The sequence below is a fragment of the Pseudomonas sp. TWR1-1-4 genome (genome assembly GCF_049897165.1).
In the GTDB taxonomy this organism is placed as follows: domain Bacteria; phylum Pseudomonadota; class Gammaproteobacteria; order Pseudomonadales; family Pseudomonadaceae; genus Aquipseudomonas; species Aquipseudomonas canadensis.
On sequence record NZ_JAFCVS010000001.1, the window covers coordinates 624688 to 681891 of the forward strand.

Sequence of the window (57204 nt, forward strand, 5' to 3'; positions counted from 1 at the left end):
CTTGGCTGAAAGCGTACTCGGCCACGGGCGTCGGCAGGAAGCCTACTTGCAGCGGCTGCGCTCGCCACCAGCTGAGCAGCGCGTCGATATCTTCGGCGCCGTCATGAGCCGGCGGCAGGTGCACGGTGGCGCCCACGCACAGCGCAGGCCAGATTTCCCAGGCCATCGCGTCAAACCCGAAGCCGGCGACACTGGCGGTGTGGCTGCCGGCGCGCAGGTCAAAGGCCTGGCAATGCCAGTCCACCAGGTTCGAGACGGTGTGATGCTCGACCATCACGCCCTTGGGCAGGCCGGTGGAGCCTGAGGTGTAGATCACATAGGCGAGGTTGGTGGCGCTGACCGGCACGCGGGGGTTGGTGCCCAGGTGGAAGGTCGGGCGATCCAGCTGGATCACTGGCACCTCCAGCGCAGGCAAACGCGTCAGCAGATCGTGCTGGGTGAGCACCACCACCGGATCGCTGTCTTGCAGCAAATAGCTCAGGCGCTCGGCGGGATGGGCCGGGTCTACGGGTACGTAGCAGGCGCCGGATTTCAGGGTCGCCAGCAACCCCACCAGCGTCTCCAACCCGCGCCGCGCCAGGATCACCACGCGGTCGTCCGGCTGTACACCACGCTCCAGCAGTTGATGGGCCAGCGCATTGGCCTGCTGGTTGAGCTGCGCGTAGCTCAACTGCCGGCCTTGGTACACCGCCGCCACGGCGTCCGGCGTGCGTGCGGCCTGGGCTTCGACGCGGCCGTGCAGGGTTTGCACCGGCGCGTTGGCCTGGGCGGTGGCGTTCCAGAGTTGCAGCTGGGCCTGTTCGGCGGGCGTCACCAGGGAGAAGTCACTGATCTTCAGCGCGACGTCCTCCAACCCTTGCTCCAGCAGCCAGGTAAAGCGCTGCGCCAGGGCGAGTACTTCATCGTGCTGGAAGTAAGCTTCGTTGTAGACGCAATGCAGGCACGCGGTGTCCTGGTAACGGTTGCTGCGCAGGTGGATCGCCAGCGGCAACGGCTCATGATGGTTGGACACCTTGACCGCACGGGCCTCAGTGGTGCCGTAGCGCAGTTCATGATCGTCCTGTTCGAAGGACACCGACAGGTCGAACAACTGACCGCGATCGGTGCGGCGCAAGCCCAGCTCACGGTTCATCTCGCTCAGGGGAAAACGTTGGTGGCGGAAGTCCTGCTTCAGCTGGTCGCGAACCCCACGGACTAAAGCGCTGAACGGCAGCTGCTCATCGAACTGCAAACGCACGGCGCTGACCTGGGTGAACAGCCCGACGGTGGAACGAAAACGCGCATTGGAGCGGTTAAGAATCGGCAGCCCCACCACCCATTCCGGGCGCTGGGCGGTGCGGGTGAAATACACATACATCGCCGCCAGCAGTACATGAAATGCCGAGGACTGGTAACGGTTCGCCACTTGTTCCATGCGGTTGAGCAGCGCCACCGGAAACGCTTGGGCCAGGGTATTGCTGGACGCCTTGGCATTATTCCGCGGCGTCAGCAATGGTTCCGGCAGCACCTGGTATTTGCCCAGCCAATACCCACGGTCGCGGGCATAGCGGGCCGAGGCGTGATAGCGCTCATCCGCGTCAATAAAGTCGATGTAGGACGGCGCAAGCAGCTCCGGTTGCCGAGCTTGTTGCAGGTCGGTGTACAGCCGGGCCAGGGATTGCAGCATCTGGCCGAAGCCCCAGCCGTCGAGGATCAGGTGGTGGGCCTGGGTGCCGAGGCGGTAGTGGTCGTCGTCGAGTTTGACCAGAAAGAAGCGAAACAGCGGCGCGCCCTGCAGGGTGAATGGCCAGGCCATTTGTGCCTGCATCAGCGCATGGCTTGCAGCCTTTGGATCAGGCTCGCCGGAAACATCATGCAGGGCCATGTCGACAGACACCGTGGTAGCGAAGGTCTGCCGAGGCAAACCGTTGGCGTCGGTGTGCAGTTGCGTGCGTAACGCATCGTGCTTGAGCACCAGCAACTCGATGGCGCGCTGCATCAGGCCTTGCGCGATGGGGCCGGCAAAATCCACATAGCCGCCGATGTTGTACAGCGGCGAATCGCCCACGCGCAGTTGGTCGAGCCAGATGTCCTGTTGGGCGGCGGTGAGGGGGAAGCTGGAGGAATGCTTCATAAGATCCTTCTCATGGGGTTCAGGCACTGGCCGCGCAGGGAGGCCCATTACGACGAATAGGCCGGATTGGAGCATGAGGGACCGAGGCTGTCTGACACCCTAAACCCGGACATCCAAATGGATAGATTGAGCTTGGCTGAAGGTTCACTGCTGAAACGATTAAAGCTGTGTAGGAAATTGGCTACACCTGGCCGCTGTAAGTATTCATTGATAGTTTTTAAAAATAATTATTTTTCGTTATTTATCAATTTGTTAAATAAATATAAACGTCTCTTCTGATTTATTTCGGCCGGAATTGCCTCTCAGAAACGTCGAATTAATGACGTGGTTTTTATGGCAGGTTGTGTCCCTCGTTTCAGCTACATACGTAGGACGAATCCCCTGGCTAAATACAATCTCGACTACCGACTCTGGTGTGTGAGCAACGGATCGCCCCCGCAGTGGCCCAGAGAGTCTGTTGAAGGTTTTCGATTTCAAGGATGAGATGGCTATGAGTTTGACCAGCAGTATTGCCAACCCGCAAAGCCCGAATTTCTATGCCGAAATGGGCGAGTTAATTGCCAGTAGTGGCCAAACGGATTTCGCCGCACACATGCTGCACCTGGTGGACAAGTGGGTGTCGATCCATCTGGTGGACCTCAGCGAATGGACCCTCGACGAGCTGCGCGACCGCGTGCTCGATATCAAGCTGCTTGGCAGCGCCGGCCAGACCCAGGACCTGCCGCCGCTGGTGCTGAACTCCATGGACGACCACCCGTTGCTGCGGGAAATGCTTGGCATGCAGGATCCGCTGTTGATCCAGTTGAAGGCCAAGGCCAAGAGCGTGTTCCCGCGTGGCACCTCACACCAGTGCAACCTGGTGTCGCGCCAGGGCAACCGGCGCTGCGTGATTTCGTTTTATCGCCCACCTAACCATCGCGGGTTTTCCCTGGCCGAGTTGTCGTTTCTCAAGTGCCTGTCGGACACCCTGCTGCCACTGATCGAATGCCACGCCCAGAGCCTGCGCCAGGCGCCCCATCCCGAGGCCGAACCGGCCCACACTTTGCTGGAGCAATCCCAATTGCAGCGTGAGTTCTACAAGCGCTTGTCCCTCGGTGAAATCACCCTGTCGGCACGCGAACAAGAGGTGTGCCTGGGCCTGCTGACCGGTGGCACCGTGCCGCAAATGGCGGAAAAACTCAGCGTGAAGAACAGCTCCATCGAAACCTACCTCAAGCGCGCCGCCGCCAAGTTGGGCGTGAGTGGCCGACATGGCCTGGCCAAATGGATGGTTGGCGCCTGATGAATAAATTGAGCGCATTGGCGATGGCAGGGCTGCTTGGCGGCTGCTCGTTGATACCGGATTATCACCGGCCTGCGGCACCCGTGCCGGCGCAGTATCCCCAGGAAGGGGTGTACGCGCTGGCGCAATCCGGCACGTCGGACTGGCGGCAGTTGTTTCATGACCCGGCCTTGCAACGGTTGATTGGCGAGGCCTTGGTCAACAACCGCGACCTGCGGGTGGCGGCGCTGAACGTCGAGGCGTTCCAGGCGCAGTACCGCATCCAGCGTGCGGACCTGTTTCCGGCCGTTTCTGCCACCGGGGCCGGCCAACGCCGGCGTTTGCCGGGGGATGTGACCGGCACGGGCAAATCTGCCATTACGTCGAGCTATTCCGCGACCCTGGGCATCAGCGCCTATGAACTGGATCTGTTCGGCCGCATCCGCAGTCTCAGCGAACAGGCGATGCTCACCTACCTCGGTACCGAAGAGGCCCGGCGCAGCGCGCAGTTGAGCCTGGTGGCCAACGTCGCGAATGCCTACCTGACCTGGCGCGCCGACCAGGAACTGCTGGCCCTGGCCCGACAAACCCTGGTGGCCAACGAGCACAGCCTGCGCCTCACCAGCCGCAGTAAAACCGCCGGCAAGGCGTCGGCACTGGATGTGGTGCAAGCCAGCACCAGCGTCGAAAGCACCCGCGCCAGCGTGGCCCGTTATGAGCGCCAGGTCGCCCAGGACCTCAACAGCCTGGCTCTATTGGTGGGTGGCCCGGTGGACGAACAACTGCCGTCGCGCCCACTGGCGGATGACTTGGTCGCAAGGGTACCGGCCGGCCTGCCTTCGGACCTGCTGCAACGCCGTCCGGATATCCTCCAGGCCGAGTACCAACTGCGCGCCGCCAATGCCAATATCGGCGCCGCACGCGCTGCGTTTTTCCCTTCCGTGAGCCTCACCGCCAATGCGGGCAGCACCAGTACAGAGCTGTCGGGACTGTTCAAGGGCGGCTCCGGCAGTTGGACGTTCCAGCCGCAGATCAACCTGCCGATCTTCAACGCCGGCAGCCTGCGCGCCAGCCTCGACTACGCCAAGCTGCAAAAGGACATTACGGTGGCGCAGTACGAAAAATCCATCCAGACCGCCTTCCAGGAAGTCGCCGATGGCCTCGCGGCCCGGCAGACCTATACCGACCAGTTGGAGGCACAACGGGATTTCGTCGCGGCCAACCAGCAGTATTACAACCTGGCCGAACACCGCTACCGCAGCGGTGTGGACAGCAACCTCACCTTCCTGGATGCGCAACGTACGCTGTTCAACTCGCAGCAGGCGCTGATCGTCGACCGCCTGGCGCAGTTGGTGGCCGAGGTGAAGTTGTATACCGCGCTGGGCGGCGCGTGGGGAGAAGCCCTTGCGGACGCGGGCGGGGTTGTCGCGTTTAACCCTGAGGAATCACCGCCTCCGCCTCGATCTCGATCAACCACTCCGGCAACGACAACCCGCTGACGATAATCCACGAAGACGGCGGCGGGTTGTGCGGGAAGCGCTGCCGCAGCGCGTGTGCGATGGGTTCCTGCTGGTCGCGGGCGGACTCGGCGATATACAGCCGCAACATGATCACATGGGACAGATCACCGCCGACTTCGGCCAGCACCTTGCCGATATTGTCCAGCGCAGCGGCGGTCTGCTCGGTAATGCCTGGGCCGACCGTGCGCTCGTCCGCATCCACCCCCACCTGGCCGGACAGCATGATGCGCCGACCCTGTGGCACCTCAAGGGCCTGGCTGAAGCCGTATTGCAGGGAGTTGAATACCGTCGTGGGATTGATGACCTTTCGTTGCATGACGCTTCCTTGTTGTCGGTAGGAAAACAAGGCTAACCCAAAGGCATCGCTCAATCTGACGGTTCAACATCCCGCAACATATCGGGGTCAGGGCTTGCTCTGTGTCACCCGCCACACCGTGTTCCCCACATCATCCGCCACCAGCAATGCACCCTGCCCGTCCAGGGTCACACCCACCGGCCGGCCTTGCGCTTCGCCTTCGGCATTGAGAAAACCGGTGAGGAAGTCGACCGGTGCACCCGACGGCTTGCCCTCCTTGAACGGGATAAACACCACCTTGTAGCCCGCTTGCGGGTTGCGGTTCCAGGAGCCGTGCTCGCCGACGAACACCCCATCGGCAAAGGCAGCCGGCATGCCGCGCGCATCGGAAAAGGTCAGGCCCAGCGGCGCGACGTGAGTACCCAGGGCGTAGTCCGGCGCGATAGCCTGGGCGACCTTGTCCGGGCGTGGCGGTTGGACGCGCACATCGACGTGGCTGCCGTAGTAGCTCCACGGCCAACCGTAGAATGCACCGTCCTGCACTGAAGTGAGGTAGTCGGGCACCAAGTCGCTGCCGATTTCGTCGCGTTCGTTGACCACCGTCCACAGTTGGGTAGAACCCGGTTTCCACGCCAGGCCGTTGGGGTTGCGCAAACCGCTGGCGAACAGGCGTTTCTCGCCGCTGGCCACGTCCAGTTCCCAGATCGCGGCACGCCCCTCTTCAGCGTCGAGGCCGTTTTCGCCGACGTTGCTGTTGGACCCCACCGTCACATACAGCCGGGTGCCTTCGGGGTTGGCCAGCAGGTTTTTGGTCCAATGATGGTTGATGCCGGCCGGCAGGTCGGTGACCTTGACCGGAGTGGCGTCGATATGGGTCTGGCCTGGGGTGTAAGGCACCTTGACCACCGCGTCGGCATTGGCGATATACAAGTCGTTGCCCACCAGCGCCATGCCGAACGGCGACATCAGGCCGCTCAAGAACTCGGTCCGTACTTCGGCATGCCCATCGTGATCGGCATCGCGTAGCAAGGTGATGCGATTGGCGCTCGGTGTATCCGCGCCGACACGCCCCATCACCACACCCATCGCCGTGCGCCGTGCCCAGGCGATCACACCCGTGCCGCCGTCGGTGGCGCCTTCGGGCATGGGCGGGTGATTACTTTCAGCGACCAGCACATCACCGTTGGGCAGGGTGTAGACCCAGCGCGGGTGATCGAGGTTATCGGCCAGGGCCGTGACGGTGAAACCTTGGGGGGCGGTGGGTTGCACGCCGTCAGACCAGCCGACGGCCTTGGAGACCTTGAGCGTAGGGATCAAAGAAGTGCTGGGCTCGGGCAGTTGCGGCGCAGGCCCGACTCCGGCTTGAAACGGTATTTTGGACGCTTCGCCACAGGCACTGAGAACAGCAGCGGCGGCAATCAGGAGCGCAAGGCGGCTCGGTACATTCATGGTGCAAACCTCGGGGCAGAAACCTGAGGGAGTATTGCCCTATAACGCGCAGGTAGCCACCGGCCGTGGCGCAATTGAATGTTAACCGTGGGGCACGAATGGCATCGAAGTCTCTCTTTTGTCGGACTGCTCTTACACAACTATAGAGCTGGGGCCGCTTCGCGACACAACGGGACGGTGCGACGGTTCGACAAGCCAGCTCCCAACACATGATCCCTTGCGTCTGAAATGCTGCGCTCGCCATCAGACCTTCACTGCTATCATCAAGCCACTACTGAAGATATGGACGTCGCTATGCGCCTGATAACAGCTCCCGCTTGTTTGCTGGCCGCCTTAACCCTGGCTGGCTGCAGCATCAAGCAAACCGTCACGCCGGTTGCCTTCAGCGGCGCCCAGGCGCCTGAGATCTGCATGATCCCCGCCGAAGGCTTGCGTGCCGGGTTCAATGCCACCTACACCGCGCAGTTGCGCAGCAAAGGGTTCCAGACTCGTGAGCTGCGGCCCGGCACCCCACCGGCCAGTTGCGCGCTTTCGACGACCTACATTGGTCAATGGAGCTGGGACCTGGCGCTGTACATGAGCTATGCCGATATCCAGGTGTTTGAAAATGGCCGCCAGGTGGGCAAGGCGCTGTATGACTCGACCTCGGGTGGCGCTCGAATGGGCAAGTTTATCGATGCACAAAGCAAGATCATCGAGATGACCAACCAGTTGTTCCCGAATGCGTACTATGGTCCGGGACTGCCTACCAACTCCCCATCGCCAGACTGAACGGCGAAAACTCCGCGAACTGCCACCGCAACGCCAACGCCGCCGGGCGGCGCACCACGTGTTCCACCGTCACCGTCCACAACCGCTGGGCGCCCTCGAACAGCGCCACTTCCGGGCCGTCGAGGATCAACGTGGTACGCCCGGCCACTTGCAGCACATCGCCCGATTCAAAGTCGATGAACAACAGCCCGGCCACCGGATTGGCTTGCAGGTTGCCCAGGGTGGCGAAAAAGAGGTTGCCGGCAAAGTCGGGGATGGTCAGCACGTTGCCTTCGACCCGCACAAAACCCGTGTTGCCACCTCTATGAGAAACGTCCACCGAGCGTTGAGCGTCCACCTCGACGTAGCTGGCGACGAACAGCGTGTCGGCGTTGCGGATCAGGGTTTGGGCGGCAGCGTCCAAGTCGTTGAAGCGTTCGACCGCCGTGCCGGGTTTACGGGCAATGCCATCGACCGGGCGCAGTTGGATGTACTTGGGGCAATTGCCGAAGGTGTGTACCACGTCGACCGAAAAGCCGTCGTGATCGAGTGCACCCACACGGCCGTTCATGCGGTTACGGCGCCGAGTATTGAGGTCGATGCCCAACAGGCCGACAGCTGCCCCCTCACGCAGAGCGTTGCGGGCCGGGTCGGTCGCGGACGGCAGGCTGTCGATCTGCAGGGTCTGCGGGCCCGGCGAGTGGGCAAAGCCTGGCGCGCCTTCGATCATCGTCGCCCAAGGGATGCCCTGCTCGTCCACCGCACCCAGTATCAGGTAAGGCAACAAGGGATAGAAATCCCGGTGCTGTTCCGGCAGGTGATCGCGGATCACCTTCGGCCCGACCACGGCCATGCGGTCGGCCACGCCCACCGCCTCTTGTATGTGCCGTTCGCCGGCATGCCAGGGAGATTGTTCGATCAGGTTCATGGCAAGCACCTCAGGTTGGATGTGTCGATGCTGCACCCTGCCAGCCGGCGTGAGAATCACCACGCCAGGCAATCCACTATTACGCCAGCTGAAATGCCGGGTGTTCGCGCAGCGCCATTACGCAGTGGTCGACAAAGCTGCGCACGCGCATCGGTGCATTGCGACCTTCGCGGTACACCACCTGCACCGGCAGTGGCGGCAGTTCAAAATCCGGCAATACGCGATGCAGTTGCCTGCTCAGCAGGTGTTCGTGCACCGGATAACTCAGGCAGCGAATCAACCCCGCGCCCTGCACCGCCGCATTGATCGCACCCTGTACCGTGGCGCAGCCCAGACGGGCACGGGCCTTGAGTTGATAGCCCGGGAAATCCCAATGCACCTGATCGGCGCTGGCGATCAGCCGGTGCTGCTTGAGGTCGTCCGGGTGTTGGGGCTCGCCGTGAGCTGCAAGATAGTCGGGGCTGGCGCAGAGAATATGCCGCACCTGCCCCAGCGGCCGGGCGATCAATGACGAGTCGGGCAGTTCACCGACGAGGATGGCGACGTCGAGCCCTTCTTCGTGCAGGTTCGGGTAATAGTCGTGGTAGCTGACGATCAGGTTCACCTCGGGATAGCGGTCCAGGTAGTCGGCCAGGACCGGCGCCATCACATAACGGCTGAACAGGAACGGCAAAAACACCCGCAGATTGCCCTGGGCCTGCACATGCAGCCCCTTGGCCGAGGCTTCGGCGGCGTCCACCGCAGCGAGCAGGCGCACGCAGTCCGCCAGGTAGGCGCTGCCGGCGTCGGTAAGGCTCACGCCACGCGTGCTGCGCGCCAGCAACGGCACGCGCAAACGCGCCTCCAGGCGGGCGATCGCGCGTACCAGGGTCGGGCCGGAGACCTGTGCGTCACGCGCCGCCGACGCCAGGCTCGGCTGCCCGGCCAGCGCGGCGAACAACTGCATATCGCGATAACGCTCCATCAGCTGCGCCGTTTCATCGCAGGGTTCAGGGCGCTGTCCTGGCCCAGGCGATGGGTAAGGAAGTCGACAAAGGTGTTGATCTTGGCCGGCACCCGGCCGCTCTTCTGGAACACCACCTGGATCGGTAACGGCGCCGACTCATAGGCTTCGAGGATAATTTCCAACTCTCCCGCCGCCACCGCAGCTGCGACCTGATAGGACAACACCCGCGTCATGCCCCAGCCCAAGCGCGCCAGGTTGATGGCCGCATTGTTCGCCGTGACCACCAGACGTGGCTCGATGGTCACAGTCAAGGGTTGGCCGCCGTCCACAAATTCCCAGCCACTCACCAAGGAACTGGACGACGACGTGGCGATCTTGGCCTCATGCAACTGCGACGGATGCGTAGGCCGCCCGTGCTGTTCGAGGTACGCCGGCGATGCGCAGACCACCCGGCGCACTTCGCCGACCTTGATCGCCTGCTGCCCCGGTTCATGCAAGTGACCGATACGCACCGCCACGTCCACACCTTCGTCGGTCATGTTGACCACGCGATCGACCAGTAAGGCGTTGATGTTCACCAAGGGGAACCGGTCCAGGTATTCCCCCAGTACCGGTGCCACATACAGCTCGCCGAACAGTACCGGCGCAGTCACGGTCAGGTGACCACAAGGGATGGAATAACTGCCTGCCGCCGCTTCCTCGGCCTCATCGAGCTCGGCCAGGATGCGCCGACAATCTTCCAGGTAACGCTGGCCGGCTTCGGTCAAGTGCAGGCTGCGGGTGGTGCGCGCCAGCAGCTGAGTGCCGATGCGTTCCTCCATGGCGGCGATGGCCCGCGTCACACTGGGTGGCGAGGTTTTCAGGCGACGCGCCGCGGCGGCGAAGCCCTCCTCCTCGGCCACCGCCAGGAACACCTGCATTTCATGAAATCGGTCCATCGGCACGCCTCTAGAAAGTTATTACGACTGCAAGCCCACCGCCGTGCGCGGCATGCCCACGAACCCCGGCAACGCCTCGATGCTGGCGAGCCAGGCGCGCACCTGAGGGTAGTCGGCCAGCGACACATTGCCTTCTGGCGCATGGGCGATGTAGGTGTAGAAGGCCACATCGGCAATGGTCGGCTGCTCACTGGCCAGGAAGCGGCTTTGGCCCAGCTGCGTTTCCATCAGTTTCAGCAACGCGTGGGACCGGCTGATTGCGGCGGCGGTGTCCACCTGGGCACCAAACACCAGGGCAAGGCGTGCAGTCGCGGGCCCTGCGTGGAGTTGCCCGGCGGCGGCCGAGAGCCAACGCTGCACACGGGCCTGGCCCACCGGGTCGCTCGGCAGCCACTGGCCTTTGCCGTAGGTGTTCGCCAGGTAGACCAGGATCGCATTGGAGTCCGCCAGTACCACACCGTTGTCATCGATGGCTGGCACCTGGCCGAAAGGGTTGATGGCAGCAATGAACTCGGGCGCTTTGTGGGCGGCTTGCTTGAGGTCCACCAACACATAGTCCGTGGGCAAGCCGAGCAGCGACAGCATCAGCTCGACGCGGTGGCTGTGGCCGGACAACGGGAAACCGTAAAGTTTGATCATGAGGGGCTCCAATAAAGTGGGGTATCAACGCCCCGCATGTTCCGCCGCTGCACCAACCGTTGGAATCACCAGGATTTACAATCCAGCATTTCACCCGATGAAACAATCCCGTTCAGCGCTCTTCAAGCCTATCCCGCAAAAACCGATGGCTCACGGAAAACAACCGCCGATACGTGAGCAACACCGCCCCCACCGTGCCCAGCGCCGACGCTGCGGCAATCAGAAACATGATCACGATCTGATACCGCACCGCATCCACCGGGCTCTCCCCCGCCAGCACCTGCCCGGTCATCATGCCGGGCAGGCTGACGATGCCTACGACGGTCATCTGGTTCAACGTCGGGATCATCCCGGCGCGCACGGCCTGGCGGATGGCTTCCTGCGCCGCCTCCCAGCGCGAGCCGCCGAGGGCCAGGATCATTTCGATGGTGTTGCGGCCCGACGTCAGCTCCTGGGTCATGCGTTCGATCCCCAGGGACACGCCGGTCAGGGTGTTGCCCAGGATCATGCCGAGGATCGGAATTGCATACTGCGGCTCGTACCACGGGTGGATGCGAATCACCGCAAACAAGCCCACCGCCGTCACCAGCCACGAACTGCCCCACACCGATAGGATGCTGTCCACACGCTGCCCCCGGTAAGTGCGCCGCCCGCGCCCCGCCGCCGAGATGCCGGCGATCAAGGTCATGGCGCACATCAACGGCAGCACCACGTACCAATAAGCAAATTCGAACACCCAGCCCAGCAGGTAACCGATGGCCAGCAGTTGCACCACGGTGCGCACCGCCGCCCACAACAACTGGCGCTCCAGGCCCAGGCGCAGCAGCAGGGAAAGCGCGCCGTTGATCAGGATCAGCGAGGCGGCGATGCCCATGTCCAGTGCGGTGAGATTTTGATAGTTCATGGCTGGGCCACTGCGCTCAATACACCGGCGCTCATCTGCAAATGGATGTCGCTCATGCGCCGCGCCTGTTCCAGGTCGTGGGAGACCCAGATACAGGCGCGGGAGGGATCCCCGGCAAACCAGGCGTGGATCAGCGCTTCCACTTCGCGGGATGAGGTGGGGTCGAGGGCGGCGGTGGGCTCGTCCAGCAGCAGCACTTCGGGATTGAGTTGCAGAGTGCGGATCAACGAAACTACCTGGGACTCACCGCCCGACAGGTCGGCGGCGCGCTTGGCCAGAAAGTCAGGATTCTTGCCGGCGTGGCCCAGCAGTGTGGTCACCGTCGTAAGGTCAAAGTGGCGTTTGCGCGACGTCTTGAGGCTGAAGGGGAAACGCAGGTTGTCTTCCACGGTGCCGTCGAGCAGCGCCGGACGTTGCGACAAGTAGCTGATGTGGCAGCGGTAGTGGGGAATCTGCGCGTTGTTAATCGGCTGGCCATTCCACAGGATCTGCCCGGAACTGGGCGCATCCAGCAGGGCGAGTGCGCGCAGGAACACGCTTTTGCCGGAGCCGGATGAGCCGGTGATCGACACGCGATCGGCGGCATTCAAGGTGAAATCGGTGGGCTGGAGCAAGGCTACCTGGCGGCGCTCGTCCATGCGCGTGAGGGCGCGGGTTTCGATCAGTGCGCTCATGAACGCGGTGTTCCTCTGAATCTGGAGGGTGCAATGGTGAGGCACACTGGCCGGGATTTCATTCAAAAAATTCAAACTTATGTGCATGACCCGATGCGCGCAGACGGCCTGGGCAAAGCACATCCTGCTCGCTAGACTTGCGCCCCTATAAAAAGGAGCCCTCATGGACGAACAGAAAGCATCCGATGCCCCCGTTTCCCGCTTGAGCGCAGCGTGGTTGTGGCGACTGATAAAGCGTCAAAGCCTGCCGATCATGCTGTTGTTGTTCGCGCTGTTTTACTCAAACGGCTACGCCTATCTGGAAACGTATAACAACGCGCTCGGCGTACCCGTCAACCGTCTCGGCTACGACGCTTATCACTACGTGGTGTACGGCGGAAACGACATTCTGGTCAAACTGGCTGCCTTGCTTATCTTCACCGCAGCGGTCCTGGTTTTCGCCTGCCTGATGTACTTCACCGAAAACCCTGACCGTGTTTTACCCACCCGGGAATTGGGCCCTCACACACGTCGCTATCGGATGCTGCGCAGGCTGGAGAAGAGCTACAGAAAAGCCACGACGCCGATATCCGGCGCACTGCTGATCAGTCTTCTGGCATTTTTCGCCTGGATCATCTGGTCGCTGGCGTACGCGCAGTCGATGGCGCATGGCAAGCTGAGGGCCTACGAAGTGATTCATGATTGCACGCCATCAATCCTCCAGCTCAACAACCTCGATGTGGTCACGGCCTGTATCGTCGGCGAAAGCGACGATATGTTGTATCTGGTGGAAAAACACAGGGAGGGCGGCGAAATCCAGTTTCAGAAACGCCGAGTTCCCAAAGACCGTATTCATTCGACCACAGGACCCACTACGCTGCTGAAAAAGCCCGACTGACCCCTGTGGGAGCCGGACATTTGCAATCGGGCGCAGCACTGCCTATATTTCCCGCCTGGCGCTCTCTACGCCACCTTCCGCGGAAAGGGCTGCGCCCAAGACACTGCAACACCCTCTTTTTTCTACGACTCCCCACCTTGAAGCGGAAAAGGTTTGTGCAAGGAGATCGTATGTCCCGTCACTTCAATTCCGATGGCCGCCTCAACCTTGAACAGCAGCGCAAGCGTGCCAAGGAACTGCTGCCACGCCTCAAAGCCCAAGACCCGAACGCGACCTTGTCCTTGGCCCAATGGGAAATCGCCAAGCAGCTGGGTTTCAGCAGTTGGCCAAAGCTCAAGGCGCATATCGATGCTATCGCCTTCGCCGCCCGCCACCCCGACTTTACTGCCAGCGACGAAGCCCGCACCACCCATTGGCGCTGCGGCAATGACATTGCCCACAGCCTGCAGCTGGCGGGGTTCAAGGGACAGTTTCGGATGCTCACCGACCCGCTGTGCATGGGCCCGGTCCGCGATCTGCCCAGCCAAGCCTTCCGCGCCATGCGCAGCGCTTTTATCAGCCAGGCCTTTGCCATCGATGAAGCTGATGCGGCACGTCGTGTCGATGCTGAATACGACCACCTCGAAGCCTTGGCCAGCGCCGATCACAGTGTGCTGTGGTGCGAAGCGGATGCGTATGACCAACTGTTCCTGGTTCGCGCACTGGCGGGTCTTGAGCAAGCACCGCGCAAGCTGGAACTGATCGAGGTCGACCGCATTCCCGGCGTGCAGCGTTTTATCGGCATCGGCCAACTGGCGCCGGATGTGTTGGCCTGGCTGTGGCCGCAACGGCGCTTGATCGATGATGACGCCGTGCAACTCGCCAAAGAGGCCTGGTCGGCATATTGCGACAGCTCGCCAGTCAAGTGGGCGCAATTGGCCCATGGCAGCCATCCCGCCTTGCCATTGCTGGCCCCGGCGCTGTTGCGTCAGTTGCAGGAGTTGCCAGGTCTGCGCGATGGGCTGTCGCTGACCGAACGCCTGACCCTGACTTACCTCGCCGAGGCTGGACCAACGCCATTCGGCCGGGTCTTTGCAGAGTTGATGGCCAAGCGCGAACCGCTACCGTTTCTGGGGGACATGATGTTTCACGCGCTGCTGCGGCCGCTAATCGATGGCGACAACCCTTTGCTGACGGCCACCGAGACGCACCTGGAATGGCCACGCCAGGTGCTGGCGTTGACTGCGCTGGGGCAAACCGTGCTCAACGGCCATGCCCACTGGCGGGATCATGCCAGTCATGCGCGATGGGTGGGGGGTGTATGCCTGCGACCTGGCCAGCCGCATTGGGCGATTGATGAAAACATCCTGCCTGTATGGCGCCCGTGATTAGGCTAATGTGCGCCCATCCAACTTTCATCTGCGAGACTGTCCATGCGTAACCTGATCTTCGCCAGCCTCTGCCTGCTGGCGGGCTGCCAACAAACGCCACCCGCCAACGACCAACTCGACGCCGTGCTCTGGACACAGACCTCCATCGAGCATGAGCTGATCTACCGTCAGCTCTTCGCCAATGCCACCCGCCAACTCGACGTGGCGCTGGCTGATCCGACCTGGGACGCCCTGCCCTTCCCCCCGCGCAACCTCAAAGGGTTGCCGCCGGCGATCGTGGTCGATATCGACGAAACCCTGCTGGACAACGTGCCGCTCAACGCCCGCGATGTGGTCAACAACCAGGTTTATTCCTACGACCGCTGGAACACCTGGGTCGACCAGGCCAAGGCCCAGGCATTGCCCGGCGCAGTCGCCTTCGTGCAAGCGGCCCAGCAGAAAGGTATCGCGGTCTACTACCTGACCAACCGTGAACACAGCCAGGTCGCCGCCACCGTGAAAAACCTGCGCCTGCGCGGTTTCCCGGTGGAAAGCGACGTACGTGTCCTCGCCGCCAGCACGCCCACCGGCCATTGCGAAAGCGCCGGCTACGGCAAGAACTGCCGCCGCCAATGGGTCGCCGCCCATGCCCGCGTGTTGTTGATGGCCGGTGATTCCCTGGGGGATTTCGTCCAGGCCGAGCACAACACCGTCGCGGATCAACGCAAGGCCGTGGCGCCTTATGTGAACTGGCTGGGGCAGCGCTGGTTTCTGTTGCCCAACCCGACGTATGGCAACTGGTACAGCGCGCCGTATGGGGATGATGAGAAGTTGCCGTTTGAGCAAAAACGCAAGCTCAAGCAACAGGCGTTGCAGTTGCAGCAATAGCCCGCGCGGCTGAACGGGCCTGGGATGCTGCCGTATGCCGATTCACCGGCACCGGCAGCCCCAAGTGCCCGCGCAACGTGCTGTGACTGTACTCACTGCGAAACAACCCGCGCTCGCGCAACAGCGGCAACACCTGATCGGTAAACCGCGCAAAGTCCTCCGGCGCGCCCACATGGATGTTGAACCCATCCACCGCGCGCTCCACAAACCAGCGCTCGATCTCATCCGCCACGGTCTTGGGCGAGCCGACGAAACTGGAAAACGGCTTGGCAAACCGCAGCGCCGCCTGACGCAACGTCAGACCCTGTTCACGGGAGACTTGCTTGATGTTCTCCGCATGCCCGCGATAGCCATTGCTGCCCAAGTCACCCAATTCCGGAAACGGCTCATCCAACGGATATTGGCTGAAGTCGTGGTAATTGAATGGCCGGCCTAACTGCACCAACGCTTTGTGCAGATCTAGCTCGCCATTGCGCTCGCGGTCGATGGCCTGGGCCTGCTCATCGGTATCCGCAATGATTGGCGAAATACCCGGCAGGATGGTTACGTGGTCAGGGTTACGTCCAGCGGCGGCGGTACGTTTTTTGATGTCGCTGTAGTACGCCTGGGCATCTTCGAAATTGCCCACGCCGGCAAAAATTCCCTCGGCATAGTTCGCCGCCAGGCTGCGCCCGGATTCGGAGATTCCCGCCTGGAAAATCACCGGTTGGCCTTGGGCTGAACGGGCTATATTCAGCGGCCCGGTGACCGAGAAAAACTCGCCGTGGTGATCGAGGCGGTGTTGGCGCTGCGGGTCGAGGAACACCTTGGTTTGCTTGTCACGCACAAAGGCGTCGTCTTCATAGGAGTCCCACAAGCCCTGCACCACCTCCAGGTGTTCGGCTGCGCGGCGATAGCGCTCGGTGTGGTCGATGTGTTGCTCGCGGCCAAAGTTACCGGCCGCGCCTTCCAAGCCGGTGGTGACCACGTTCCAGCCGGCGCGGCCGCCGCTGATGTGGTCCAGGGACGCAAACTGCCGCGCCACGTTGAAGGGTTCGGTATAGGAGGTCGTAAGGGTCGCCACCAGGCCGATTTTCGAGGTCGCCCCGGCGATTGCCGAGAGCAGCGTCAAGGGCTCCAGGCGGTTGAGGAAATGCGGCGCGGAATCCGGGGTGATGTAGGGGCTGTCGACGATGAACACCAGGTCGAACTTGGCCGCTTCTGCCTGCTGGGCCTGGGCGCGGTACCAGTCGATATCCACACTGGCATCGCCGGGGATCTGCGGGTGCAGCCATTCGTTTTGTGCAGTGCCGACACCGGTGAGAATGGCGCCGAATTTGAGTTGCCGGGGTGAGGTGGGCATCAGGGTATTCCTCCGTGGATGGCCGCGGTGCTGGCCTATGGAGATCGACCTTAATGCCCGCGAGCGGGGCTTGTGAAAGGCTTTGTAGATCTATGCTAATTATTAAAATTACTGATCTAAACCCAGCAAAAACCTCCGAAACAGGCATAACAAACAACAGCGCTGTCGCGGGCCGTTGAAGCGGCTTTGGACACGATCATGAGAAAACAAGGAGAATGGCGACCTTTCAAACTCAACGCGCTGGCATCAGGTTCTTCCCTCGATCCCAATCTGATTCAAGCCACAAGGTCATATGGATATGAAACGGGTACTTATCGCTTGGCTCGGCCTGTTATCGCTCACCCAACCCTCACTGTCCTTCGCGGATAACCTCAACGGGAAAACTCTCTTTTCCCAGCGGTGTGCGATGTGTCACGGCGCCGATATCAAAGGCACAGGTCCCTTGGCCAACAAGAGCAATCCCCCCACCCCCGACCTGACCACCGCCGCGTTCAAAAAACGCCTGAATGATTATCCAGGCGTTATTGTCTCGTCGATCATCCTTCGTCCCAATGGCGACTTGATCCCAAGAACCTTGCGAGAGAACGGCGTGAAGCTGGCACCGTTCGCTTGGAGGGTTAACGACTTCCGCGATTTGAACCAGTACATGAGCAGTGTGATTGCAAAAAGTCGATGAGTCTCACACCGCTCTTGCCGCGATCGCCTCCACTTCGACCAACGCGCCGGGCAACGGCAATGCCACCACCTGCAACGCCGTGCGCGCCGGTTTATTCGGTTGCTCAGGCGTGCCAAAGAACTGTGTGTAGCCCGCCTGCAAGCCGGCGAAATCCAGCTTGCCGCCTGTCTCTTCGGCTCCTACCAGAAACACCCGCAACTGCACGATGTCGCCCAGGTCCAGGTCTTGCTGGCGCAAGATCTTGCGCAGCTTGTTGAACACCGACACCGTCTGCACTTCGGTAGAGCCATAGGCGGCCGGCGTGCCCGCCGGGGCGTTTGCGTCGTGCAGATCAGGCAAGGTGCCGCTGACAAAAATCAGGCTGGCGGAAGCCGGTACGGTGACCGTCTGCGAGATTGGGAAATCGCCGACGCTGGTACGTTGAATGCTGTTGCTCAAGATGACTCTCCTTATGAAGCGGCAAGTGCCGCGCTGTGCCGTTGTTGGGTAACCCGTTCCGCCAGCAGCCCGACCACATGGCGCGCCGAATTGGCCGCCGATTCCTGCCAGATGCCCACGCCGCTTTGCACCAACCCATCACCGGCAAAGTACACACGGCCGTAGCCGGCTTCGAGCAAGGCGCTGGCGTCGGCCGGGAAGTGTTCGCGTTGCAGCCACGGGCCTTCGCTGTAGGGGATCTGTTCCCAGGACACCGCCAGCGGATTGCGCAGGTGTTTGGAATAGCCGGGGTGCAGCAGCTCCACAGCTTCTTTCGAGGTGGCGTACTGCTGGTCGAACGGTTGCGCACCAAATACGTCGGCGCCCTCCCCGGTCACATAGCCCGCCACCAGCAAGCCTTCGCGGGTGTTGAGGTCATTGCTCGGGTACCACAGCAGGCGCGCCGGGTGTTCGATCCACGACAGGCCCCCGTAGGTGCGGTAGTCGGTTTCCCAGAATCGCGGCGACTGCCACGCCACTTTGGTTGCCTGGTCGCTGCGGGTGCTGAGCAAGGCGGCCTTGATCGGGTCGCTGAAGTCAGTGTCGAGCTTGGCCAGCAGCGGCAACGGCAGGGTCGAGATCAGGTAATCGGCACGTACCACTTGTTCGCGACCGCTGAGCTTGTCGTGATAAGTAACGGCTACACCGTCTTCCAATTGGCGGATCTGCCGCACCTGGGCGCCCAGTTGCACCTGGCCCCGGACGCGCTTGTAGAAGGCATCCGTGATGCGGTCCATACCGCCCACCGGCTGGAACATGGTGGCGGAGAACTCCGGGAACTCCGTGTGCAGCAACGCGCCCCACAGCTCCGGATGCAGCAGTTGATCGAGTGATAACGGGCTACGACTGGCGGGCAAGGCGCCGGGGTGCGCAGGTGATTCCAGGTGCCCCGAACGGATCGTGCCCTCGAAGGCCAGCGCCTGTGACAGGTCGCCATACACCTGCAGGAACGCCAGCAATCGCCTGCGTTCCTCACCGCTCAATACATCATCGAGGGCATCACGCTGCACCGCCTTGGCCAGCAAGCCGGACACATGCCCCCGTGCATCGTTGATGGCCTGGCCCACCGTGAATGCCGGCTTGCTCACATCCGGCCGCACCTGGGCGCCATGGCTGCTGTTGACCAGCACCTCCAGCGGCACGCCCAACTCGCTGCAATAGTCGAGAATGGTGCGATGCTGGCTGGGAATCCGCGCCGGCCCGGCGTTGAAGTAGTGCCCTTGTTCGAACGTTGCGGTTTGCGTGCGGCCGTCCTTGTAATCCACGCGATCGCCGTTGCGGATCGTCCAGGTGCGGCCGCCCACGCGGTCACGCGCCTCCAGCACTTGCACCTCGAACCCGGCGCGGCTCAACTCCAGTGCCGTCACCAGCCCCGCGATCCCGGCGCCCAACACCAGCACGCGGGTGCCCTGCCCCAGGCCTTCCTTGAGTTTCAGCGGTCGCGGGCGACGGTGTGACGACGGCCCCAGGCCCAATGCCGCCAGTGCCTCCTTGACTGCCTTTTCGCCGCCTACCGCAGCAATGCTCGACAGCGCTTCACGTCGTGTCAGTCCCATGTTCGATGCTCCTTAATCCGGCAGGCCCGGTGGGTTGATCAACGACTGGTCGACGCGCTCGATATCCAGGCCCCAGCGCTGCAGCACCTGTTCGTATTGGCCGCCGGCAATCGCGCCTTCCAGGGCGGTGTGGATCGGCTTGACCAGGCCGTTGTCCTTGCGCGTGGTCACCGCGATGTCGGCTTTTAAAGGCCAGCCACCATTGACCGTGCCGACAAGCTTGATACCTCCGGTGATTGCCGCCGAATAGGCGTACACCGAGTTAGGCCCGAACAGCGCATCGCTGCGCCCGGATTGCACCGCCAGTTGCGCGGCGGCCTGGTCGTCGAAGTACTGCAACAGCGCCGGCTTGAGGCCGGCTTTTTCATTAGCGTCGTTCCAGGCCAACAGGACTTTTTCCTGGTTGGTGCCGGAGCCAACAATGATCTTCAGCCCGGCAATGTCTTCGGCCTGCTTGATCGCGCTGATCTTGCTGGTGCTCTTCACATAGAACCCGAGCACGTCCTGGCGATAAGTCGCGAAGTCGAAACGCTTCTTGCGCGCCTCGGTCACCGTGACGTTACTGATCACCGCGTCGTACTTGCCCGAGCTGACGCCCAGGGGCCAGTCTTCCCAGCTGGTCTGCACCACGTTGAGTTGTAGGCCCAGGCTGTCGGCGACCAGTTGCGCAGTGTCGGCCTCGCTGCCGATGGTGGTTTTGTCATCGCTGGCCAGCAGCGCCAGAGGCGGCCCGGCCACACCGGACACGGCCACGGTGAACTTGCCCGGCTGGGCGAACTTGAAGCCCGGCGGGATCTGCGCGATGGCCGCTTCGTTACGCGGTACATGAATGCGCGCACGGTCGGGGCTGAGGTCGACCTGTTGCACGGCGAACGCGCTTTGTGCGGTGCTGACGGCCAGCGTCAACAGGGCGATACGGGCGGTAGAGATAATCATGGGCAGTCACTCCTTGAACTAAAGCACCTTGCCGAGAAAAGCCACGGTGCGGGGATGTCGGGGTTGGCGGAAAATCTGCTCGGGCGGCCCTTCTTCGATCAACTGGCCGTCGCAGAGGAACACCACGTGATCGGCCACTTCACGGGCAAAGCCGATTTCGTGGGTGACGATCACCAGGGTCACGCCCAGTTGGGTCAGGCCCTTGATCACATCGAGCACTTCGCCCACCAGCTCCGGGTCGAGCGCCGAGGTGGGTTCATCGAACAGCAGCACTTTGGGGTCCAGCGCCAAGGCGCGGGCGATGGCGACACGCTGTTGCTGGCCGCCGGAGAGCTGGCGCGGGTAGGCATCGACCTTATCCGCCAGACCCACCTTGGCCAGCAGCTCGGCCGCCTTGGTTGGGGCCTCGGCCTTGTTCCAGCGCTTGTGGGCCAGGGGCGCCTCAGCGACGTTCTCCCAGGCGGTGAGGTGCGGGAACAGGTTGAAGTTCTGGAACACAAAGCCCACGTCGATGCGGCGCTTGAGAATTTCGCGCTCTTTGAGCTCGTAGAGCAGGTCACCCTTGCGGCGATAGCCGACGTATTCACCGTCGATGGTGATATGCCCGCTGTCGATCTTTTCCAGGTGGTTGATGGTGCGCAGCAAGGTGGACTTGCCCGAGCCGGATGGCCCGAGGATCACCGTGACCTTGCCCGGATCGATGGTCAGGTCGATGTCTTGCAACACCTGTTGGTTGCCAAAGCGCTTGCCCACGCCCTGGATCTGAATGCGCCCGGCGCGTGCTTCAGCCATGGGTTTTCTCCTTCAACCAACCGCGTAGGCGTTGCAACGGCGTGGGCGGCAGCACCCGTGCGGTGCCACGGGCGAAATGGCGCTCGACGTAGTACTGCGCGCTGGTCAGCACAGTGGTGATGATCAAGTACCAGACCGTCGCCACGATCAGCAGCGGGATCACCGCCTGGGTGCGGTTGTAGATGACCTGCACGGTGTAGAACAGCTCAGGCAAGGCCAGCACATAGACAATCGAGGTACCCTTGACCAGGCCGATGATTTCATTGAAACCCGACGGCAGGATCGAACGCAGCGCCTGCGGCAGGATGATCCGGAAGATCCGCCGCGAAGCCGGCAAACCCAACGCCGCAGCGGCTTCATGCTGGCCGGCGTCCACACCGATCAGCCCGCCGCGAATGATCTCCGCCGCGTACGCCGCCTGCATCAGGCTCAAGCCCAATACGGCCACGGTGAACTGGCTGAGCACGTCCACGGTGGACCACTCGGCGAACACCACCGAGGTGAACGGCACGCCGAGCACGATGTGGTCATACAGGTAGGCAAAGTTGTACAGGATGATCAGCACCAGCAACGCCGGCATCGAGCGGAAGAACCAGATATAGCCCCAGGCCAACGCCGCCAGCAGCGGCGAGCCTGACAGTCGCGCCAACGCCAGCGCCGTGCCGAGAATGATGCTGAACACCGTGCTCAACAGCGTCAGCAACAGCGTCTGCCCCAGCCCACGCAGCACCGACGGCGAGAAAAACCACTGGCCGAACACACCCCACTCCCAGCGCGGGTTGGTGGCCAGGGAATGCACGATGGCCAGCAGCACCAGCGCCGCGAAGATCGACCCGGCCCAGCGCCAGGGATGCCGTGCGGGCACCACTTGCAGGGCCTTGATCGGCGTGGAGACACGGGCCTGGCGCACCGGGCTGGGCGAGTCAATCAGGTCATAGGATTTGGCGACGATGGGCATGGTGTGTTCCTCGGCCTCAGAAGGCATAGGTCAAGCGGGTGTAGTAGTACCCGCCGGTAAAACCGTAGGGCGAATAGACGCCGTAACTGCTGACCATGGTGCTGCTCGGCACCCCTTGTTTCTTGGGGTAGATATCGAACAGGTTCTTGGCGCCAACAGCGATATTCAGGTCTTTGGTGAGGTTGTAGCCAAGGTCGAGATCGGTGATCCACTTGGCACTGTAGATACGGTCCAGGTCGCGATTGGCCGACGCGTTCACTTCTTTGTAGGAACCGTAGCGAGTCAGGGCCAGGTTGAGGTTGAAGCGATCGATGCTCCAGTCGCCGCCGAGGATCAGCTTGGTGCTGGGCTGCACGCCGGTGATCAGGTTGCGCGCCTCGCGGTTCATCAACTCGTAGGACGTGCCCAGGATATTGGTGGACTCCTTGTAGTTGAGGATCCGCGTCTGGTTCCAGTTGAACGCGGCGGTCCAGTTCACCGCGCCGTACTGGCCGAGGTCCTGGCTGTAGTTGCTGACCAGGTCCAGGCCTTTGGTGCGGGTGTCGGCGCCGTTGATGAAGTACTGGCCGCCGGAGGTGGAGTTGATGCCGTTGTTCTGCAATACCTGGGTGATCTCGGGGCCGAGCAAGGTGCCGGTGAGCGTGATGCGATCGCGCAGGTTGATCACATAGGCATCGGCGGTGAAGCTCAGGCGATCAGTGGGCGTGAGGGTGAAACCGAGGCTGAAGTTGGTTGAGCGCTCCGGCTTCAACTCCTGGGCGCCGAGGGCCTGGGCGGCAGCTGAGCCCACCGGCAACACGCCGTAGTTGATCGACTGGTACACGCCGTCAACCACGCCATACGTGGTGGAGCGCGCACTGAACAGGCTGTTGGCGAGGGACGGCGCGCGGAAGCCGTTGCTGACAGTGGCGCGCACGGCGAACTGCGGGGTGAAATCATAACGGGTGGTCAGCTTGCCGCTGCGGGTGGCGCCGACGCCCTGGTTGTAGTGTTCGTAGCGGAACGCCGTGCCAACGTACCAGTCGGGCACCGGGTTGAAGCCCACATCGACATAACTGGCCAAGCTGTTGCGCGACGCGCTGCTTTCTTCATCCGGCGAAATGCCGTTGGTGACCTGCGCGCCCGACGACGCACAGTTGCCCGGCGCCACGCAGTAGCCGCCATTGGCATAGGACTCATAATCGCCGGCCTGCACCTCATAGGTGTCGCGCCGATGTTCGAAGCCGACGCTCAGGTCCAAGGGTTTTTGCAGGCCGATATCGAAGCCGCGCTTGAAGTCGAGGTTGGTGGTCAGCTCGGTGGAAATCCAGGTGCCGGAGGTGAAGTGATTCGGCGTGGCCTCGCCCAACGACGGGTTCTGGTTATGGGTGGTGCCCTGCTCCGCGTCGTTACGCCCGTAGGTGGTGGACAGGTCCCAGTCCCACTCGCCAATGGTGCCTTTACCGCCGAATGCCGCCTGGAAATCGTCTTCATCAATGAACCAGGTCGGCGTGTAGCCAGCGGGATAACCGTTCGGCCCGGTGGTGATGGTGTTGGTGATGGTCGGCAGGCGAAAGTTCTGGCCCTGCTCGGCCTTGCGGCGAGAATAGGTGGTAAAGGAGTACAGGCTGAAGCTGTCATCGATCGGCAGTTCGGCGTTGTAGCCCAGGGTCAGCAGGTTGGTCTTGGGTGTGCCGTAGCCACCATAAGTCGACCGCCCGGCTTGCTCGTAGGCTTGCGCGTAGCTGTAGCCGTTGGCGCTGGCCTTGTTGTCGTCATTCTGGCTGCGGGCGTCCAGGGCCAGTTGGACAATGCCGCCGTTGCCGATCTCGAAACCCTTGTTGAGGCTTTGCTGCACGGTCTGTTTCTTGCCGTCATAACCCTGGCCGACGTTGGTCACCGAGGTGCCGCTGGTGTCGGCCTTGAGGATCACGTTGATCACCCCGGCAATGGCGTCGGAACCGTATTGGGCGGCGGCGCCGTCGCGCAGGACTTCCACGTGATCGATGGCACTGATAGGGATCAGGTCAAGGTCGGCCGGGGCTGCGCCGGTGTTGATGCCGTTGATGTTGAGGGTGGCAGCGGTATGACGGCGCTTGCCGTTGACCAGCACCAGCACTTCGGCGGCGCTCAGGCCACGCAGGTTGGGGGCGCGGGCGATGCCGCTGGCGTCCCAACCGGTTTTTTCCGGCAGGGTCAGGGACGGGATCACGGCGCTCAGGGCTTCCATGAGGCCGGGCTTGCCGGTGTTCTGTAATTGCTTGGCGCTGACTACATCGATCGGCACCGGACTGCTGGTGACGGTGCGCTGCTCGGCGCCGCGGTTGCCGGTGACCACTACGGTGGACAGGGTGCTGTCGTCCTGGGCTTGGGCGGTGTTGGCCAGGATGGCCAGGGCCAGTGCGGCGGTGGGTTGTAGGGCTCGCTTCATATGCATTCCTGCGTTTCCAAATCGCGAAGTCGGGCAGTCACGCGGGTGGGCGCGGTGCTCGGGTTTTTTCTGGGGTGTCAGGGCGATTTGGGGCTAGGTGTGGGGCGAGGTTTGAATTGGCAACATACGTTGAACTCCCTTCCAACGATTCTGCTGCGGGGTGGCAGCGCAGAATCCGAATCTAGATTGGTACCATCCGAGGTCAGGGGTAGGCTGTTGAGTTCAAACATAACGGAATGGATTTTAAAAATATAATGCTATTTGGGCATAAGCTAATATTCTTAGATTTCATTATTTATTAGATATTTTATTCGTATTGGTAATGTTTTTTTGAAACTGGGCATGAGTACATATCCGTTGTTGCGGTAACGGCTGCTTATGGTTCCGCTCTTACAGCGGGTCACTTTTGGAAAAGAGCCCGGAATGCCGGCCCAGCCAAAAGTAACCAAAAGGGCTCTTGCCCCAACACTCGGCACCTCGCCTAGGCTCGGTGTGCCCGTAATCCGACAGTGATTTGGGGGGCCGCCGCCACGCGCCATCCATGGCGCGGGGCGGCTAAACCGGCATCCCTGCCGGTTTACCCCCCAAATCCCTGTCGAATTCCGGCCAGCGTGTTTGACGGGGCGCCTAAGATCAACATCAAAAGCAAGAGCACAGCGGCCTGACAGCCGGCTTGAGTGGTGTAGAGCAAAAGCAAACGCGGTCCTGTAGGAGCCGGGGGGACGCCTAGTTCTTGCCGGCGATGGTCTTCAACGATGACGTGGGGGAACCAGACAAAACGCGGCGGTCTCACGTTTTTCGCCGGCAAGCCGGCTCCTACAGAAAACGAAAAGCGTATCCACGATGCGAAGCGAGTCGCTCTTGATCTTGATCTTAGGCGCCCCGTCAAACACGCTGGCCGAACGCAGGCTTGAATCCGTGGGTAACCCGGCAGGACGCCGGGTTAGCCGCGCTGGGCCAAGGATGGCCCATCGCGGCGGCCCACGGATTCAAGCCGGAGTGAGGGCACACCGAGCCTAGGCGAGGTGCCGAGTGTTGGGGCGAGGACCTTTTGGTTACTTTTGGGTCCTTCCAAAAGTGACCCGCTGTAAGAGCGGAACCATAGGCGGCCGTTACCTAAATAACGGATATGTACACCAAACGACCTACCTCCCCCCAGGCCGCAACAACTGCATCTGCTGCCGATAATCATCCGTCACCTGCCGCGCCTGCCCACTACTGGTAATCACCTTAGGCGTAATCAACACAATCAACTCCGTCCGATCCTTCGACTTGCTAGTACTCCCAAACAACCACCGCAACCCCGGCACCCTACCCAGATACGGCACCGCACTCACACTCTCCCCGTTGTCCTGCTTGATCAACCCCCCCAGCAACACCGTCTGCCCACTCTGCACCGCCACCTGCGTCGACACCGAACGCGTCGAAATACGCGGATTCACCGGCGTGTCGCTGTTCGCACTCTGACTCTCGGCATCACTGACCTGCTGCTGAATATCCATGTACACCAACCCACCCGGATTGATCCGCGGCACCACATCCAGAATCACCCCCGTCTGCACATACTCGACACTGCTCAACGTGGTATCCGCATCCCCCGTATTCACCGTCGTCTGGTTGATCGGAATGTTGTCCCCCACCTGAATCTGCGCCGGCTGGTTGTTCATCACCACCAGCGACGGCGCCGACAGCACCTGGGTGCGGCCATTGGTTTCCAGCGCATGCAACGCCACCTGCAGATTCGAACTGACAAACGAGTAGAACAACGAATCCGTCGCCCCCAAACCCGCCCCACCACCGCCGAGCGCGCCCTGGCTGCCGGAAGCATTGGCGACGGTGGTGCTGGAGGAATTACCCGCCAGCCGCCCCAGGTACCACTGCACGCCCAAGTCCAGTTCACCGGTGAGCTTGACCTCTAGGATGCGCGTCTCGATCTGTACTTGCAGCGGCGGGTTATCGAGCCGCTTGATCGCCGCTTCGATCTCTTTCCATTGCGCGGGCCGGGTGCGCACCAGCAGTTGGTTGCTGCTCTTTTGCGCGGTAATGCGGGTGCCGGCTTCGAGCGCGCTGGTGGGCGCGACGTCCTTCTCGTCCGGTTCCGGCGCTTCGCCAGCAGGCGGATTGTTCTGCAAGCCGCCGGTATTGAGTGACGACAGGGTCGTGGTGCGCAGGCCAGGCGCGACCTTCGCCGGTGTGTCGTCCTTGATCGCGCCGGTGCCGTAGATCTGCCGAAGGTACTTGGCCAGGTCGGCGGCCTTCATGTTGCGCACGTCGTAGACGTACATCTGCGGCTCGTTGCCGCCGCCCTCGTCGATGGTGCGGATCCAGTCGCCCACTTCGCTGAGGTACTGCGGCTGGGAAGAAATCGCCACCACCGAGTTGGTCCGTTCAATCGGCAGGAAGCGCAGCATACCGGCCAGGGGCATGCCGCTGTCAGGGCCGAACAGGCTTTGCAACTGGGGCATCAATTCGGCCACGGAAGCCCGTTGCAGGCCAAACACGCCCACCGACATGCCCTTGAGCCAGTCCACGTCAAACGTGTCGATGGTGTCCTGGTAATTGGCCAACTCATCCGGAGTGCCGGCCAGGCTCAACACGTTGCGGGCTGGATCGACCAGTAAAAATGCATTCTCACGCGCGAACGGCTTGAGCAATTTCTGCATCTCGGTGGCGGCGATATAGCGCAGTGGGAACAACCGCGCCGACAGGCCGCTGGACGGTTGCGCCACGCTCATCTGCGGCACCAGCTTGCCCGCCACCGCCTGGCTGGCGGGCAGGATCACGTAGCGATCACCCTGTTTGATCATGGCGTTGTCGGTCCAGGACAGCAGGGTTTCGAGGATCGACAGCGCCTGTTGTTTGTCCACCGGCTTGGAAGTGGAAAAGCTCACATTGCCCTTCACGCCTTGGGCGATGCTGTAGTTTTCATGCAGCAGGTCGCCCATCACGCTGTTGATCACGGCTTCGATGGGCTGGTCGGCGAAGTTGAAGACGATATCGCCGCCCTCCTCTTTCGCCACCGGCTGTGCTGCCGGCCCGCGCACGAACTGCTGGTTGCCACGGATCAGTTGGCGCTGCGTTGGTGGTTTAACCGCAGGCGGTGGACTTTCCGGCGCGGCTTGCTCGGTCGGCAAGCGTTGCGAGCCGGTGCCTTGCATCGCTTCGTGCAGCAGATCGTCGTCCGCATCCAGACGGTCGGGAAAGGATCCACAACCGCTCAGGACAAAAGCGGTCGCCAGGCAAAACGTTGAGGTGCGCATGTCGATCAAGGGAGGGGCTCGCGGGGCAAAGTGATGGGGGGCCGGTTGGACGGCGGCGGCAGGCGCTTGGCGTAGAGGCTCAAGGTTTGCGTGCGGCCATCCAGGCTGAATCGGGCGTATTGCGGGCTGAGGTGGTCCAGGCGCCAGCCGTTGGGCAGGGCCTGACCGAGGCGGACGGTCAGGGCGCGGCCGTCGGTTTGCTTAAGCATGGCCATTTGCAGGTTGCCGGTGATCATGATGCCGCTGAGGGTCAGGTTGGCCAGGCTGGTGACCTGGGCTTTGCCCACGACGCGATCCGGACTGCGGTCGGGGCTGAACAGCGGTGCTTGCCAAGTGGCGGCCAGGTTTTCCAGCGGGACGCTCGGCGCGACCTGTACCTGGGCGGTGGGATGGGCGTGCGCGGGCGCTTCAGGCAGCCATTGCGGTTCATCACCGATGCTGCTCAGGATCACCGCCATCAACAGGCCCAGCAAACACGACAAGCCGAGCAGGCCCCACTCCACGGGGCGTAATCTGCTGATCATGGCGTCACCCGCGCCGGTTGCAGGTAACCGCGTACCAGCAGGTGCACCACCAGCTTGCCCGCACCGCCACTGGCCGGCGCCTGTTGGCTACGGCGGATGCGCAGTTCATCCACAAACAGGAACGGCGGCTGGTACTCCAGCTCATGCAGCAGCGCTTCCAGCGGTTCGATGGCGCAATCGAGGGTCAGGCTGACCTTGACCTGGCGATACGGCTCGCCGTCGTCCTGCTCCGGCGTGATGGGCTTGCGCTGGGTCAGACTGCAACCGCCGCCGAGGTTGGCGTGGCTGTTGATCAGGTCGGCAAGACGCTGCATCAGGTCGGCGGCCACCACGTCTGGGTCATCCCCCGGCAACAGGCTGGTGCTGCTGGCCGGGTCCTGGCGGGCTTGCTCAAGCTGTTGGCGCAGCGCATCACGTTGACGCAACACGCCGGCATAGCGCTGCTGTTGCTCGCGCAACTGTTCGGCCTGTTCGCCCATGTCGCGCAGGGGGCCGGCGAACCAGCTGTCGATCAGCAGCCAGTAGGCCGTGCCGAGTACCAACGCCAACACCAGCAAGGCAGCGCCACAGCGTTCACGGGGTGTGAGGGATCGGCGCATCGGCGGCCTCCTGGCGTAGGTGGGCACGCAAGGCAAACTGGTCCTTGCCGGTGCGGGCATCGGGTTGGATCACCCCTTCGAACTGGGCGTTTTCCAGGCTGCGGCAGCCTTTGATGCGGGTAATCAGTGCGCTGGCCTTGGCGCTTTGACCGGAGAAGGAAATCTCGCCGTCCTTCACGTCCAATTGATCCAGCCAAGTGTCGGCGGGCAGGCAGGTGGTCAGGTCGTTGAGCAGCGCGGCGAGGGGCGGCTGCGCCAGTTTGCGTCGGGTAAGGTACTGCGCCGCGCCCCGGGTATTGAGCAGTTGCTGGCGCAGGGCATGCACCTCGGCGACCTCGGCTTTCTGTTGCTGCACACTGGCGTGCATGGCGTCGATGACGCGTTGGCGGTCGTTGAGCCACAGCAGCATCGCTGCGATCAGCAAGGCCCCGCACAACCACGGCAGGCTGCGTTGCAAACCCATGCCCGGCGGGCGTTGGCGCGGGCGCAGCGGCGGGGGCAGCAGGTCGATGCCGAGGTTGGCCGCATCCACGCGATGGGGATGCAGGCCTAGGGCGGTGCAGTCGCTGAGAATCTGGTCCAGGCGTTCGCGCAGGATCGCCACCAGCGTGACCTCAAGGTGGGTGGACGTACGCCGTTCCTGACGCGCGACGAAGTAGAGTTGGTCAGCCTCGAACGGGGTGTAGCGGTCCAGCTCATAACCGACCACCGCGTTGAGGTTGCGTCCGGCGGCCAAAGGCAGTTGCACGCGCTGCAGCAGCACGGCATCCGCGCCAAGCATCAGCACCTGGCGCGCGCTGTCCGACGTGGCTGGCGCCGCTAACGGCCAGTGGTGGATCTGCTCCGGCGGTTCTGGCCGTGCCAACCAACTCGGCACACAAGCGCGCAACTCCGCGAGCCACAAGCGCCAACCCTGTTGCAACAGGCTGCCGCGCCAGTGTCGGGCAATGGGTTCCAGTCGATTCATTCTTGCCAACGCAGCACCCGGTAGGGTTGTGCGCTGTCCTCCGATGGGCTCAATAAAACAGTGACTTGCAGCCGCGCCTGATAACCGCCAGGGCGCTCGGCGCGGCTGTCGACGACCAGCACTTCGCCCGGATCGGCACCTTCGGCGTTCTGGCGCGGCAGGTTCAGCGCCTTGCGCATCAGCGGGCTGGCGAAGGCGGGATCGGGGCGGTCCAGGTCGCTCCACAGGGTGATCTCGGGCAGCAATTGGCTGTAGAGGGGTTGGGTCATGCCAGGCAGTTGGCGCACTTCTTCCAGCACCCGGAACGGCGCCAGGCCTTGTCGGCGGCGCGCGTCGAGGGCCTTGGACAGTTGCGTCGCCTGGGCTGGGGTGGCGCCGCAGGCCAGGGCCAGGCGCGTGAAATCCTGTGCCTCGGCGTTGATCAGGTAAAGCTTGCCGCGCTCGCTGCGCAGGCTGACGTGCAACTGGGCGTCATCAAACACCAAAGGAATCTCGCGGCCATCGGCCACCCAGCGCCGGTCAGCCATGACCAGGGCGATACCGGCTTCGGCGGCCAGCACGGTTTGTGTGTGCTGGCGCAGCCACAGGGCCTGTCGGCTTTCCAACTGCACCCAGCCGGCCAGGCCGCCGAGCAACACGCTGAGCAAGGCAAGCACCCACAGCACCAACAGCAGGGCCGCACCGCGTTGGCGCCTCACTCTTCCACGCTCCCGCTGGACAGGTTCAAGCGCAAAGCAATCACCTGGGTGACCCAGGTCACCGGGCCGTCGACGCTGGCGGCGATGCGCACGGCCGCAGGCAGGCGTTTGGGCCATGGCCATTCACTGACCCAGCCGGTGGGTTGACCCAGCGGTGACACGCCGCGATAGCTGAACTGCAACCCTTCGATGTTTCTCAGCAGCACCTGCGGTTCACGCTGAGAAAAGCCGACCTGCAAATCCTGTTCGACCCGTTGCAGGCTGAACCGGTGGATCCCACCACCGAGCACACCGGGCAAGGTCGAGACAAACTCCAGCCGCTGCGCCGTGCCAACAAAAAAACCATCGCCCTCGCCCACCGCCAGCGGCAACGCCTCGCTGATCGCCGTGCGTAAAAACTGTTGAGCGGCGCGCACTTCATCCAGGCTCACGGTATACGCCTGGGCCTTGGACACGGCACGATTGGCACCCAGCAATGCGCCCCCAACCAGCACCAGCAAAACGCCCAACAAACTGAGCACTACGAGGATTTCCAGCAAGGTAAAGCCCTGCTCGCGGCGCTTCACAGGCGCGCCTTCAAGGTGCTGAAACGAGCCTGGTGCGGGCCTTCGCTAAGCGTCAGGTCGAGGCGAAACACATGCGTCTGTTGCCGGGTGCTGATCAGTTGCCAGTGAATACCGTCGAGCTCGCCTTGGCTGACGCCGTTAATCAATCGTCCCGCTGCCTCCTGATCGAAAATCGTCAGCGCCGCCTGGGTAAGCCGATCACTGTGGGCCACCTGGGATAACGAGCGCGCGCTCTGGCCGAACGCAACCAGCAGCACCGTGCTGCACACCGCCATCAGCGTCAGCGCGGCGAGCATTTCCAGCAGCGTGAACCCGGCCTGGTGCTTCATGGCAGCGCCTTGGATTGCACGCTGCCGGTGAGCCAGCCGATATCGATGCGCCAACGCCGGGTGCCATTCGCCAATAGAAGATTGCCGCCCGTGGAGCTACCGTCGGGATAGAACTCGACGGAGGGGCCCACCTGCTCGGCGGTGTGCAGTGTCACTTGCAGCTCGGACGGCCACCGTTGCAGCGCACGTCCCGGCGCCTGGAACGTACGGTCTTGCATATCGAATGAAGTCCGTGCCGCCTGCCCGCTGACTATCGCCCCCGCCCGCGTGGTGCGCAGCGCTTCCACCACCTGCCCCACCGCGCGGCGCTCTTTTGCCGCCTGCAGGCCCTGGCGCACGCCCAGCCCCAGCAAGCTGGCGGCGAGGCTGATCAACAGGATCACCACCAGCATCTCCAGCAGGGTAAAGCCGCGCTGGACCATGGCCGCGTTACTCCCAATTGCCCAGGTCGGCGCTATAACCTTCGCCGCCCGGCTGGCCATCCTGACCGTAAAAGATCAGGTCGAAGGCCCCGTGCTCGCCGGGAAAACGATAGCCGAAGGCATGCCCGAACGGGTCCTTGAGGTCAGAAGGCTTGGCATAACCGCCGGGCCTGTCCACCAACTGTTGCAGGCTGGTGGGCGGCGCGCCGACGTCGAGGGCGTAGCTGTCGATCTTCATGCTCAGGCTGGCCAGCTGCGCCTTGCCCGCGCCGTACTTGCCCTTGTCGACATTGCCGCCGACCTGGCGCACGACGATGGTGGCAACAATACCCAGCAACACGATCACCGCGAGCATCTCCAACAGGGTGAAACCGCTTTGGCGGCGTGGTTTTCTCATGAGTCAAGCTCCTTCATATATTGCTGGTCAGGCTCATCAGCGGCAGCATGATCGCCAACATGATCACCGCCACCAGCACCGCCATGACCACGGTCAGGGACGGCACCAGTGCGGCAAGCAGGCGGTCGATGCCGCGCTTGGCTTCGACGTCGAAGATGTCGGCGACCTTGAGCAACATGCTGTCGAGTTCGCCGGCCTGTTCACCGACGTCAATCATTTGCAGGGCCAGCTCGGGCAACAGCGGCTGGCTGCCGAACGCGCTGGCGAGAGTACCGCCGCCTTTTACCGATTCCGTCGCATGGCCCACTTGAGCCCGCACCGCGCGGTTGGTGCAGACGTGCCGCGCAATCACCAAGGCTTGCAGCAACGCCACGCCATTGTTGAGCAGCGTGCCGAGGGTGCGCGTCAGGCGTGCCGCTTCGACCCGTTGCAACAACGGGCCGATCACGCGAATGCCGAGCAGGCGTCGATCGTATTGTTCTCGAAATGCCGGATTGCGCAGGCGTACGGCCCAGCAGCCACCGCTGACGATCAGCCCGGCCAACACCACCAGGCCATAGCTGCCCAGGAACTCACCCAAGGCCAGAATCACCTCGGTAATCAACGGAATCGGCACGCCCAGGTCCTGGAAGATCGGCACGAACTGCGGCACCACATACGCCAGCAACAACGCCAGGGAACCCAGCACGCCCACCACCAGAAAGGCCGGATAGATCAGCGCATTGATCACCTCGCCGCGCAGCCGCTCGCTGCGTTCCAGGTAATCGCTGAGCTGACGCAGGGTACTTTCCAGCGCGCCACCGGCCTCACCGGCACGCACCATGCTCAGGTACAACGGTGAGAAGCTGTCGCCCTCGTGTTCCAACGCGGCGGACAGTGGTTTGCCGGCCTTGACGTGATCGCGGATGCGCTCGATCAGCGCACGCACCTGAGCGGGGCCGGGTTGCTTGAGCAACAGGGTCAACGAGCGTTCCAGAGGCTGGCCGGCCCCCAACAGCGTCGCCAACTGCTGGGTAAAACTCACCAACGCCGTGCCCTTCAACTGCCCACGTGGGTTGCGCAGCAGGGGTCTGCCGGCTGCTTCAATCTGCAACAGCAACAGGCCGCGCTTGTGCAAGGCGGCGACGGCGGCAACTTGATCCGTGGCTTCCAGCGTACCGTTCTGCGGCATGCCCTGGTTGTCCAAGGCGCGGAACTTGAACAGGCTCACGCGCTGTCCCCACGGGTGACGCGCAGCACTTCTTCCAACGAGGTAATACCGGCCAAAGCCTGGCGCAGCCCTTCTTCATACAGGGTGCGCAAACCGGCGCGGCGTGCGGCCTGTTCCAGCGTGGCGGCATCGGCGTGACGCATCAGCAGGCTGCGCAGCTCATCGTTCATCACCAGCAGCTCAGTGAGCGCACTGCGACCGTGATAGTCCCCGCGATAGAGCAGGATCGGACGTTGCTCGGTCAGGCGATCCAGGCCATGTTCTGCGATCAGTTCCGGCGGCGCTTCAAAGGCCACGCGGCTGGCCGGGTCCAAGCGCCGCACCAGGCGCTGGGCGAGAATGCCGCTGACGGTCGAGGCGATCAGGTAGCTTTCCACGCCCATGTCCAGCAGCCGCGTGATACTTGCCGCGGCGCTGTTGGTGTGCAGGGTGGAAAGGACGAGGTGCCCGGTCAGCGACGATTGAATGGCGATGCGGCAGGTTTCCAGGTCGCGGATCTCGCCGATCATGATCACGTCCGGGTCCTGGCGCACGATGGAACGCAGTGCCCCGGCGAAGTCCAGGCCGATGGCGGGCTTGACCTGGATCTGGTTGATGCCTTCGAGCTGGTACTCCACCGGGTCTTCCACGGTGATGATCTTGCGCTCGGCGGTGTTGAGCCGCGACAGGGCGGTGTAGAGCGTGGTGGTCTTGCCGGAACCGGTGGGCCCGGTGACCAGCAGGATGCCGTGAGGCCGCTCGAGCAGGTCGAGGAAAGCGGTCAGGCGCTGGCCGTCGAACCCCAGGCTCGGGAAGTCGAACTGCACGGTTTGCCGGTCCAGCAGGCGCAGCACCACCGACTCGCCGAAACTGGTGGGCACCGTGGACACCCGCAGGTCGAGCTCCTTGCCCTGGATGCGCAGCATGATGCGCCCGTCCTGGGGTAGCCGACGTTCGGCGATGTCCAGCCGCGCCATGATCTTCACCCGCGAGATCACCGCTGCCGACGAACTGACCGGCGGCGCTTCGGCATCGTGCAGTACGCCGTCGATGCGATAGCGCACCTTGAGTTGGTTCTCGAAGGGTTCGATATGAATATCCGAGGCGCGCTGCTCCACGGCGCGTTGCAGAATCAAGTTCACCAGCCGGATCACCGGCGCTTCGGAGGCCATGTCCTTGAGGTGTTCGATATCTTCCTGGGCGCCGCCCTGCTCATCGAGGTTCTCGATCAGGGTGCCCATGGCCGAGCGGCCTTGGCCGTAGTATCGCTCGATCAACGTGTCGACTTCATTGCGCGGGCCGATCGCCAGCCACACCGGCACCTGGCACGCATAGGCCAGGGCCTGGAACGGATACCGTTGTGCCGGATTGGCGGCCAGCACCCGCAGGCCGTTCTGGTGCCAGCCCATGGGCACCACTTGGTAGTGACGCATGAAGCGTTCGGTCAGTGCAGGCAAGGGATCGAGCAGCGGCGGCGCGGCGTCGGCCAGCAACAGCGGCGCGTCGAGCAACGCCGCCCAGGCACGGGCCAATTCAACTTCGGAGACCAGGCCCAGACGCGTCAGCAGACTCAACAGATCGTCCGTGGACAGGCGTCGGGCGCGCTCCAGGTCCACGGTTTTCAGCCCGGCATGCTGCATCAGCCACGCACACACCTGCTCGGTGTGCGGGATCTGCATCTGGCAGGCATCGATAGGCGCTGACGACATAATGTTCAGGTATCTAGTGTTACGAGAAAGTATGGCTATTTGAAACTACGGAAACATGCCATTAGTTAGCCATAACCCAGGGAAAAGTAAGCCGGGGTTATCGACTGGAAGTTATAGACCTAGTTCCTGAAACAGGGGAATAAAATAAACATGATCGCCAAGAACCTTGCGCCAGAGCCTTAGCAGCTAATAGCCATCATCCCACTAGTTGCAATTAGCCACTTAGGCGCTTTCACGCGCAATCAAACGGCATTCCAATAAATTCAAACGCGTTACTTCATCTTCTACAGGCAGCACACCCAAACTTTCAAGGACGCGGGTAGCGGCCAACACACCTATTTCCAATGCGGGCGGCTTGATCGTACTCAGGCTCGGCAACAGCATTTCGGCGAACGGGTAATCGCCGAAACCGAGCACCGCGCACTTCTCGGGGATCTTCAGCCCGGCCCGCTGCCCAGCCAGCAGACCACCGGCCGCCAGGTTGTCATTGGCGAAAAATATCGCATCAGGCGGCGTCGCGTGACTCATCAGCGCTTCCATCGCCTGTTTGCCGGCGTCGAAAGGCGCGCGATCCGCGTCGGGAGCGAAGACCCAGGGCTGCACACCCAACGCGATCAAGGTCGCGGCGAAGCCCTCACCCCGTTCCATTGCGCTGAAGTCACCGGCTGCGCTGTTCTGCACGAAAGCAATGCGCCGATAACCCTGCCCATGCAGATAACGCGCAGCGGTGACGCCCACTTCGTAGTGGGAAAACCCGATCTGCAAGGGCGCGCGCTCGGGCACGTAGTCCCAGGTTTCTACCACCGGAATATCCGCGTCGGCGATCATCTTTTCAGTCGCCGCGCTGTGGAAGCGGCTGGTCAGCACCAGCGCCGCCGGCGACCAGCCAAGGAACGCACGCACCGCACTCTCTTCCTGCTCGGCGCTGAAGTAACTCGACGCCAACAACAGTTGATAGCCATGCCGGCTGAGGGTGTCGCTGAAGCCCTGGATGGTATTGGCAAAGATCGGCCCCGAGATGTTCGGGATCACCATCGCCACGATGCGCCCACGCGCCGACGCCAGCCCGCCGGCCACCAGGTTGGGCACGTAACCCAGCTCGGCCACCACCTCGGCGATGCGCTCGCGGCGTTCGGGTGACACTTGTTCCGGCTGGTTGAAGTAACGCGACACGGTAATCGCCGACACCCCGGCCTGGCGGGCCACGGTATTCAAGGTGACACGCCCGGCGCCACGGCGTTTGCGCGGTTTGTCTTCGCTCAAGGGATAATCCTGTTAAAAACCAAAAAGAATATAGGACTAATTTTTCAGTATTTGACGTTCTAAACCAGACCTACCAATAATGCCGATGTTAGCGCTAACAAAGCGCGTTGTCTGCTACTCGCTCGAGCGAATGCCAAAGACATTTCACAGGCGCTGACGGTCGCAAGAACCGCAGCGGTTCAGGGCAATCTTTTCGAGCGGGCACAGCATGCACACCTTCCAACGCAGCACTTTCCTGATACTGGCCGGGTTGACCGCCCTGCCCGCCCCCGGTGCCTTTGCGGCCGACGCGCAGGAGCCGACACTCAAATCCGTGACCGTCACCGCCACGCGCCGCGAAGAATCACTGCAAAAAGTCCCGGTGGCCGTCTCGGTCCTCGATGGCGAACAGCTGGAGCGCGACAACCGCAATGGCGTGGCGAGCATCGCGCAGCAGGTCCCGTCGCTGAACTTCCGCACCGGCGCCTCCAACAAGGACACCTCGCTGTTCGTGCGCGGCGTGGGCACCATTTCCACCTCCCCCGGCGTCGAGCCGACGGTGGCCACGGTGATCGACGGCGTGGTCTACGCCCGCCCCGGCCAGGCCACCCTTGACCTGCTCGACCTGGAACGCATCGAGGTGCTGCGCGGCCCTCAAGGCACGCTGTTCGGCAAAAACGCCTCGGCCGGTGTGCTGAACATCACCAGCAAGGCGCCCACCGCCGAGACTCATGGCTATATCGACCAGTCGTACTACAGCGGCAACGAAAGCCGTACCCGGTTCGGCATCGGCGGCAGCCTGGTGCCGGATGTGCTCAAGGGTTCGATCAGTACGCTGTTCGGCAGCTACGACGGTAATGTCGACAACCAGCACAATGGCCAGGAGGTCAACGGCTACAACCACAAGGGCATTCGCGGCAAGTTGGAATTCACCCCCAACGACGACCTGAAACTGACCCTGATCGCCGACTACATGCAGTCCCACGACGACGCGCCGAACGGCGTGGTCAGCAAATCCCTGACCCCGGCGTTCGCCAACGCGCTGAGCCCGGTGCGAGCCTCCAGCGACAACCGCGACATCAACACCGATACCCGCAGCCATGTGGAAGACACCAACAAGGGCCTGTCCGCCCAGTTGGACTGGAACCTCGGCGACTACACCCTGACGTCGATCACCGCCTGGCGCGGTTGGGACAACACCCAATACCAGGACGGCGACCGCCTTGGCACGGTGACCGCCGCGTTTCCTGGTACCGCCGACAAAGGCCAGCTTGAGTTCAACCAGTACTCTCAGGAACTGCGCCTGGCCTCACCTAAGGGTGAGTTCCTGGAATATGTCGGCGGCCTGTTCTACATGCACGGCAAGGATGAAGAAACCTATCAGCGCACCCTCACCACCACCACGCGTACCGACCGCGGCATCGCCGACTACAGCACCACCAACGACAGCTACGCGGTGTTCGGCGAGACCACGCTGAACTTCACCTCGCGGTTTCGTGGCATCGCCGGCCTGCGCTACACCCACGATGACCTGAAATACGATCACCGCCGTGCCTCCACTTCGGCCACCACGGTCAGTGGGATTCAGCCGGCCACGTCCAGTTCCGGTTCCGTGGACGAAGACGGTTGGTCCGGTCGCCTGGGCGTGCAGTACGACATCAGCGACAGCGTCACCAGCTACCTGACCTATTCGCGCGGCTACAAAGGCCCGGCCTACAACGTGTTCTTCAATATGCAGCCGCGTGACACTGACGCGCTCAAGCCGGAAACCTCCAACACCTGGGAAGCCGGGATCAAGGCCACCGCCTGGAACAACCGCCTGACCACCAACCTAGCGGTGTTCCACAGCGATTACGACAACTACCAGGCCAACTTTTTCGACACCGTCGCCGGGCAAGTGGTGACGCGCCTGATCAACGCCGGCAGCGTCAGCACCGAAGGCGTCGAGCTGGATTACGCCTTGCAGGCCACCCAGCAACTCAAGCTGTCCGGGGCCCTGGCCTACACCCGCGCGCGCATCGACGAATTCGCCTGCCCGGCCGGTGCCGCCGCGACCTGCAACGTGAATGGCAAGCCGCTGCCTTTCAGCCCGGACTGGAAAAGCTACGTGCGCGCCGACTACAGCATCCCGCTGGATAATGGCCTGGACATCGAACTGGGCACCGACTACAGCTGGCAGAGCGAAGTGCAGTACGACATCAGCCAGAACCTTGACACCAAACAAGGTGCCTACGGCATCTGGAACGCCAGCGTGGCCCTGGCCGACTACAGCAATGGCTGGCGCGTCGCATTCCTGGCGAAGAACCTCGCCGACAAATCCTACTCACCGCTGCTGGCCAGCGGCGGCAACTACATCTACCGCGCCGTGCCCCGTGACGACGAACGTTACTTCGGCGTGCAACTGCGCAAGGATTTCTAAGCATGAGCCGTCAACTGAAACTCGGCGCCTTCCTCATGGCCACCGGGCACCACGTCGCCGCCTGGCGCCACCCGGACGTGCCGGCAAATGCCGGGCTGGATTTTGCCCAGTACAAGCACCTGGCGCGGGTGGCTGAAGCGGCCAAGTTCGATGCGCTGTTCGTGGCGGATAGCATTGCGGCAGCCACGGGTGAAATCGCCAGCCATATGGCGCGTTCAGATCACTTCGAACCGCTGACTCTGCTTTCGGCGTTGAGTGCGGTGACGGACCACATCGGCCTGATCGCCACGGCGACCACCACCTATAACGAGCCCTACCACGTGGCGCGCAAATTCGCCTCGCTGGATCACCTGTCCGGAGGCCGTGCAGGCTGGAACCTGGTCACCTCGGACGCCGCTGCCGAAGCGCAGAATTTCGGCCGCGATGAACACCTCGGCCACGCCGAGCGCTACAGCCGCGCCAGGGAGTTTCATCACGTCGTGACCGGGTTGTGGGACAGCTGGGAGGACGATGCCTTCGTGCGGGACAAGGCCAGCGGCAACTACTACGACCCGGCGAAACAGCATGTGCTGGACCATGTCGGTGAACATTTCCGCGTCAAGGGCCCGCTGAACGTGGCGCGCTCGCCGCAGGGTCACCCGGTGATCGTGCAGGCGGGCTCATCGGAAACCGGCCGTGAACTGGCGGCGCAAACGGCAGAAGTGGTGTTTACCGCGCAAACGTCGCTGGAAAATGCACAGGCGTTTTATGCGGATCTCAAAGGACGGCTTGAGCCATACGGGCGTGAGCCGGATTCGCTGAAAATCATGCCGGGGGTGTTTGTGGTGGTCGGGCAAACCGAGGCCGACGCCCAGGCTAAGTTCGAAGCGTTCCAGGACCTGGTCGAGCCCGAAGTGGGCGTCGCCCTGTTGGGCCGCATGCTGGGTAATTTCGACTTGTCCGGCTATCCATTGGACGGGCCGTTGCCGCAATTGCCGTTGACCGACAGCGGGCAGCGCAGCCGTCAACAATTGCTGAGTGACCTGGCCCACCGCGAACAACTGACCCTCGGCCAGCTGGGCCGACGGATCGCGGGTGGTCGCGGGCATTACAGCCTGATCGGCACGCCCGCGCAGATCGCCGATGAGCTGCAACGCTGGTTCGAAAACGGCGCCGCCGATGGCTTCAACATCCTGGTGCCGCACCTGCCGGGCGGGCTGGAGGATTTCGCCCAAGGGGTCGTGCCGGAGCTGCAACGGCGCGGCCTGTTTCGCACTGAATACACTGGCACTACCTTGCGTGAAAACCTCGGGTTGGCGCGCCCCGAAAACCGCTTCAAAAAGGACGATGCATGAAGATTCCAGCGCTGTTACTGGCCCTGCTGGCCGTCACTCAAACCGTACTGGCGGCCGACCCCGCGACCCTGCGCATCGGCTACCAGAAAGGCTCCATCGCCCTGGTGCTCGCCAAGGAACATAGCCTGCTGGAAAAACGCTTCCCGCACACCGAAGTGAAGTGGATCGAATTCCCCGCCGGCCCGCAGATGCTTGAAGCATTGAACGTAGGCGCACTGGACGTGGGCTCGACCGGCGACATCCCGCCGCTGTTCGCCCAGGCGGCGGGCGCGGACCTGGTCTACATCGGCGCCGAACCGCCCAAGCCCAGCGCCGAAACCATCCTGGTGCGCAACGACAGCCCGCTGCATTCAGTGGCGGACCTGAAGGGCAAGAAAGTCGCCTTCCAGAAGGGTTCCAGTTCCCACAACCTGATCCTGCGCGCCCTGAACAAGGCCGGGCTGAGCTACAAGGATATCCAGCCGGTGTACCTGCCACCTGCCGACGCGCGCGCGGCGTTCGAACAAGGCAGCGTGGATGCCTGGGCCATCTGGGAGCCCTATTCATCCTTGGCATTGAGCCAAAGCCCCAGCCATGTGCTGGCCAATGGCGAAGGCCTGGGTTTGTCGGGGCCGGTGTATACCGCGCGGCGCGACTATGCGAAGGCCAATGGCGTGTTTGTACATGACCTGCTAGATGAGCTCAGCGCTGCCGAAGCGCTCACCCGCAGCCAGCGTGAAGACAGCCTCAAGGTGTTGACCGAATTCATGGGCCTGCCCGCTGAGGTGATCGCACGGTACATGGACAACCGCCCGCCTTCGCCGATTTTGCCGATTAACGAGAAGATCATCCAGGCACAGCAAGCCACGGCAGATTTGTTTTATCAGAATCGGTTGTTGCCCAAGGCAATTGACGTCAGCAAAGTCGTATGGAGATCTGCAGGCAACTGAGGTCAAGAATGTGGGAGCTGGCTTGCCTGCGATGAGGCCGTGTCAGTCGATGCATGGGGTGACTGACACACCGCTATCGCAGGCAAGCCAGCTCCCACATTTGAACCGCGTCAGGCGTGACAACGGGTGCTTTTTTCCACTACGCACATCGGCGCGCCAGACACCGGCTCATTGATGATCTGCACCTGCACATCAAACACCTGCCGCATCAACTCGGCATTGATCACTTGCCCCGGCGCACCATCAGCCACCAACTTGCCGCCGTGCATCACCACCAAATGGTCGGCGTAGCGGCAGGCCTGGTTGATGTCGTGCAACACCGTGATCACGGTCTTGCCTTCAGCGGCCAATTCGCCCATCAAGTCCATGAGTTCGACTTGATGGCTGATGTCGAGGTAGGTGGTGGGTTCATCCAGCAACACCACCGGCGCATTCTGCGCCAACACCATCGCCAGCCAAGCACGTTGGCGCTGGCCGCCGGACAGATCGGCCAATGCGCGGTCAGCCAACACGTCCAGTTCCAGGCGCTGCATGGCTTGGGTCACGTGGGATTGATCACTGCCGCTCAAGCGTCCCCACAGCGAGTTATGCGGGCTGCGGCCATAGGCGACCAACTGACGCACGCTGACACCTTCCGGCACCGGCAGCACCTGCGGCAAGAACGCGATCTGCCGCGCCAACTCGCGGGCGGACAGGCTGGCGTAGGCCTGGCCATCCAGGGTCAACTCGCCCTGGGTCGGCTTGAGGATGCGCGCGAAGGCCTTGAGCAAGGTCGACTTGCCGCAGCCATTGGGACCGATCAAGGCGGTGACCTTCCCGGTCGGCGGCGCAAAGGACAGGCCTTGCACGATGCGCGTGGTGCCGTAGCCAATGTCGAGCTGCCGTGCGTGAAGAATACTCATGTGATCAGCCCTTGAACCGTGCCAGCAACCAAAGAAAATACGGCGCGCCAATCACCGCCGTGAGCACCCCGGCGGGGATTTCGCTGGGCGCGATCAACGTGCGCCCCAACGTGTCGGCCAGCACCAGCAGCAACGCACCGATCAGCATCGCCGCCGGCAGCAGGTACTGGTGATGCCCGCCCACCAACCGCCGCGCCATGTGCGGCGCGACCAGGCCGATAAAACCGATAGGCCCGATCACCCCCACGCCCAGGCTGGTCAGCAGCACCGCGCAGGCCATCGCCAACCAGCGTGTGCGACTGAGTGGCGTGCCGAGGCTATGGGCCGCTTCATCGCCGAGGGCGATCAGGTTCAGCGGCTTGGCCAGGCACAGCCCCACCGGGATCAACACCAGGAACGGCAACACCAGCGCCACATGGTGCCAGTTGCGGCTCCATAGGCTGCCGGTGAGGGCGAGCAAGGCGGTGTTGATATCCAGCGGATGGGACAGGATCAGAAACTCGGTGACACTGGACAAGGTCACCGCAATCGCCACCCCGGAGAGGGCAAACCGCACCCCGGAAAAACTCACCCCGGTGTTGTACAGCGCCAGCAGCAACGCACCGCCGGCCCCGCCCAGACAAGCCACCAGCGGCAGCCACACAATCGGCAAATGCGGCCAACTGATGATCGCCACGGTCAGCGCCAGCCCGGCGCCTTGGGTCACACCGAGGATTTCCGGTGAGGCCAGCGGGTTGCGGATCACGCCCTGCACAATCGCCCCGGCCAGGCCGAAGGCTGCACCTGCGAGAATCGCGATCAGACTGCGGGGCAGGCGGTGGTTCCAGACTTCGAAGTCGAGGGCGTCGTGGGCCAGCAGGCGGTCCAGCACGGTGTCTGGGGTGAGCCATACAGTGCCGGCGCTGAGGCTGATCAACGTCGCCAGCAGCAACAGGCCGAGCAGCAGCCATAAGCGCAAGGGTGGCCGGGTCATAGGGCGCGCCTGGCAAGAAAAAGGAAGAACGGCGCGCCAATCAGCGCGGTGACCACACCCGCCGGGGTCTCCACCGGAAACGCCACAGCGCGGCTGAGCAAGTCGGCGCCCAGCACGATCACCGCACCCAACGCGGCGCTCAGGGGGATCAGCCAGCGGTAGTCATTACCGAGAAACTGGCGAAGGATATTCGGCGCGATCAACCCGACAAACCCGATCGGCCCCACCGCGCAGACGCTCGCCCCCACCAGCAACAGGCTGGCGATGAATACCTGCAAACGCAGGCTAGCAATGCCCACGCCCAGGGAGCGTGCGGCGTCTTCGCCGAGGTTGATCAGGTTCAAGCGCGGCGCGCACCACAGCGCCCACAGGCCGCCGATCAAGGTGCACGGCCACAGCAGTTGCACCTGGGCAGCGCCGACATTGGCCAGGGAACCGGCCAGCCAGTTGAGCACGCTTTGCGCCTGGGCCTCGACCAGGATCACAGTGAGCCGGGTCAATGCCGCGCACAACGCAGCCACGGCTACGCCGGCCAATACCAGGCGTCCCTGGGCGGTGGTCGGCGACCAGGCGCCGCCGAGGCTGAACACCGTGATCCAGGCCAGGGCGCCACCCAGGCAGGTCATCAACAAGGCACCGCCGGCAAACGGCAGCGCGACCAATCCAGTGGAAAACAACGCCAGCCCCAACGCCGCACCCGCCGTCACACCAAACAAGGACGGCGAGGCCAGGCGGTTGCGGGTAATGCCCTGCATCAACGCACCGGCCAGGCCCAGGCAAGCACCGACCAACGCGGCACACAGCGCCCGTGGCACGCGCAACTGGGCGACGATGTAGGCCATATTGCCGCCCACGCTGCCTTGGTGAACCAGGCCATTCCACGCATCCGCCGCCGTGATCGTGAACGGTGACCAACTGTACAGCGACAGCCAGAACAACCCGCCACCCAGCAGCACAATGCCGGCCGCCGCGAAACTTCGCCCCATGCTTATTGGCTCAATACGGCTTTACCGCCCTTGAGAATCGCCAGCGCATCCTCGGCGATCTGCTCCGACGCCAGCACACCGCGATTGCGTGCCCAGCTGTCGCCGTCCACTTCCGCAACCTGTTTATTACGCACCGCCCCCAACACTTGCCACAGCGGCTGCTTGCTCCAGTTGTCGACGATGCTGGGGCGACGGTAATGACCGACCAACAACCAACCAGGGTCGAGGGCGAGCAGTTGCTCCAGGCTGACAAACTCGGTGGGCGCCGCATTGGCGCGTACCGAGGGGACTTTCAGGCCAATGGCTTCGAGCACGCTGCCGGCGTAGGAGTCCGGGCCGTGCACGGAGAAACTGTCTTCACGGGCGACGCCAAACAACACGCTGGCGCCGGCCGGAATCTGTTGCGCGATGGCCTTGAGGTTCTCGCGGTTCTTCTGGATCCGCGCTTCCATCTGCGCGTTCTTGCCCAGCGCCTTGCCGATCAGCTCGGCGGATTTCAGGCTGCCCTGGTAATCCTCGCCGCGTGACGGCAACAACAGGGTCGGCGCGATGCTCGCCAGGTCGCTGTACAAGGCCTGATGACGGTTGAGGTCGGCGACGATCAAGTCGGGCTTGAGCCTGGCGATTTCCTCGATACTCGGCTGCGAGCGCAAGCCCACGGACGTCCACTGGCCGATGGCCTGGCGCACACGGGGCAACACGCGATTGGCGTCGCCATCATCGGCAGCGCCGACGGGCGTTACCTCGACGGCGGCCAGGCTGTCGAGAAAAGAGAATTCCAGCACCACCACACGCTTGGGCACATCGGGCAGATGCACCGCGTGCTGGCCGTCGTTGAGGTCGATGGGGGCGGCGCTCAGCAGGCTTGAAGACAACGCCAGGACGCAGGCGGCAAGGGTGGGGATGGAGCGCAGCATTCGCATGACAAGGACCTCGGCGTTAAAACACCCCAGCTAGACAGGCCGGGGAAAACGGCGGGTACTATTCCATATCGGGACGGCGTGATCAAAAAACATTCTCATTAACGCCGAAATCGAGTGTGTGTTTGTTGTGGTAACTGGCTTGTTGTGGTGAGCGGGCTTGCCCCGCACTGCGTGGCGAAGCCGCCCCAAAACCTGGCACCTCGCTCTACCTGACACGATGTGGTGTTCTTGTTGGGGCTGCTGCGCAGCCCAGCGCGGGGCAAGCCCGCTCACCACAACAAGCCACTCACCACAGCAAGCCAAGTCACTACAAACAGCCTGCTCACCTCAACAAGCCAGTCCCCACAACAAGACTCGTGTTAGAAGTCGACCGTGGCCGACAGCAGATAGGTACGCGGCGTAGACAAGGTCAGGCCTGGCTCGCTATCGTCCGACGCACCCGCCGAACTCCAGTAGCGCTTATCGGCGACGTTCTCCACATTCGCCCGCAAGGTGATGTGTTTATCGTCCACCTTGAACCCGTAGCGCGCCCCCACGTCGAGGCGGTTCCAGGCGTCGATTTCCTTGACGTTGGACTGGTCCAGGTACTGCGAGCTGGAATAGATCCCACGGCTGGTCAGGGTCAGGCCTTCGAGGCCCGGCACATCCCATTCAGCGCCCAGGTTGACGTTGTACTTGGGCGTGGCCGGGGCGCGGTTGCCGTCCCAGGTGCCGTTGGTGGTGTCTTTCAGCTCACTGTCGATGTACATCACCCCGCCAAGCAGGCGGAAGCCCTTGAGCGGTTCGCCGAACACGCTCAGTTCTACGCCTGAGTTCTCGCGCTTGCCGTTAGGCCCGAATACACGCGTGGTGGCGTTGGTTTCATAGGCTGGTTGCTTGATGCGGAACACCGCGGCGGTCACGGCGAACGCGCCAGCGTCGTATTTGGCGCCCACTTCCACCTGGCGACTGATGAACGGCGGGAAGATCTGGTCTTCGTTGATCGAGGTGGACGGCGCGATCTTGCCCTGGCTCAGGCCTTCCATGTAATTGGCGTACAGCGACAGTTTGTCGGTGGCCTTGAACAGGATGCCGCCCGACGGCGAAACCTTTTCTTCGTCGTAGGCCGTGGCGCCTTTGACGCCGTCGCTCCAGTCATCGACCTTCACGCGCTGCCAGCGTGCACCGAGGGTGAGCAGCAGACGGTCGTCGAAAAAGCCCAAGGTGTCGGACAAGGCGACGCCGGTAAATTTGTTTTCGGTATAGACCTTGGGATCAAACCGCGTCGGCCGTGAAGGCGTCGGGGTTTGCACGGGATTGTAGAGGTTGCTCGAGGGTGACGTATAACGCGCGCCGCCGTTGGTGAAGTCCATGTCGAAGTAACTGGCGGCCAGGTTGACCTCATGGCTTACCGGCCCGGTGTGGAACCAGTTGCGCACGCCAGCGGTGTAGGTGCGCACGTTTTCATCGCGCGTGAAGTCGCGAGGCGACACTGCGAAATCACCGGCCGCATTGCTGACGGATACCGCGTGACGCAGGAAATCGTGGTTGCTTTTACGCGCGCCCACGCCGCCGTAGAGCATCACGTTGTCGCTGAGGTCGTACTCGGCATTGACCGTGCCGAACGTGTCGTTGGTGCGGGCCTTGCTCCAGGATTGCGCATAGTTGCGGCGCACGTCATTGGCACTGGGCACCGGCGCTGCGGCCGCCACCTGTACGCGCTCTTGCGGTGCATCGGTGTCGCGCTCGGTGTGGCCGATGTCGGTGGAAAGGCGCAGGCGTTCGCCACGGAAATCCAGGCCCAGCACGGCCATTTCGCGGTCGACGCTTTGGTGATCCCACTCGGTGTCGCCGGACTGCTTCACGCCGTTGAAGCGGATGCCGAACTGGTTGTCTTCGCCAAAGCGCCGGCCAATGTCCACCGCGCCGCCGGCCTGGCTGTCGGACGCCCAATTGCCGGTAAACGAGTTGATGTCCTTGTCAGTGGCGCGCTTGGGCACCACGTTGATCCCGCCGCCCACGCTGCCACGCGGCGAGATGCCATTGATCAACTGGCTCGGGCCCTTGAGGATGTCGACGCGGTCGGCCATTTCCATGTCGATGGTGTAGGTCGGCAGCACGCCATACAGGCCGTTGTAGGCCACGTCACTGTTGAACAGGCTGAAGCCGCGAATGGTGAATTGCTCGTAGCGTCCACCCGCCGGGTTTGTGGCGCGCACCGAGGGGTCGGCGGCGATCAGGTCGCCTAGGGTGCGGGCCTGTTGGTTCTTTACCGCGTCAGCGGTGTAGGTGGTGATGCTGAACGGGGTTTCCATGAAGTCCCGCGTGCCGAGCATGCCCTGGGCCGTGCGGCGCGCTACCTGGCCGCCGGCGTAGGTGTCGCCGTCATACAGGCCGGTGGTGCCGAGGATCGACGTCGGGGCCAACTCAAGGCTGCTGCCGTCCGGCGCCGGTATCAACATGTAGGCCTGCGCGCCCATCGACTGCAGTTGCAGGCCAGAGCCTTGCAGCAAGCGGGCAAAGCCCTCCTCTACCCCATATTCGCCGGACAAGCCGCTGCTACTACGCCCGCTGACCAAGGCCGGGTCCACCGACAGGTTGACGCCCGCCAACCCGGCGAAGCGGGTGAGCGCCGCACTCAGGCTGCCGGCGGGCACTTGGTAGCTGCGGCGGGTGGCGGTGTCTTCGGCGTAGCTGACGGCGGCGAAGAACGGACTGGCGCTGAGGCTCAGCAGCAGGCTCAGTTTCAGCAAGGGGCGGACGACGGGCATTGGCGGAAGCTCTCAATAGTGTTCACTTGCCTGGAATGACAGGCGAGATGAAAAAAAGGGACAGGCTCCGCCAATTTTTTTTGCTTACCACACTGCGATCGTTGAATCCGCCCTCGGCTCGGTGCCGCCGCACAATACACCACTGACCGGGTCGCGCAGGATGATCTGCCCGCGCCCGTAGTCAGTGAGGTCGCTGGCGATCTGCACCTGATGTCCGCGCCGTGCCAAGGCGTTGGCCAAGTCGCGGGACGCGCCCTGTTCGATGCCGACCTTCATGTCACCCAGCCATTGCCAGCGTGGCGCATCCAGCGCCGCTTGCGGGTTGAGGCCGAAATCCACCAGGTTCATCACCATCTGCACGTGACCCTGGGGCTGCATGTAGCCGCCCATCACGCCGAACGGGCCGAGGGCCTGGCCGTCCTTGGTGAGAAAGCCGGGGATGATGGTGTGGAAGGTTTTCTTGCCCGGTGCCAGGCAGTTGGCGTGCGTCGGGTCGAGGCTGAACTCCTGCCCACGGTTTTGCAGGGCGATGCCGCTGTCGGGCAGCACCACGCCGGAGCCGAAGCCGTGGTAGTTGCTCTGGATAAACGAAACCATATTGCCTTCGGCGTCGGCCGTGGCCAGGTACACCGTGCCGCTGGCGTGAGGGTCGCCGGGTTTGGGCGCCTGGGCCTGCTCGCCGATTTGTCCACGGCGACGGCGGCTGTAGTCATCGCTGAGCAGGTCAGCGACGGCTACGCGCATGTGCAGCGGGTCGGTGATGTAGTGCAGGCCGTCGCTGTAGGCGAGTTTCATCGCCTCCAATTGGCGGTGCCAGGTCTGCTGGCTGTCGCGGTGATCGAAGCTGAAGCCTTCGAGGATTTTCAGCGCCATCAACGCCACCAAACCCTGGCCGCTGGGTGGGATTTCCCACACGTCCACGCCCCGGTAGCTGACGTGGATCGGCTCCACCCACTCGGCGCGGTAATCCTTGAGATCGCTGGCGCGCAGGTAGCCGCCGCTGGCCTTGGAATGCGCGTCCAACCGTTCGGCCAGGGCACCGCGATACAGGCTTTCGCAACGGGTGTTCGCCAGTTCTTCGAGGGTACGGGCCTGGGCCGGGTTGCGAAACATCTCCCCGGCCCGTGGCGCGCGGCCGTCGATCAGGAAGGTGTCGAACCAGGCGTCCAGCGCCCCGTCACGATGGGGCGCGAATTCTTCCAGGGTGAGTTGCCATTGATGGGCGACTACCGGCGACAGCGGGAAACCGTCGCGCGCCAGGCGGATGGCCGGTTGCAGCAACTGGGCAAACGGCAATTTGCCGAAACGCTGGGACAGCTCGGCCCAAGCCGACGGGCAACCCGGCACCGTAACCGGCGTCCAGCCATACAGCGGCATTTGGTCATGCCCGGCGGCCTTGACCGCCTCGACACTCAAGGCAGCCGGCGCATGGCCGTTACCATTCAAACCGTGCAACTGGCCCTTGCACCAGACCAGGGCAAACGCATCGCCGCCGAGGCCGCAGCCGGTGGGCTCCACCACCGTCAAAGCGGCCGCCGTGGCAATGGCAGCATCGATGGCGTTACCGCCCTTCTGCATGACCTCGATACCGGCCTGGGCGGCCAGGGGCTGGGACGCCGCGACCATGCCACGCTGGGCAAACACGCTCTGGCGCTGCGAGGGATAAGGGTACTCATGAGCAGAAAATTCAAACATGGCAGAGGCTCTTCCAAAAGGTCATAACACGCGGCTGAGAAAAGCTCGGGTACGGGGATGGCTGGGGCGGCTGAAAATCTGCTCAGGCGGCCCTTGTTCGATGAGTTCGCCCTGGTCGAGCACCACCACGCGGTCGGCCACTTCACGGGCGAAGCCCATTTCGTGGGTGACCACCACCATGGTCATGCCCTCCTCGGCCAGCTCCTTCATCACCTGCAGCACTTCGCCGACGGTTTCCGGGTCGAGGGCACTGGTGGGTTCGTCGAACAGCATGGCCTGGGGTTTCATCGCCAGGGCACGGGCGATGGCCACCCGTTGCTGCTGGCCGCCGGAGAGCATCGATGGGTAGTGGTTGGCTTTGTCCGCCAGACCGACCCGCGCCAGTAATCCACGGGCCTGTTCCAAGGCTTCGGCGCGTGGCGTGCCGAGTACCTGGATCGGCGCTTCGATGATGTTTTCCAGCGCGGTCATATGCGGGAACAGGTTGAAGCGCTGGAACACCATGCCGATGTCGCGGCGCTGGCGGGCAATGTTACGCTCCGAGTCGCGCACCAGGCTGCCGTCGCTGCGCTCGCGATAACCCATGGCGCGGCCGTTGACGCGGATACGCCCGCCCTGGATGTCTTCCAGCAGGTTGATGCAGCGGATAAAGGTGGTCTTGCCCGAACCCGAGGCGCCGATCAGCACCACCACCTCACCGCGCCGTACTTGCAGGGAAATCCCCTTGAGGATCTGCAGCGTACCGAACGACTTGTGGATATCCAACGCTTCGATGATCAGTTCTTCACTGTGGTGCGCCATGGTTATCGTCCCCTCAGCAGTTTCAAGGTGCTGCGCCCGAACATGCGGCTGGACGCCGGTGGCGGCGCGGAAGGCCGGTCGGACTGGCCGAAACGCGCCTCCAGCCAGCGCTGGAAGAAGCCCCAGAGCGTGGTGAGCATCAGGAAGTAGATCGCCACCACCAGGTACAGCTCGAACACGCGGAACGTGGCCGAGGTGACCATCTGCGTGCTGAGCAGTAATTCCTGCACGCCGATCACGCTGACCAGGGTGGTGTTCTTGAGCATCACGTTGAACTCGTTGCCCAGCGGCGGCACGATCACGCGGAACGCCTGGGGCAGCACAATGCGCCGCATCAGCTTGGCAAAGCCCATGCCCAGGGAGCGCCCGGCTTCGTATTGGCCCTTGTCAACCGCACCGATGCCGGCGCGGATGATTTCGGCCATGTAGGCGCCTTCGTTGAGGCCCAGGGCGATGATCGCCGCCTGGATATTGCCGGGCACGACCAGGCCGAACAGGTCGATGTCCTCAAAGCGGAAAATCCCGCCCGCCGCCAGCGCGGTGTAGAGAAACACGATCTGCACCAGCAACGGCGTGCCGCGCATCAACCACACGTAAAAGCGCACCGGCAGGTGCAGCAGCGGGTTCTTTGACAGGCGCAACAGCGCCGCCGCCAGGCCCAGCACGCAGCCCAGCAACATCGCTGACACCGCGATCAGGCAGGTCAGCCACAGCCCGGTGAGGTACACCCCGCTGGGCTGCAACAGGTACTGCCAGAACACATCCCAATTGAAGTTCATGGCGGGCAACCTCAGTCGAGAGTGTCACTGCTGACATGCCATTTGTTCAGCAACGCCACATAGCTGCCATCGCTGCGCATGTCACTGATCACTTGCTGCACGGCGGCGGTGAGTTGCGGGTCGTCCTTGCGCATGCCCAGGCCGGTGAGGATGCGGCTGAAGGCCGGCACGCCTTCCTCGAACAGGTCCGGGGCCATCGCGGCGTAGTAACCGGCGGTTTCCACGGTGGTGCCGTAGGCGTCGACCTGGCTGATGCGCAGGGCCTGGAAGGCATCGGTATCGGTGTTGTACACCACCAGCTTCATCGGCGGCTTGCCGGCCTTGGTCAGGCTGTCGTTTTGCGCGTCCAGCAGGGTCTTGATGGTGGAACCGTTGAGCACCGCAACCTTGTGCCCGGACAAGTCATCCAGGGCCTTGATGCCTTTGGGATTGCCCTTGGGCACCACCACCGACTGGCTGGAATACATGTAGTTGACGATGTCGATCACCTGCCGCCGCTCGGGCTTGTCGAACAGCTGGTCGACGATCATGTCACACTGCTGCGCAAGCAACGCCGGCACCAGGCCGGAGAACGGAATCACCCGCCACTGCAGCTGTTTGTCGCCCAGGCGCTTGGCAATCTCGAGCCCGAGATCGACGGTGAGTCCGCGCGGTTTCTGCGCTTCATCGAAGGACACCAGGGGCGGCGAATCCATCCCCGAGCAATACACCAGTTTATCGACGCTCTTCAGGCGCTCCGGCACCTGGGGCGCGGCAATGGCCCATTGGGTACAGAGGCCGAGGGAGACAGCCACCAGCAAGGCGCGGCGTTTATGCATGACCAGATACTCCAGTTCGTTGGTTAACGGGGCAGGACTCAAAGTCAAAACACAGCAGGTCTTTCTTATTGTTCGGCTTGCAGGAATTGGATCAGCGCTGGCACGGTCCCCTCGATGTGCTCGCGCACGACCGCCTCGGCGCGGGCCGCGTCACCGGAACGGATGGCATCGAGGATCACCGCGTGTTCCTGGCGGGCGCTGAGGGGTTTTTCGCCGTGCTGCAGCCACAGGCGCATGGGCGCTTCCACCAGCGAGTACAGCGCCGAGATCTGTTTCATCAAACGCGGGCGGCCACTGAGGCTGCACAGGTATTCGTGGAAGGCGCGGTGGCGGCTGACCCAGGCGGCACTTTCGTCGCGGTAATCGTCCATTTCGTCGAGCAGGCGCTCCAGTGCGGCCAATTGGCGTTCGCCGATGCGTGCGACTGCCACGCGCACCGCCAGGCCTTCGAGGGCGCTGCGCATCTCGAACACTTCGTGCAATTCATCGATATCCAGGCCGCTGACCACGGCGCCCCGGTTGGGTCTGAGGGTTACCAAACCTTGAGCATCCAGACGACGGAAGGCTTCGCGCACTGGCATGCGGCTCATGCCAATTTCGCTGGCGATGTCTTCGGCAATCAGCCGGTCGCCCTTGCGGTAGCGACCACCGCAAATGGCGTCGAGCAGGAAGTTGTAGGCCTCCTCCTCGGCGGTGAGAGGCTGGCGGTCAACATAAGCGGGGGCAAATTGCATCGGCAGCACCTTTTGAATTTTTGTATCCAATTATCCATAAATACAAAATAGCAGGATGTGTGCCAACTGACCTGGCGATGGGCCAAGTGATTGATTCAGATGAAGTCGCGGAAAAATGTTGGTAGTTGAGTGAAAAGCATACGTAGGAGGCTGCTACCAAATGGCTCAGAAAGCGCCCCATCTGTGGGCGTAAGTAACGGGGTCGATCAGCGCGACTTCACGCGGATACTGCCGTCGTTCGAATTGATGTCCGATAAGGTTATGGGTGATGACATCGGGGTTTAAACCTGTCTGACACCTCGATAACTCCGGACAGTATTGTTCCCCATGCCACCCTGGCGGATGTTGAGGGCAGGTCCCCGTGTTGATAGCTCTACAAATGGCAGATACAAGAAGCCCGGCGCTGGGCCGGGCTTCAATGTAACAACGTCAGGGGCTAACGATGCTTGTTCTTGTGTTTATGCTTGTTGTTGCTTTTGTGCTTCTTACCATCTGATCGATGACTGTTCTCATCATCTGCCAGGTTATTCCCCAGCGCGCCGCCTGCTGCACCACCTACACCGGCGCCGATAGTCGACCCAGTTGTGCCTCCGAGGCGATTACCAATGAGCGAGCCACCGGCTGAGCCAATGCCGCCACCTAGCGCAGCTTCCGCTCTGTTGCCTCGTTGAGCGCCGACAGCACTGCCGGCGGCACCACCAACACCTGCGCCTACCGCTGCGCCCGTTGAGCCACCGAGCTGTTGACCTACGATATTGCCAAGTGCACCACCAACGCCGCCTCCAAGAGCGGCTGTGCCATCTCCGGCGGCCATCGCTCCTTGCGAAATGAAGGCGCCCAAAACCAGGGCGGGTAGTGTCATTTTCATTGTGTGAACCTCTGTGGGTTGTCAGCAGGCGCTCACGGTTTAAAACACGCCTGGAATTTGGAGGAGAACAAAAGGCCGAAGTTCTATGCCGACTATGCCCAGGGGCAAATGGTTGTAACAAGGTATTCCGTGATGGTGCGAGGGGGAACGCTTAACACCAAAGGCCCTGCCAAAGTCGCTATCAAGAAGCATTCTTGTCAGTGCTAAATATCTCGCGCGCTTACAACGAGGCGGCATCACGAAATGGTCGAAAATTCTGCAGGGGTAAATGTGGGGTTTTTTCGGGCATGAAAAAGCCCAACCTTTTCAGGTTGGGCTAAGTCATTGAAATATATGGTCGGGACGGAGTGATTCGAACACTCGACCCCTAGCACCCCATGCTAGTGCGCTACCGGACTGCGCTACGCCCCGACTAGGCGTGTTACTGGGTTTGCTTCTTGACGAAGCGATCCGGAATATACCGCAAGCTTTTGAAATGTGGAAGTATTTTAAAAGCTTGAATCACTTCTTCAGCACTACCAGCACATCTTCAAGTTCTGCAATCATCTGGCGGATCATTTGTTTGTATTGGGTGGTGTCGTCTTTGGCTTCATCACCGGACATACGCTGGCGCGCGCCGCTGATGGTGAACCCTTGGTCGTACAGCAACGCGCGGATCTGTCGGATCATCAGCACATCCTGGCGCTGATAATACCGACGGTTCCCGGTGCGTTTGACGGGGTTGAGTTGAGGAAACTCCTGCTCCCAATAGCGCAGCACGTGCGGTTTTACCGCACAGAGCTCGCTGACTTCACCAATGGTGAAGTAGCGTTTGCCTGGGATGACGGGTAGCTCGTCGTTATGACTTGGTTCCAGCATAAGCCTCAACTCGGGCCTTCAACTTCTGCCCTGGACGAAAGGTGACCACACGGCGAGCCGTGATCGGGATTTCTTCTCCCGTTTTTGGATTGCGGCCAGGCCGCTGGCGTTTGTCCCGCAGGTCAAAGTTGCCGAAACCGGACAATTTGACCTGCTCGTTGTCTTCCAGAGCGTGTCTGATCTCTTCAAAAAACAGCTCGACCAATTCCTTGGCCTCGCGCTTGTTCAGACCCAACTCTTCGTACAGACGTTCCGCCATCTCAGCTTTCGTCAAAGCCCCCATACGTCACTTCCTTAACGTGGCGTTCAACCTTTGTTCGAGCGAGGTGAGGATATTTTGTGTCGTGGTATTCACCTCATCGTCATTAAGAGTGCGCGATGGATGCTGCCAGGTCAAGCCAACTGCAAGGCTTTTTCTATGCGGATCAATACCTTTACCCTGATAGACGTCAAATAGCCTGAGGTCTGTCAGCCATTCCCCTGCATTTTCACGGATTACATCCAGAACGGCAGTGGCGGCCACTCCACGGTCGGCAATCAAGGCCAGGTCACGGCGCACTTCAGGGAAGCGCGACAGCTCGCTGAATTTAGGCATTTTGCCTGAAGCCACTTCAGCCAAAACCAGTTCAAATACGAAGACCGGACGGTCGAGACCGAGGGTTTTCGACAGCTCAGGGTGAATGGCGCCGACGAAGCCCACCAGGCGCCCTTCACGCTCGATGCGCGCAGTCTGGCCCGGGTGCAACGCTGGATGGCTGCCCGGCAGGAAGGTGAATGCATCCAGCGCACCGGCAAAACCCAGCACCGCTTCCACGTCAGCCTTGACGTCAAAGAAGTCCACGGCATCGCGGCCCTGCGCCCAGCCTTCCGGCAGACGGCTACCGCAGACCACGCCAGCCAACATCGGTTCTTGTTTCAGGCCGTCCAACTGTCCTACGAAACGCAGGCCACTTTCGAACATGCGCACCCGATCTTGCTGACGGTTCAGGTTATGGGAAAGGGCTTTCACCAAGCCTGGCCACAGCGACGAACGCATGGCTGCCATGTCGTTGGAGATCGGGTTGGCCAGCAACAGTGGCTCGACGCCTGGGTTGAACAGCTCGAACTGCTTGGGATCGATGAAGCTGTAGGTCACCGCTTCCTGATAACCACGGGCAACCAGCAGGCGACGCAGCTCAGGCAGGTGCGCACGCGCCTCGGCCTTTGGTTGTGGCGCCAGGCGCGCTTGCGGATAACGGACCGGCAGGCGGTTGTAGCCGTAGAGGCGGGCCAGCTCTTCGATGAGGTCGACCTCCAGGCTGATATCGAAGCGATGGCTTGGTACTTCAACGTGCCACTGCCCTTCCCCACTCGAGGAAATAGCCAGACCGAGGGCCGACAACAGTTGCTCGATTTCAGCCGGCTCGATGACCAGGCCAAGCATCTGCTCGACACTCTTGGCGCGCAGAGTGATCGGTGCAACGGACGGCAGGAACTGTTCGTTGACGGTTTCGGTGATCGGGCCGGCTTCGCCACCGGTGATTTCCAGTAGCAGGCCAGTGGCGCGCTCCATGGCTTCACGGGCGAGATTCCAGTCCACGCCACGCTCGTAGCGGTGCGAAGCATCGGTGTGCAGGCCATAGGAACGGGCCTTGCCGGCGATGGCGATCTGGTCGAAGAACGCACTCTCAAGGAACACGTCACGGGTAGTAGCGGACACACCGCTGTGCTCGCCACCCATCACGCCGGCAATCGCCAGGGCGCGGGAGTGATCGGCGATGACCAGGGTGTCGGCACGCAGGCTGACTTCCTGACCGTCGAGCAATACCAGCTTCTCGCCTTCTTCGGCCATACGTACACGAATGCCGCCGTTGATTTCGGCGAGGTCGAACGCGTGCAGCGGTTGACCCAGCTCCAGCATCACGTAGTTGGTGATGTCGACCGCGGCGTCGATGCTGCGAACGTCGGCACGACGCAGGCGTTCAACCATCCACAGCGGGGTTGGCTTGGACAGGTCGACGTTGCGGATCACACGGCCCAGGTAACGCGGGCAGGCGTTTGGCGCCAGCACGTCAATCGGGCGTACTTCGTCGTGCACAGCCGGCACGGCGGCAACCACTGGACGGGTGACTGGGGCGTTGTACAGCGCGCCCACTTCACGCGCCAGGCCCGCCAGGGACAGGCAGTCGCCGCGGTTCGGGGTCAGGTCGACCTCGATGCTGGCGTCTTCCAGGTCAAGGTAAACGCGGATGTCCTGGCCCACTGGCGCATCGGCCGGTAGCTCCATCAGGCCATCGTTGCCCTCACCGACTTGCAGCTCGGCCTGGGAGCACAGCATGCCGTTGGACTCAACGCCACGCAGCTTGGCCTTCTTGATCTTGAAGTCGCCCGGCAACTCGGCACCGATCATGGCGAACGGAATCTTCAGGCCCGGGCGCACGTTTGGCGCTCCGCACACGACCTGGAAGGTTTCCGCGCCATTGCTGACCTGGCACACACGCAATTTGTCGGCATCGGGGTGTTGTTCGGTGCTTAGCACCTCGCCCACGACCACACCGCTGAAAACACCGGCGGCGGGCGTAACGCTATCGACCTCAAGACCGGCCATCGACAGACGCGCAACCAACGCGTCGCGATCTACCTGCGGGCTTACCCAGCCACGCAGCCATTGTTCACTGAATTTCATCCTGCTCTCCTAAAGATTCGTTACGACTAGCGAAATTGCGCGAGGAACCGCAAGTCGTTGTCGAAGAACAGACGCAAGTCGTTCACGCCGTAACGCAGCATGGCCAGACGCTCAACGCCCATGCCGAAGGCAAAGCCCGAGAACTCTTCTGGATCGATGCCGGACATGCGCAGCACGTTAGGGTGAACCA

At 62.4% G+C, this 57204-nt stretch carries 53 protein-coding genes and 1 tRNA gene (2 of these 54 cut by a window edge); 10 read left to right on the forward strand and 44 right to left on the reverse strand.

Features of this window, described 5'->3' with window-relative positions; all coding sequences use genetic code 11:
• A protein-coding gene (locus ACP7C6_RS02915) for an amino acid adenylation domain-containing protein (protein WP_426108239.1) crosses the window boundary here: on the reverse strand, window positions 1–2113 show its 5' end (the start). 4097 nt of this gene lie to the left of the window's left edge; the window shows 2113 of its 6210 coding nt (coding positions 1–2113); its start codon is at window positions 2111–2113; its stop codon lies off the left edge, out of view.
• A gap of 490 nt (window positions 2114–2603) precedes the next feature.
• On the opposite strand from ACP7C6_RS02915, the gene ACP7C6_RS02920 reads away from it, so the two are divergent.
• Together ACP7C6_RS02920 and ACP7C6_RS02925 are read left to right on the forward strand one after the other, a co-directional pair.
• On the forward strand, window positions 2604–3395 hold the full coding sequence (locus tag ACP7C6_RS02920; RefSeq protein WP_305381788.1) for a helix-turn-helix transcriptional regulator: 792 nt from the start codon (window positions 2604–2606) through the stop codon (window positions 3393–3395).
• Window positions 3395–4873 carry an efflux transporter outer membrane subunit gene (locus tag ACP7C6_RS02925; RefSeq protein ID WP_323986680.1) on the forward strand — a complete coding sequence of 493 codons (1479 nt, stop codon included), beginning with the start codon at window positions 3395–3397 and terminating at the stop codon, window positions 4871–4873. Before ACP7C6_RS02920 ends, ACP7C6_RS02925 begins: the two co-directional genes overlap by 1 nt.
• On the opposite strand, the gene ACP7C6_RS02930 is transcribed toward ACP7C6_RS02925, so the two are convergent.
• Both ACP7C6_RS02930 and ACP7C6_RS02935 read right to left on the reverse strand, forming a co-directional pair.
• Window positions 4806–5210: a RidA family protein gene (locus tag ACP7C6_RS02930; protein WP_426108240.1), complete on the reverse strand. Its 405-nt coding sequence runs from the start codon at window positions 5208–5210 to the stop codon at window positions 4806–4808. The two genes, ACP7C6_RS02925 and ACP7C6_RS02930, sit on opposite strands and share 68 nt — an antisense overlap.
• An 87-nt stretch (window positions 5211–5297) precedes the next feature.
• Window positions 5298–6638: a PQQ-dependent sugar dehydrogenase gene (locus ACP7C6_RS02935; protein ID WP_426108241.1), complete on the reverse strand. Its 1341-nt coding sequence runs from the start codon at window positions 6636–6638 to the stop codon at window positions 5298–5300.
• A 294-nt stretch (window positions 6639–6932) separates the two neighbouring features.
• Here ACP7C6_RS02935 and ACP7C6_RS02940 point away from each other — a divergent pair, with 294 nt between their 5' ends.
• Window positions 6933–7409 (forward strand): Sbal_3080 family lipoprotein, encoded by a 477-nt coding sequence (locus ACP7C6_RS02940; protein ID WP_028617048.1) that lies wholly within the window; start codon window positions 6933–6935, stop codon window positions 7407–7409.
• Here the strand turns inward: ACP7C6_RS02940 and ACP7C6_RS02945 are convergent.
• The 6 genes from ACP7C6_RS02945 to ACP7C6_RS02970 form a co-directional block, all read right to left on the reverse strand.
• Window positions 7384–8316 (reverse strand): pyridoxamine 5'-phosphate oxidase family protein, encoded by a 933-nt coding sequence (locus tag ACP7C6_RS02945; RefSeq protein WP_308907735.1) that lies wholly within the window; start codon window positions 8314–8316, stop codon window positions 7384–7386. The two genes, ACP7C6_RS02940 and ACP7C6_RS02945, sit on opposite strands and share 26 nt — an antisense overlap.
• 79 nt (window positions 8317–8395) lie before the next feature.
• Window positions 8396–9280, reverse strand: coding sequence for a LysR family transcriptional regulator (locus ACP7C6_RS02950; RefSeq protein ID WP_028617050.1), 885 nt, complete (start codon window positions 9278–9280; stop codon window positions 8396–8398).
• The gene (locus ACP7C6_RS02955) at window positions 9280–10200 is read right to left on the reverse strand and encodes a LysR family transcriptional regulator (RefSeq protein ID WP_028617051.1); all 921 of its coding nucleotides are present in this window, start codon (window positions 10198–10200) and stop codon (window positions 9280–9282) included. Before ACP7C6_RS02955 ends, ACP7C6_RS02950 begins: the two co-directional genes overlap by 1 nt.
• A gap of 21 nt (window positions 10201–10221) precedes the next feature.
• Window positions 10222–10839, reverse strand: coding sequence for a glutathione S-transferase family protein (locus ACP7C6_RS02960; protein WP_426108242.1), 618 nt, complete (start codon window positions 10837–10839; stop codon window positions 10222–10224).
• Window positions 10840–10951: 112 nt separating this feature from the next.
• On the reverse strand, window positions 10952–11743 hold the full coding sequence (locus ACP7C6_RS02965) for an ABC transporter permease (protein WP_028617053.1): 792 nt from the start codon (window positions 11741–11743) through the stop codon (window positions 10952–10954).
• On the reverse strand, window positions 11740–12417 hold the full coding sequence (locus ACP7C6_RS02970; protein WP_426108243.1) for an ABC transporter ATP-binding protein: 678 nt from the start codon (window positions 12415–12417) through the stop codon (window positions 11740–11742). The genes ACP7C6_RS02965 and ACP7C6_RS02970 overlap by 4 nt, the downstream gene beginning before the upstream one ends.
• 163 nt (window positions 12418–12580) lie before the next feature.
• Here ACP7C6_RS02970 and ACP7C6_RS02975 point away from each other — a divergent pair, with 163 nt between their 5' ends.
• From ACP7C6_RS02975 to ACP7C6_RS02985, 3 genes are all read left to right on the forward strand, one after another.
• Window positions 12581–13294, forward strand: a complete 714-nt coding sequence (locus ACP7C6_RS02975; protein ID WP_426108244.1) for a hypothetical protein — start codon at window positions 12581–12583, stop codon at window positions 13292–13294.
• Window positions 13295–13464: 170 nt separating this feature from the next.
• Window positions 13465–14661, forward strand: coding sequence for a DUF1835 domain-containing protein (locus tag ACP7C6_RS02980; protein ID WP_426108245.1), 1197 nt, complete (start codon window positions 13465–13467; stop codon window positions 14659–14661).
• 45 nt (window positions 14662–14706) lie between these two features.
• Entirely contained in the window at window positions 14707–15531 is an 825-nt protein-coding gene (locus ACP7C6_RS02985; protein ID WP_311893105.1) for a 5'-nucleotidase, lipoprotein e(P4) family, read from the forward strand.
• On the opposite strand, the gene ACP7C6_RS02990 is transcribed toward ACP7C6_RS02985, so the two are convergent.
• On the reverse strand, window positions 15500–16873 hold the full coding sequence (locus tag ACP7C6_RS02990; protein WP_426108246.1) for an LLM class flavin-dependent oxidoreductase: 1374 nt from the start codon (window positions 16871–16873) through the stop codon (window positions 15500–15502). The genes ACP7C6_RS02985 and ACP7C6_RS02990 overlap by 32 nt on opposite strands.
• 298 nt (window positions 16874–17171) lie before the next feature.
• Between ACP7C6_RS02990 and ACP7C6_RS02995 the strand changes: the two genes are divergently transcribed.
• Window positions 17172–17549, forward strand: a complete 378-nt coding sequence (locus tag ACP7C6_RS02995) for a c-type cytochrome (RefSeq protein WP_028617059.1) — start codon at window positions 17172–17174, stop codon at window positions 17547–17549.
• 3 nt (window positions 17550–17552) lie between these two features.
• Here ACP7C6_RS02995 and ACP7C6_RS03000 read toward each other — a convergent pair whose 3' ends face one another.
• The 18 genes from ACP7C6_RS03000 to ACP7C6_RS03085 form a co-directional block, all read right to left on the reverse strand.
• Window positions 17553–17987 carry a RidA family protein gene (locus ACP7C6_RS03000; protein WP_028617060.1) on the reverse strand — a complete coding sequence of 145 codons (435 nt, stop codon included), beginning with the start codon at window positions 17985–17987 and terminating at the stop codon, window positions 17553–17555.
• Window positions 17988–17998: 11 nt separating this feature from the next.
• A complete protein-coding gene (locus ACP7C6_RS03005) occupies window positions 17999–19582 on the reverse strand; it encodes an NAD(P)/FAD-dependent oxidoreductase (RefSeq protein ID WP_426108247.1) in 1584 nt (527 codons plus the stop codon).
• Between the two features lie 12 nt (window positions 19583–19594).
• On the reverse strand, window positions 19595–20518 hold the full coding sequence (locus ACP7C6_RS03010) for an ABC transporter substrate-binding protein (RefSeq protein ID WP_028617062.1): 924 nt from the start codon (window positions 20516–20518) through the stop codon (window positions 19595–19597).
• 18 nt (window positions 20519–20536) lie between these two features.
• Entirely contained in the window at window positions 20537–21310 is a 774-nt protein-coding gene (locus ACP7C6_RS03015) for an amino acid ABC transporter ATP-binding protein (RefSeq protein ID WP_016978457.1), read from the reverse strand.
• Window positions 21303–22268, reverse strand: coding sequence for an amino acid ABC transporter permease (locus ACP7C6_RS03020; RefSeq protein WP_028617063.1), 966 nt, complete (start codon window positions 22266–22268; stop codon window positions 21303–21305). Before ACP7C6_RS03020 ends, ACP7C6_RS03015 begins: the two co-directional genes overlap by 8 nt.
• 16 nt (window positions 22269–22284) lie before the next feature.
• On the reverse strand, window positions 22285–24678 hold the full coding sequence (locus tag ACP7C6_RS03025; RefSeq protein WP_426108248.1) for a TonB-dependent receptor plug domain-containing protein: 2394 nt from the start codon (window positions 24676–24678) through the stop codon (window positions 22285–22287).
• A 1145-nt stretch (window positions 24679–25823) separates the two neighbouring features.
• Window positions 25824–27938 (reverse strand): type II secretion system secretin GspD, encoded by a 2115-nt coding sequence (gene gspD, locus ACP7C6_RS03030; RefSeq protein WP_426108249.1) that lies wholly within the window; start codon window positions 27936–27938, stop codon window positions 25824–25826.
• 5 nt (window positions 27939–27943) lie between these two features.
• Entirely contained in the window at window positions 27944–28462 is a 519-nt protein-coding gene (locus ACP7C6_RS03035; RefSeq protein WP_068937174.1) for a general secretion pathway protein GspN, read from the reverse strand.
• Window positions 28459–29061: a type II secretion system protein GspM gene (gene gspM / locus ACP7C6_RS03040; protein ID WP_311893120.1), complete on the reverse strand. Its 603-nt coding sequence runs from the start codon at window positions 29059–29061 to the stop codon at window positions 28459–28461. The genes ACP7C6_RS03035 and gspM overlap by 4 nt, the downstream gene beginning before the upstream one ends.
• Entirely contained in the window at window positions 29036–30028 is a 993-nt protein-coding gene (locus ACP7C6_RS03045) for a PilN domain-containing protein (protein ID WP_308907745.1), read from the reverse strand. Before ACP7C6_RS03045 ends, gspM begins: the two co-directional genes overlap by 26 nt.
• Window positions 30025–30726, reverse strand: coding sequence for a general secretion pathway protein GspK (locus tag ACP7C6_RS03050; protein ID WP_068937172.1), 702 nt, complete (start codon window positions 30724–30726; stop codon window positions 30025–30027). The genes ACP7C6_RS03045 and ACP7C6_RS03050 overlap by 4 nt, the downstream gene beginning before the upstream one ends.
• A complete protein-coding gene (locus ACP7C6_RS03055; protein WP_068937171.1) occupies window positions 30723–31292 on the reverse strand; it encodes a prepilin-type N-terminal cleavage/methylation domain-containing protein in 570 nt (189 codons plus the stop codon). The genes ACP7C6_RS03050 and ACP7C6_RS03055 overlap by 4 nt, the downstream gene beginning before the upstream one ends.
• Window positions 31289–31621, reverse strand: a complete 333-nt coding sequence (locus ACP7C6_RS03060) for a type II secretion system protein (protein WP_028617071.1) — start codon at window positions 31619–31621, stop codon at window positions 31289–31291. Before ACP7C6_RS03060 ends, ACP7C6_RS03055 begins: the two co-directional genes overlap by 4 nt.
• The gene (locus ACP7C6_RS03065; protein ID WP_068937169.1) at window positions 31618–32043 is read right to left on the reverse strand and encodes a GspH/FimT family pseudopilin; all 426 of its coding nucleotides are present in this window, start codon (window positions 32041–32043) and stop codon (window positions 31618–31620) included. Before ACP7C6_RS03065 ends, ACP7C6_RS03060 begins: the two co-directional genes overlap by 4 nt.
• A 7-nt stretch (window positions 32044–32050) precedes the next feature.
• Window positions 32051–32440: a type II secretion system protein GspG gene (locus tag ACP7C6_RS03070; protein ID WP_016978124.1), complete on the reverse strand. Its 390-nt coding sequence runs from the start codon at window positions 32438–32440 to the stop codon at window positions 32051–32053.
• A gap of 13 nt (window positions 32441–32453) precedes the next feature.
• The gene (gene gspF, locus ACP7C6_RS03075) at window positions 32454–33650 is read right to left on the reverse strand and encodes a type II secretion system inner membrane protein GspF (protein WP_426108250.1); all 1197 of its coding nucleotides are present in this window, start codon (window positions 33648–33650) and stop codon (window positions 32454–32456) included.
• Window positions 33647–35308: a type II secretion system ATPase GspE gene (gene gspE / locus ACP7C6_RS03080; protein ID WP_376713307.1), complete on the reverse strand. Its 1662-nt coding sequence runs from the start codon at window positions 35306–35308 to the stop codon at window positions 33647–33649. The genes gspF and gspE overlap by 4 nt, the downstream gene beginning before the upstream one ends.
• 252 nt (window positions 35309–35560) lie before the next feature.
• A complete protein-coding gene (locus ACP7C6_RS03085) occupies window positions 35561–36601 on the reverse strand; it encodes a LacI family DNA-binding transcriptional regulator (RefSeq protein WP_028617076.1) in 1041 nt (346 codons plus the stop codon).
• A 208-nt stretch (window positions 36602–36809) separates the two neighbouring features.
• Here ACP7C6_RS03085 and ACP7C6_RS03090 point away from each other — a divergent pair, with 208 nt between their 5' ends.
• Genes ACP7C6_RS03090 through ACP7C6_RS03100 form a run of 3 tightly spaced genes read left to right on the forward strand, consistent with a single transcriptional unit; the run spans window position 36810 to window position 41262 of the window.
• Window positions 36810–38999, forward strand: a complete 2190-nt coding sequence (locus tag ACP7C6_RS03090; RefSeq protein WP_426108251.1) for a TonB-dependent receptor — start codon at window positions 36810–36812, stop codon at window positions 38997–38999.
• Between the two features lie 2 nt (window positions 39000–39001).
• The gene (locus tag ACP7C6_RS03095) at window positions 39002–40333 is read left to right on the forward strand and encodes an LLM class flavin-dependent oxidoreductase (RefSeq protein ID WP_236318784.1); all 1332 of its coding nucleotides are present in this window, start codon (window positions 39002–39004) and stop codon (window positions 40331–40333) included.
• The gene (locus tag ACP7C6_RS03100; protein ID WP_353632360.1) at window positions 40330–41262 is read left to right on the forward strand and encodes a sulfonate ABC transporter substrate-binding protein; all 933 of its coding nucleotides are present in this window, start codon (window positions 40330–40332) and stop codon (window positions 41260–41262) included. The genes ACP7C6_RS03095 and ACP7C6_RS03100 overlap by 4 nt, the downstream gene beginning before the upstream one ends.
• Window positions 41263–41372: 110 nt before the next feature.
• Here the strand turns inward: ACP7C6_RS03100 and fecE are convergent, their stop codons facing one another.
• From fecE to pheS, 16 genes are all read right to left on the reverse strand, one after another.
• Window positions 41373–42164, reverse strand: a complete 792-nt coding sequence (gene fecE / locus ACP7C6_RS03105; protein WP_068937164.1) for a Fe(3+) dicitrate ABC transporter ATP-binding protein FecE — start codon at window positions 42162–42164, stop codon at window positions 41373–41375.
• Window positions 42165–42168: 4 nt separating this feature from the next.
• Entirely contained in the window at window positions 42169–43137 is a 969-nt protein-coding gene (locus ACP7C6_RS03110; protein ID WP_068937163.1) for an iron chelate uptake ABC transporter family permease subunit, read from the reverse strand.
• Complete coding sequence (gene fecC / locus ACP7C6_RS03115; protein WP_028617082.1) at window positions 43134–44123, reverse strand: iron-dicitrate ABC transporter permease FecC; 990 nt, start codon at window positions 44121–44123, stop codon at window positions 43134–43136. The genes ACP7C6_RS03110 and fecC overlap by 4 nt, the downstream gene beginning before the upstream one ends.
• Before the next feature lie 2 nt (window positions 44124–44125).
• Window positions 44126–45040 carry a Fe(3+) dicitrate ABC transporter substrate-binding protein gene (locus ACP7C6_RS03120; RefSeq protein WP_370468618.1) on the reverse strand — a complete coding sequence of 305 codons (915 nt, stop codon included), beginning with the start codon at window positions 45038–45040 and terminating at the stop codon, window positions 44126–44128.
• A 365-nt stretch (window positions 45041–45405) separates the two neighbouring features.
• Window positions 45406–47796, reverse strand: coding sequence for a TonB-dependent receptor (locus ACP7C6_RS03125; RefSeq protein WP_028617084.1), 2391 nt, complete (start codon window positions 47794–47796; stop codon window positions 45406–45408).
• 84 nt (window positions 47797–47880) lie between these two features.
• A complete protein-coding gene (locus ACP7C6_RS03130) occupies window positions 47881–49491 on the reverse strand; it encodes a gamma-glutamyltransferase family protein (protein WP_122687054.1) in 1611 nt (536 codons plus the stop codon).
• A gap of 21 nt (window positions 49492–49512) precedes the next feature.
• Entirely contained in the window at window positions 49513–50292 is a 780-nt protein-coding gene (locus tag ACP7C6_RS03135; RefSeq protein ID WP_028617086.1) for an amino acid ABC transporter ATP-binding protein, read from the reverse strand.
• A 2-nt stretch (window positions 50293–50294) separates the two neighbouring features.
• Complete coding sequence (locus ACP7C6_RS03140; protein ID WP_010209179.1) at window positions 50295–51071, reverse strand: amino acid ABC transporter permease; 777 nt, start codon at window positions 51069–51071, stop codon at window positions 50295–50297.
• Window positions 51072–51082: 11 nt separating this feature from the next.
• Window positions 51083–51889 carry an ABC transporter substrate-binding protein gene (locus tag ACP7C6_RS03145; protein ID WP_028617087.1) on the reverse strand — a complete coding sequence of 269 codons (807 nt, stop codon included), beginning with the start codon at window positions 51887–51889 and terminating at the stop codon, window positions 51083–51085.
• A gap of 65 nt (window positions 51890–51954) precedes the next feature.
• The gene (locus ACP7C6_RS03150) at window positions 51955–52623 is read right to left on the reverse strand and encodes a GntR family transcriptional regulator (RefSeq protein WP_028617088.1); all 669 of its coding nucleotides are present in this window, start codon (window positions 52621–52623) and stop codon (window positions 51955–51957) included.
• Between the two features lie 436 nt (window positions 52624–53059).
• On the reverse strand, window positions 53060–53491 hold the full coding sequence (locus tag ACP7C6_RS03155) for a hypothetical protein (RefSeq protein WP_122687056.1): 432 nt from the start codon (window positions 53489–53491) through the stop codon (window positions 53060–53062).
• A gap of 334 nt (window positions 53492–53825) precedes the next feature.
• Window positions 53826–53902 (reverse strand) — tRNA-Pro (locus ACP7C6_RS03160).
• Window positions 53903–53992: 90 nt separating this feature from the next.
• Complete coding sequence (locus ACP7C6_RS03165) at window positions 53993–54349, reverse strand: MerR family transcriptional regulator (protein ID WP_010209127.1); 357 nt, start codon at window positions 54347–54349, stop codon at window positions 53993–53995.
• Window positions 54330–54632, reverse strand: coding sequence for an integration host factor subunit alpha (ihfA, locus tag ACP7C6_RS03170; protein WP_002553164.1), 303 nt, complete (start codon window positions 54630–54632; stop codon window positions 54330–54332). The genes ACP7C6_RS03165 and ihfA overlap by 20 nt, the downstream gene beginning before the upstream one ends.
• Before the next feature lie 3 nt (window positions 54633–54635).
• The gene (gene pheT, locus ACP7C6_RS03175; RefSeq protein ID WP_426108252.1) at window positions 54636–57014 is read right to left on the reverse strand and encodes a phenylalanine--tRNA ligase subunit beta; all 2379 of its coding nucleotides are present in this window, start codon (window positions 57012–57014) and stop codon (window positions 54636–54638) included.
• Between the two features lie 26 nt (window positions 57015–57040).
• Window positions 57041–57204, reverse strand: partial view of a phenylalanine--tRNA ligase subunit alpha gene (pheS, locus tag ACP7C6_RS03180; RefSeq protein WP_017737822.1) — the 3' portion only. 853 nt of this gene lie beyond the right edge of the window; only the last 164 of its 1017 coding nucleotides appear in the window; its start codon lies beyond the right edge, outside the window; the stop codon is at window positions 57041–57043.

Coding starts and splice junctions, on each gene's coding strand:
- ACP7C6_RS02920 (WP_305381788.1), top strand. CDS start 2,604: ATGAGTTTGACCAGCAGTATTGCCAACCCGCAAAGCCCGAATTTCTAT.
- ACP7C6_RS02925 (WP_323986680.1), top strand. CDS start 3,395: ATGAATAAATTGAGCGCATTGGCGATGGCAGGGCTGCTTGGCGGCTGC.
- ACP7C6_RS02930 (WP_426108240.1), bottom strand. CDS start 5,210: ATGCAACGAAAGGTCATCAATCCCACGACGGTATTCAACTCCCTGCAA.
- ACP7C6_RS02935 (WP_426108241.1), bottom strand. CDS start 6,638: ATGAATGTACCGAGCCGCCTTGCGCTCCTGATTGCCGCCGCTGCTGTT.
- ACP7C6_RS02940 (WP_028617048.1), top strand. CDS start 6,933: ATGCGCCTGATAACAGCTCCCGCTTGTTTGCTGGCCGCCTTAACCCTG.
- ACP7C6_RS02945 (WP_308907735.1), bottom strand. CDS start 8,316: ATGAACCTGATCGAACAATCTCCCTGGCATGCCGGCGAACGGCACATA.
- ACP7C6_RS02950 (WP_028617050.1), bottom strand. CDS start 9,280: ATGGAGCGTTATCGCGATATGCAGTTGTTCGCCGCGCTGGCCGGGCAG.
- ACP7C6_RS02955 (WP_028617051.1), bottom strand. CDS start 10,200: ATGGACCGATTTCATGAAATGCAGGTGTTCCTGGCGGTGGCCGAGGAG.
- ACP7C6_RS02960 (WP_426108242.1), bottom strand. CDS start 10,839: ATGATCAAACTTTACGGTTTCCCGTTGTCCGGCCACAGCCACCGCGTC.
- ACP7C6_RS02965 (WP_028617053.1), bottom strand. CDS start 11,743: ATGAACTATCAAAATCTCACCGCACTGGACATGGGCATCGCCGCCTCG.
- ACP7C6_RS02970 (WP_426108243.1), bottom strand. CDS start 12,417: ATGAGCGCACTGATCGAAACCCGCGCCCTCACGCGCATGGACGAGCGC.
- ACP7C6_RS02975 (WP_426108244.1), top strand. CDS start 12,581: ATGGACGAACAGAAAGCATCCGATGCCCCCGTTTCCCGCTTGAGCGCA.
- ACP7C6_RS02980 (WP_426108245.1), top strand. CDS start 13,465: ATGTCCCGTCACTTCAATTCCGATGGCCGCCTCAACCTTGAACAGCAG.
- ACP7C6_RS02985 (WP_311893105.1), top strand. CDS start 14,707: ATGCGTAACCTGATCTTCGCCAGCCTCTGCCTGCTGGCGGGCTGCCAA.
- ACP7C6_RS02990 (WP_426108246.1), bottom strand. CDS start 16,873: ATGCCCACCTCACCCCGGCAACTCAAATTCGGCGCCATTCTCACCGGT.
- ACP7C6_RS02995 (WP_028617059.1), top strand. CDS start 17,172: ATGAAACGGGTACTTATCGCTTGGCTCGGCCTGTTATCGCTCACCCAA.
- ACP7C6_RS03005 (WP_426108247.1), bottom strand. CDS start 19,582: ATGGGACTGACACGACGTGAAGCGCTGTCGAGCATTGCTGCGGTAGGC.
- ACP7C6_RS03010 (WP_028617062.1), bottom strand. CDS start 20,518: ATGATTATCTCTACCGCCCGTATCGCCCTGTTGACGCTGGCCGTCAGC.
- ACP7C6_RS03015 (WP_016978457.1), bottom strand. CDS start 21,310: ATGGCTGAAGCACGCGCCGGGCGCATTCAGATCCAGGGCGTGGGCAAG.
- ACP7C6_RS03020 (WP_028617063.1), bottom strand. CDS start 22,268: ATGCCCATCGTCGCCAAATCCTATGACCTGATTGACTCGCCCAGCCCG.
- ACP7C6_RS03025 (WP_426108248.1), bottom strand. CDS start 24,678: ATGAAGCGAGCCCTACAACCCACCGCCGCACTGGCCCTGGCCATCCTG.
- gspD (WP_426108249.1), bottom strand. CDS start 27,938: ATGCGCACCTCAACGTTTTGCCTGGCGACCGCTTTTGTCCTGAGCGGT.
- ACP7C6_RS03035 (WP_068937174.1), bottom strand. CDS start 28,462: ATGATCAGCAGATTACGCCCCGTGGAGTGGGGCCTGCTCGGCTTGTCG.
- gspM (WP_311893120.1), bottom strand. CDS start 29,061: ATGCGCCGATCCCTCACACCCCGTGAACGCTGTGGCGCTGCCTTGCTG.
- ACP7C6_RS03045 (WP_308907745.1), bottom strand. CDS start 30,028: ATGAATCGACTGGAACCCATTGCCCGACACTGGCGCGGCAGCCTGTTG.
- ACP7C6_RS03060 (WP_028617071.1), bottom strand. CDS start 31,621: ATGAAGCACCAGGCCGGGTTCACGCTGCTGGAAATGCTCGCCGCGCTG.
- ACP7C6_RS03065 (WP_068937169.1), bottom strand. CDS start 32,043: ATGGTCCAGCGCGGCTTTACCCTGCTGGAGATGCTGGTGGTGATCCTG.
- ACP7C6_RS03070 (WP_016978124.1), bottom strand. CDS start 32,440: ATGAGAAAACCACGCCGCCAAAGCGGTTTCACCCTGTTGGAGATGCTC.
- gspE (WP_376713307.1), bottom strand. CDS start 35,308: ATGCAGATCCCGCACACCGAGCAGGTGTGTGCGTGGCTGATGCAGCAT.
- ACP7C6_RS03090 (WP_426108251.1), top strand. CDS start 36,810: ATGCACACCTTCCAACGCAGCACTTTCCTGATACTGGCCGGGTTGACC.
- ACP7C6_RS03095 (WP_236318784.1), top strand. CDS start 39,002: ATGAGCCGTCAACTGAAACTCGGCGCCTTCCTCATGGCCACCGGGCAC.
- ACP7C6_RS03100 (WP_353632360.1), top strand. CDS start 40,330: ATGAAGATTCCAGCGCTGTTACTGGCCCTGCTGGCCGTCACTCAAACC.
- fecE (WP_068937164.1), bottom strand. CDS start 42,164: ATGAGTATTCTTCACGCACGGCAGCTCGACATTGGCTACGGCACCACG.
- ACP7C6_RS03110 (WP_068937163.1), bottom strand. CDS start 43,137: ATGACCCGGCCACCCTTGCGCTTATGGCTGCTGCTCGGCCTGTTGCTG.
- fecC (WP_028617082.1), bottom strand. CDS start 44,123: ATGGGGCGAAGTTTCGCGGCGGCCGGCATTGTGCTGCTGGGTGGCGGG.
- ACP7C6_RS03120 (WP_370468618.1), bottom strand. CDS start 45,040: ATGCTGCGCTCCATCCCCACCCTTGCCGCCTGCGTCCTGGCGTTGTCT.
- ACP7C6_RS03125 (WP_028617084.1), bottom strand. CDS start 47,796: ATGCCCGTCGTCCGCCCCTTGCTGAAACTGAGCCTGCTGCTGAGCCTC.
- ACP7C6_RS03130 (WP_122687054.1), bottom strand. CDS start 49,491: ATGTTTGAATTTTCTGCTCATGAGTACCCTTATCCCTCGCAGCGCCAG.
- ACP7C6_RS03135 (WP_028617086.1), bottom strand. CDS start 50,292: ATGGCGCACCACAGTGAAGAACTGATCATCGAAGCGTTGGATATCCAC.
- ACP7C6_RS03140 (WP_010209179.1), bottom strand. CDS start 51,071: ATGAACTTCAATTGGGATGTGTTCTGGCAGTACCTGTTGCAGCCCAGC.
- ACP7C6_RS03145 (WP_028617087.1), bottom strand. CDS start 51,889: ATGCATAAACGCCGCGCCTTGCTGGTGGCTGTCTCCCTCGGCCTCTGT.
- ACP7C6_RS03150 (WP_028617088.1), bottom strand. CDS start 52,623: ATGCAATTTGCCCCCGCTTATGTTGACCGCCAGCCTCTCACCGCCGAG.
- ACP7C6_RS03155 (WP_122687056.1), bottom strand. CDS start 53,491: ATGAAAATGACACTACCCGCCCTGGTTTTGGGCGCCTTCATTTCGCAA.
- ACP7C6_RS03165 (WP_010209127.1), bottom strand. CDS start 54,349: ATGCTGGAACCAAGTCATAACGACGAGCTACCCGTCATCCCAGGCAAA.
- ihfA (WP_002553164.1), bottom strand. CDS start 54,632: ATGGGGGCTTTGACGAAAGCTGAGATGGCGGAACGTCTGTACGAAGAG.
- pheT (WP_426108252.1), bottom strand. CDS start 57,014: ATGAAATTCAGTGAACAATGGCTGCGTGGCTGGGTAAGCCCGCAGGTA.